The sequence below is a fragment of the Haladaptatus cibarius D43 genome (assembly GCF_000710615.1).
Lineage (GTDB): Archaea > Halobacteriota > Halobacteria > Halobacteriales > Haladaptataceae > Haladaptatus > Haladaptatus cibarius.
On record NZ_JDTH01000008.1, the window covers coordinates 1 to 57,671 of the forward strand.

The 57,671-nt window shown below is 51.2% G+C and carries 41 protein-coding genes, 1 pseudogene and 2 CRISPR repeat arrays (1 of these 44 running past the window's edge); of the genes and pseudogenes, 20 read left to right on the forward strand and 22 right to left on the reverse strand.

All coding sequences use genetic code 11. From position 1 onward, the window contains the following. Nucleotides 1–2,331 (forward strand): Eco57I restriction-modification methylase domain-containing protein (locus HL45_RS17400; RefSeq protein WP_394324788.1); only part of this gene is annotated, 2,331 nt, incomplete at its 5' end. Between the two features lie 25 nt (nucleotides 2,332–2,356). Here HL45_RS17400 and HL45_RS17405 read toward each other — a convergent pair. Further along, complete coding sequence (locus tag HL45_RS17405) at nucleotides 2,357–3,025, reverse strand: site-specific integrase (RefSeq protein ID WP_049972490.1); 669 nt, start codon at nucleotides 3,023–3,025, stop codon at nucleotides 2,357–2,359. A 570-nt stretch (nucleotides 3,026–3,595) separates the two neighbouring features. On the opposite strand from HL45_RS17405, the gene HL45_RS17410 reads away from it, so the two are divergent. Both HL45_RS17410 and HL45_RS17415 read left to right on the forward strand, forming a co-directional pair. Further along, on the forward strand, nucleotides 3,596–4,408 hold the full coding sequence (locus tag HL45_RS17410; RefSeq protein ID WP_144240120.1) for a hypothetical protein: 813 nt from the start codon (nucleotides 3,596–3,598) through the stop codon (nucleotides 4,406–4,408). A gap of 843 nt (nucleotides 4,409–5,251) precedes the next feature. Beyond that, nucleotides 5,252–5,812: a hypothetical protein gene (locus HL45_RS17415; protein ID WP_049972492.1), complete on the forward strand. Its 561-nt coding sequence runs from the start codon at nucleotides 5,252–5,254 to the stop codon at nucleotides 5,810–5,812. Here the strand turns inward: HL45_RS17415 and HL45_RS20540 are convergent. Beyond that, nucleotides 5,809–6,918 carry a hypothetical protein gene (locus HL45_RS20540; protein ID WP_144240121.1) on the reverse strand — a complete coding sequence of 370 codons (1,110 nt, stop codon included), beginning with the start codon at nucleotides 6,916–6,918 and terminating at the stop codon, nucleotides 5,809–5,811. The genes HL45_RS17415 and HL45_RS20540 overlap by 4 nt on opposite strands. Before the next feature lie 171 nt (nucleotides 6,919–7,089). Next, a complete protein-coding gene (locus HL45_RS17425; RefSeq protein WP_049972494.1) occupies nucleotides 7,090–8,046 on the reverse strand; it encodes a hypothetical protein in 957 nt (318 codons plus the stop codon). A gap of 601 nt (nucleotides 8,047–8,647) precedes the next feature. Between HL45_RS17425 and HL45_RS21450 the strand changes: the two genes are divergently transcribed. Continuing rightward, nucleotides 8,648–8,923 (forward strand): hypothetical protein, encoded by a 276-nt coding sequence (locus HL45_RS21450; protein ID WP_211250890.1) that lies wholly within the window; start codon nucleotides 8,648–8,650, stop codon nucleotides 8,921–8,923. 864 nt (nucleotides 8,924–9,787) lie between these two features. Here the strand turns inward: HL45_RS21450 and HL45_RS17435 are convergent. After that, complete coding sequence (locus HL45_RS17435; protein ID WP_049972495.1) at nucleotides 9,788–10,879, reverse strand: hypothetical protein; 1,092 nt, start codon at nucleotides 10,877–10,879, stop codon at nucleotides 9,788–9,790. 215 nt (nucleotides 10,880–11,094) lie between these two features. Between HL45_RS17435 and HL45_RS17440 the strand changes: the two genes are divergently transcribed. The 4 genes from HL45_RS17440 to HL45_RS21455 all read left to right on the forward strand — a co-directional run bounded on the left by HL45_RS17440 (nucleotide 11,095) and on the right by HL45_RS21455 (nucleotide 16,704). Continuing rightward, nucleotides 11,095–12,228 (forward strand): SMODS domain-containing nucleotidyltransferase, encoded by a 1,134-nt coding sequence (locus HL45_RS17440; RefSeq protein ID WP_049972496.1) that lies wholly within the window; start codon nucleotides 11,095–11,097, stop codon nucleotides 12,226–12,228. Nucleotides 12,229–12,962: 734 nt separating this feature from the next. Further along, nucleotides 12,963–14,609 carry a ThiF family adenylyltransferase gene (locus HL45_RS17445; RefSeq protein ID WP_211250891.1) on the forward strand — a complete coding sequence of 549 codons (1,647 nt, stop codon included), beginning with the start codon at nucleotides 12,963–12,965 and terminating at the stop codon, nucleotides 14,607–14,609. Beyond that, a complete protein-coding gene (locus tag HL45_RS17450) occupies nucleotides 14,606–15,895 on the forward strand; it encodes an SAVED domain-containing protein (protein ID WP_049972497.1) in 1,290 nt (429 codons plus the stop codon). Before HL45_RS17445 ends, HL45_RS17450 begins: the two co-directional genes overlap by 4 nt. 572 nt (nucleotides 15,896–16,467) lie before the next feature. Beyond that, nucleotides 16,468–16,704 carry a hypothetical protein gene (locus tag HL45_RS21455; RefSeq protein ID WP_211250892.1) on the forward strand — a complete coding sequence of 79 codons (237 nt, stop codon included), beginning with the start codon at nucleotides 16,468–16,470 and terminating at the stop codon, nucleotides 16,702–16,704. Between the two features lie 414 nt (nucleotides 16,705–17,118). Here the strand turns inward: HL45_RS21455 and HL45_RS17460 are convergent, their stop codons facing one another. Both HL45_RS17460 and HL45_RS22060 read right to left on the reverse strand, forming a co-directional pair. Further along, nucleotides 17,119–18,249: a tyrosine-type recombinase/integrase gene (locus HL45_RS17460; RefSeq protein ID WP_084157089.1), complete on the reverse strand. Its 1,131-nt coding sequence runs from the start codon at nucleotides 18,247–18,249 to the stop codon at nucleotides 17,119–17,121. A 355-nt stretch (nucleotides 18,250–18,604) separates the two neighbouring features. Further along, nucleotides 18,605–19,092, reverse strand: a pseudogene (locus HL45_RS22060) (transposase); the annotation flags it as partial. Between the two features lie 897 nt (nucleotides 19,093–19,989). Here HL45_RS22060 and HL45_RS17465 point away from each other — a divergent pair. From HL45_RS17465 to HL45_RS17475, 3 genes are all read left to right on the forward strand, one after another. Then, nucleotides 19,990–21,435, forward strand: a complete 1,446-nt coding sequence (locus HL45_RS17465; RefSeq protein WP_049972499.1) for a citrate/2-methylcitrate synthase — start codon at nucleotides 19,990–19,992, stop codon at nucleotides 21,433–21,435. 242 nt (nucleotides 21,436–21,677) lie between these two features. After that, nucleotides 21,678–22,811, forward strand: a complete 1,134-nt coding sequence (locus HL45_RS17470) for a citrate synthase/methylcitrate synthase (RefSeq protein ID WP_049972500.1) — start codon at nucleotides 21,678–21,680, stop codon at nucleotides 22,809–22,811. 335 nt (nucleotides 22,812–23,146) lie between these two features. Next, a complete protein-coding gene (locus HL45_RS17475) occupies nucleotides 23,147–25,342 on the forward strand; it encodes a KAP family P-loop NTPase fold protein (RefSeq protein ID WP_049972501.1) in 2,196 nt (731 codons plus the stop codon). A 218-nt stretch (nucleotides 25,343–25,560) separates the two neighbouring features. On the opposite strand, the gene HL45_RS17480 is transcribed toward HL45_RS17475, so the two are convergent. Continuing rightward, nucleotides 25,561–26,676, reverse strand: coding sequence for a hypothetical protein (locus HL45_RS17480; RefSeq protein ID WP_049972502.1), 1,116 nt, complete (start codon nucleotides 26,674–26,676; stop codon nucleotides 25,561–25,563). A 184-nt stretch (nucleotides 26,677–26,860) separates the two neighbouring features. On the opposite strand from HL45_RS17480, the gene HL45_RS17485 reads away from it, so the two are divergent. From HL45_RS17485 to HL45_RS17500, 4 genes are all read left to right on the forward strand, one after another. Next, the gene (locus HL45_RS17485; protein WP_049972503.1) at nucleotides 26,861–28,957 is read left to right on the forward strand and encodes a minichromosome maintenance protein MCM; all 2,097 of its coding nucleotides are present in this window, start codon (nucleotides 26,861–26,863) and stop codon (nucleotides 28,955–28,957) included. A 72-nt stretch (nucleotides 28,958–29,029) separates the two neighbouring features. Further along, the gene (locus HL45_RS17490; protein WP_049972504.1) at nucleotides 29,030–30,274 is read left to right on the forward strand and encodes an ATP-binding protein; all 1,245 of its coding nucleotides are present in this window, start codon (nucleotides 29,030–29,032) and stop codon (nucleotides 30,272–30,274) included. Then, entirely contained in the window at nucleotides 30,274–31,581 is a 1,308-nt protein-coding gene (locus HL45_RS17495; RefSeq protein ID WP_049972505.1) for a DUF6414 family protein, read from the forward strand. Before HL45_RS17490 ends, HL45_RS17495 begins: the two co-directional genes overlap by 1 nt. A gap of 106 nt (nucleotides 31,582–31,687) precedes the next feature. Further along, on the forward strand, nucleotides 31,688–32,308 hold the full coding sequence (locus tag HL45_RS17500; protein WP_049972506.1) for a hypothetical protein: 621 nt from the start codon (nucleotides 31,688–31,690) through the stop codon (nucleotides 32,306–32,308). A gap of 52 nt (nucleotides 32,309–32,360) precedes the next feature. On the opposite strand, the gene HL45_RS20945 is transcribed toward HL45_RS17500, so the two are convergent. The 5 genes from HL45_RS20945 to HL45_RS17525 all read right to left on the reverse strand — a co-directional run bounded on the left by HL45_RS20945 (nucleotide 32,361) and on the right by HL45_RS17525 (nucleotide 36,685). Then, entirely contained in the window at nucleotides 32,361–32,531 is a 171-nt protein-coding gene (locus HL45_RS20945) for a hypothetical protein (RefSeq protein ID WP_158413718.1), read from the reverse strand. Nucleotides 32,532–32,601: 70 nt separating this feature from the next. Beyond that, complete coding sequence (locus HL45_RS17505; RefSeq protein WP_233274835.1) at nucleotides 32,602–34,362, reverse strand: MBL fold metallo-hydrolase; 1,761 nt, start codon at nucleotides 34,360–34,362, stop codon at nucleotides 32,602–32,604. Nucleotides 34,363–34,489: 127 nt separating this feature from the next. Continuing rightward, on the reverse strand, nucleotides 34,490–35,479 hold the full coding sequence (radA, locus tag HL45_RS17510; protein ID WP_049972508.1) for a DNA repair and recombination protein RadA: 990 nt from the start codon (nucleotides 35,477–35,479) through the stop codon (nucleotides 34,490–34,492). Between the two features lie 335 nt (nucleotides 35,480–35,814). Beyond that, entirely contained in the window at nucleotides 35,815–36,249 is a 435-nt protein-coding gene (locus HL45_RS20550) for a hypothetical protein (protein ID WP_144240122.1), read from the reverse strand. An 85-nt stretch (nucleotides 36,250–36,334) separates the two neighbouring features. Then, nucleotides 36,335–36,685, reverse strand: a complete 351-nt coding sequence (locus HL45_RS17525; protein WP_049972511.1) for a hypothetical protein — start codon at nucleotides 36,683–36,685, stop codon at nucleotides 36,335–36,337. 216 nt (nucleotides 36,686–36,901) lie between these two features. On the opposite strand from HL45_RS17525, the gene HL45_RS17530 reads away from it, so the two are divergent. Then, nucleotides 36,902–37,339 (forward strand): hypothetical protein, encoded by a 438-nt coding sequence (locus tag HL45_RS17530; protein ID WP_049972512.1) that lies wholly within the window; start codon nucleotides 36,902–36,904, stop codon nucleotides 37,337–37,339. Nucleotides 37,340–37,359: 20 nt separating this feature from the next. Here HL45_RS17530 and HL45_RS20070 read toward each other — a convergent pair whose 3' ends face one another. The 10 genes from HL45_RS20070 to cas6 all read right to left on the reverse strand — a co-directional run bounded on the left by HL45_RS20070 (nucleotide 37,360) and on the right by cas6 (nucleotide 48,721). Then, nucleotides 37,360–37,578: a hypothetical protein gene (locus HL45_RS20070; protein ID WP_084157091.1), complete on the reverse strand. Its 219-nt coding sequence runs from the start codon at nucleotides 37,576–37,578 to the stop codon at nucleotides 37,360–37,362. 81 nt (nucleotides 37,579–37,659) lie between these two features. Beyond that, a CRISPR array of direct repeats spans nucleotides 37,660–39,451; the repeat unit is 37 nt; unit sequence GTTTCAATGCCGTAGTGGCTTTTCTAGCTTCTGCGAC. A 139-nt stretch (nucleotides 39,452–39,590) separates the two neighbouring features. Beyond that, entirely contained in the window at nucleotides 39,591–39,863 is a 273-nt protein-coding gene (cas2, locus tag HL45_RS17535; protein WP_049972513.1) for a CRISPR-associated endonuclease Cas2, read from the reverse strand. 2 nt (nucleotides 39,864–39,865) lie between these two features. Next, nucleotides 39,866–40,861, reverse strand: a complete 996-nt coding sequence (cas1, locus tag HL45_RS17540) for a CRISPR-associated endonuclease Cas1 (RefSeq protein WP_049972514.1) — start codon at nucleotides 40,859–40,861, stop codon at nucleotides 39,866–39,868. Beyond that, nucleotides 40,848–41,456, reverse strand: a complete 609-nt coding sequence (cas4, locus tag HL45_RS17545) for a CRISPR-associated protein Cas4 (RefSeq protein ID WP_049972515.1) — start codon at nucleotides 41,454–41,456, stop codon at nucleotides 40,848–40,850. The genes cas1 and cas4 overlap by 14 nt, the downstream gene beginning before the upstream one ends. Next, a complete protein-coding gene (cas3, locus tag HL45_RS17550) occupies nucleotides 41,453–43,342 on the reverse strand; it encodes a type I-D CRISPR-associated helicase Cas3' (protein WP_049972516.1) in 1,890 nt (629 codons plus the stop codon). Before cas3 ends, cas4 begins: the two co-directional genes overlap by 4 nt. After that, a complete protein-coding gene (locus HL45_RS17555; RefSeq protein ID WP_049972517.1) occupies nucleotides 43,342–44,043 on the reverse strand; it encodes a hypothetical protein in 702 nt (233 codons plus the stop codon). Before HL45_RS17555 ends, cas3 begins: the two co-directional genes overlap by 1 nt. Beyond that, the gene (cas7d, locus tag HL45_RS17560; RefSeq protein ID WP_049972518.1) at nucleotides 44,036–44,986 is read right to left on the reverse strand and encodes a type I-D CRISPR-associated protein Cas7/Csc2; all 951 of its coding nucleotides are present in this window, start codon (nucleotides 44,984–44,986) and stop codon (nucleotides 44,036–44,038) included. The genes HL45_RS17555 and cas7d overlap by 8 nt, the downstream gene beginning before the upstream one ends. Further along, nucleotides 44,983–47,418, reverse strand: coding sequence for a hypothetical protein (locus HL45_RS17565; RefSeq protein ID WP_233274836.1), 2,436 nt, complete (start codon nucleotides 47,416–47,418; stop codon nucleotides 44,983–44,985). The genes cas7d and HL45_RS17565 overlap by 4 nt, the downstream gene beginning before the upstream one ends. A 2-nt stretch (nucleotides 47,419–47,420) precedes the next feature. Continuing rightward, on the reverse strand, nucleotides 47,421–47,855 hold the full coding sequence (locus HL45_RS20950; RefSeq protein WP_158413719.1) for a hypothetical protein: 435 nt from the start codon (nucleotides 47,853–47,855) through the stop codon (nucleotides 47,421–47,423). After that, complete coding sequence (gene cas6, locus HL45_RS17575; protein ID WP_049972520.1) at nucleotides 47,852–48,721, reverse strand: CRISPR system precrRNA processing endoribonuclease RAMP protein Cas6; 870 nt, start codon at nucleotides 48,719–48,721, stop codon at nucleotides 47,852–47,854. The genes HL45_RS20950 and cas6 overlap by 4 nt, the downstream gene beginning before the upstream one ends. Before the next feature lie 133 nt (nucleotides 48,722–48,854). Here cas6 and HL45_RS17580 point away from each other — a divergent pair, with 133 nt between their 5' ends. The 4 genes from HL45_RS17580 to HL45_RS17605 form a co-directional block, all read left to right on the forward strand. Then, complete coding sequence (locus tag HL45_RS17580) at nucleotides 48,855–49,502, forward strand: helix-turn-helix domain-containing protein (RefSeq protein WP_049972521.1); 648 nt, start codon at nucleotides 48,855–48,857, stop codon at nucleotides 49,500–49,502. 119 nt (nucleotides 49,503–49,621) lie between these two features. Continuing rightward, nucleotides 49,622–54,794: a CRISPR direct-repeat array (repeat unit 37 nt; unit sequence GTCGCAGAAGCTAGAAAACCCAGAACGGGATTGAAAC). 363 nt (nucleotides 54,795–55,157) lie between these two features. Then, the gene (locus HL45_RS22065) at nucleotides 55,158–55,304 is read left to right on the forward strand and encodes a DUF7718 family protein (RefSeq protein ID WP_449404103.1); all 147 of its coding nucleotides are present in this window, start codon (nucleotides 55,158–55,160) and stop codon (nucleotides 55,302–55,304) included. Continuing rightward, nucleotides 55,295–55,507: a hypothetical protein gene (locus HL45_RS17590; protein WP_049972523.1), complete on the forward strand. Its 213-nt coding sequence runs from the start codon at nucleotides 55,295–55,297 to the stop codon at nucleotides 55,505–55,507. The genes HL45_RS22065 and HL45_RS17590 overlap by 10 nt, the downstream gene beginning before the upstream one ends. A gap of 1,871 nt (nucleotides 55,508–57,378) precedes the next feature. After that, nucleotides 57,379–57,671, forward strand: partial view of a competence protein CoiA family protein gene (locus tag HL45_RS17605; RefSeq protein WP_144240123.1) — the start only. The gene runs 883 nt beyond the window's last position; the window shows 293 of its 1,176 coding nt (coding positions 1–293); it begins with the start codon at nucleotides 57,379–57,381; the stop codon falls past the right edge of the window.

Below are 57,671 nucleotides of genomic sequence, written 5' to 3' on the forward strand. Positions count from 1 at the left end.
CATTTCCAACGACTGCATGACGAAGGGCAGGGGTGGCGACTAACAAGCCGAACCCGCGACGAACTGGAGACGATTCAGAAGCGACACGGGAACGAATCACTGCATGCGAAGCGAGAGATTATCCTCAGCAACCTGTACGGAGTAGATATCGACGATGGTGCGGTCGAGATCTGCAAACTCCGGTTATGGCTCTCAATGGTCGCTGATATCGAAGATGAACCACGGGAAGTCGAGCCGCTCCCCAACATCGACTTCAACATCCGACAGGGGAATTCCCTGATCGGGTTCACTGAAGTCGAGGAAGTCGCGACTGACGACGGTGACGCGTCTTTAAACAACTACGGTGGTGGCGTCGGCGCGAGCGTCAAAAAGATGTACGACGACGTCATCGAGGCCATCGAACGACACCAAGACGCGAAATCAGCAGACGAAGCAACAACTGCTCGAAACTTGGCCGAGTCCCAGATTGCAGTCCATAACCAGAGTCTCAACGAGAAAGTCATAGAACAGTTCCGCACCGCTGGCGTCACGGGTGTCGATGATGTCGCCGATTTCAGTCCGTTTCACTGGGTGTTAGAGTTCGCACCGGTCTATCGAGACGGTGGATTTGATGTAATCATCGGCAACCCACCGTGGGAGGAACTGAAGCCATATCGAACTGATTTCTTCCCCACGTATGATGCGACGTTTCGTTCGCGTGAGCCGGCTGGACGGGATACGAAGGTCGAAGAACTACTTGAACGCCCCGAGGTAGCCACGAAGTGGGAGGCGTACCAACGGAACATTGACCAACGGGCACAGTACATTAACCAAGGAGCGGCGTACGAGTACCAGACGCCGTCGGTCGAAGGCCAGAATGTCTCTCGCACGAACGACCTGTCGCTACTGTTTTTCGAACGAGTGTACCATCTCGCACAGGATGGAGCATACGTCTCACAGATACTACCTGGACCTATTTTCAACGCAGCGGCAGGGAAGGACCTTCGAATCAATATGCTCGAAAGTTCCGAGGTTCAGCACGTCATTGGTTTCGAGAATCACGGTATTTTCCAAGCAGTGGACAATCGATACAACTTTGGAATCGTCACATTCCGTAATCAGGGGCAAACGAACTCGGTGCGTGGTATCTTCCATCAAACTTCCTTAGAGGTACTCAGAACATTGGATACCGTCGCGTTGGACATCCCGGTTCAGACGCTTCAGCAGTACTCACCATCTGCGCGTCTGTTTCCGAACGTTCAGCAGCAAACCGAAGTTGATGTCCTGACCAAGATTCTTCAACATCCGCCCGTTGCTGACGATCTGGATGATCGATGGCGTGCTGTCTTGTATAAGGAACTCGACCGAGGCCGAGACCGTGACCGATTTATCAGTGATCCCGATAAGGGAGACTATCCCGTATACGAAGGAAAGAATGTCTTCCAGTACTGCTACGATAACACTCATTGGGAGGATCTTGAACCAGTCTCGTTCTGGAGTGTAGACGAAAACGACAGCGACCGAAGCGCAAAACGGCGGATTCGAGGGCAAAACTTCCGGTCTCGAAACTCGAAGGTTAGCTTGAAGAAGGCAATTTACGAGAAATTCTCGGACTCGTCCGAGTTCGACCACATTAGCACCAGCTCGCAGAAGAAGTTTGTGAACACGCTTCTCACGGAGGAATTCGAGAGACCAGAACTCAGCGAAGAGGACGTCCGACTCCACTGTACCGAATATCGACTCGTCATCAGAGAAGTTGCTCGGGCAACCGATGAACGGACGCTCATCGCCGCTGTGATTCCGAAGGATGTAGTTGTTGTCCACACGCTCTATACGATTCGACCACTCGAAGTAAATCCGACGAGAGACGATTTAGGCGACTATCCAATGCACGGTGCGTACGATCGTGTGTTCACTGACGCCGAGTTGTTTGCTGCAGTAGGACTGTTAAATAGCGTCCCGTTCGACTTCTTGATGCGGACGAAGGTCGATTCACATGCATCAAAATACAAGTTCGAAGAATCACAGCTTCCACGACTGACCGCAGGCGACGACTGGTTCGAATATATTTCGTCTCGGGCGGCACGGCTGAACTGTTATGGTGATGCATTTGCCGAGATGCGCGACCGACTCGGTGGTATCGACTCTGCGACCTGTTCCAGTACAAGACACCGTCTACGGACAGAAATCGATGCAGCGTCGTTTCACGCGTACGGCTTCAGTCGTGAGGAAGCCGCGTTCGTTCTCGACGATTTCCACCGGGTTTCGAACCCCCGTGTTATGACTGACAAGTACTTCAGTGACGTACTGGCGATGTACGATGAACTGGCGGCTTCTGGACCCTACAGTTGAGCGAGATTGAGTGCTTGAGCGTTACTTAGTGTATAGCACTCAGTGCTCGTCGAGTCATCGCCCCGTCGACGTTTAGATACTGACGGGCGGTTTTGAGATCTTCCCACCCAAACATGGCGCGGAGAGCTGTGAGGTCTAAGCCCCTCCCTGCGTGGTAGGAAGCAGCAGTGGCCCGGAGTCCGTGAGGAGAAGTTGCATCCGTTGGCAATCGTGGAGCGGCTTCGAGAGCTGTTTCGACGCGGCGTTGGAGCGTTGAGAACGAGTACGGCCATCCGTCGTGTGTGTTCGAGAGGAGTTCGAGCGTGACTCGAACTCGGGAGGAGAAGTGGAACGGGACGGAGCGTACGGCGGCTGGTGTTTTTGGAAGCCAGTATCGGTCTGCGAGTTCTTCGAACGATTCGTCGGCTCCGTGTCGGAGTCGTTGTTCGACTGCTTGTCGACAGTAGCCGCAGAGACCGCCGTTCTGTCCTTTTTGGCAAATGTGGTGTTCTGGGATGTGAATCATCTCTCTATCCCAGTCGATCCATGAGTTACTGAGGTGCGTGACTTCTCCCGGCCGTAGACCGAGCCGTCCGCCGAGTAGAATGGTTGCGCGTGCTTCTAGTCGTCGTTCGGTGTGGCAGATGCGGTTCGCACCCTCTAGTAGCAGTTCGAATTCATGCTCGGTGAGCGCTTTTTCTCGTGTAGCAGGCACAAATTAATGGGTAGATTGTAGCCGTGTATTCTATTCTATCGCACTCTCATTTCCTACGCTATCTTACAGCTTATTCATGAAAACCAGTGTTTCACAATTGTGTGAATCATGTACCACATCAGATGGTTTCGCACTTAATGAGAGATAGGGAATAAAGGTAGTTATCAGCTATCTCACGAGCATTACAAGTTTAGGGAGGTATCAAGCTGTGATGCCTATGGGACTCTGGCTGATGAGATACCGATTGAAGAATTACTAGCGAAATTGGACGGGTGGTTGTCGGAGTTGAAGAGATTGAGGACGGCCTGATTTGCAGAAAGCTTTTACTGCAACATGTGCCAAATATAATATATGTCTCCAACAAGACGTACATTCCTCCAATCCGCGGTAAGTGCGGCCGGTGTGGCCACCGGGCTTGAACTCACTAGTGATACCGCGAGTGCTAAATCAGTCAATCAGCACTTCGATGTAGGCCGTCTCCCTGAGTCGATTACGTTTCTGACGCATCCAAAGGCACGAGAGCATGAGGCTTGGAAACTTGCGTGTAATCTCCGAGACGCAGAGAACGCAATGGATAGTGGACTACGACAATACACTACACAGGACTTCGAGGCGCTCTTTACCACATCATCTGCAGCACGAACCGACCTGCGAAGTGTGGGTCGATTACTTGAAGCACTCCACGAACATGGTATCGCAACCTACATTGACGAAAATTATCTCTATGCACTCGGTGGGAAAGCGGATATTGCACTCCGATATGCACCACTGATCGGAAGTATGAACAATGTACTACGGGCAGCAGAAAAGTTCGCGAATGCTTCCAAAAGAAATCGAGGAAACGAATACGAACTGTTCGTAATAGCTATTGTCTGTTTCTGCCTTGAGGTAGGATTGTTTTACGTTGGTGCGCCCTATAAACTCGCGTGGAAAGGCACACATCAGCTATTCTTTGCCCGGAGTGGAACGCTTTTCCGACTTGCCCGTTACGGCGGTGACCGATTTGTGGGGTTCATTATGAGTGAAGTTCACTACGAACTTCGAGAGGCATTATTCGACGATGCCATTACTGCCGACAAAGCACAGTGGATAGTTGACAATGTGAACAAAAATCACGAGATTCCAGAGTTCACCAGCATCCGCAATGACAGCGCAAAGTATGTCGGTGAGGTGGAGGGGTTCACGAAGGACGATCTAAAACAGTATGAGTTTGCAGAGGAGTTCGTTGGCGGCCTCGAGAGCGTAAGCACAGCCGCGATAAGTGAAGTTGTCGAGTTGTTCTCAACTACGGTTACCTGGTTGAATAAAGGTGGGTCAAATAACAAGACAAACCAGGGATTGGTACTCAAGCCCGACTCAACATGGAATACTAAAGATCAGTAGACCAAAGCCGTCGAGCGTTCCGAAGTGGAGGGTGTAGTCCCAACTGCACGGGTATTTCTCATTTGTTGTTTTGCAAACGCAGAGATGGAGCAATCTCAACGAGTGCGATCCAGTCGGTGGCTGGCCCACTGCGATGGACAGCTGTCGGCGTTCATGGAAGCAACGAGCGCCGTCGAAGAGGTACGGACGACTGGCCATGGCGTGGTCGGTGTTGGTCTCGGGGGATCCAACGTCGAATCTCGAAGTGATGTTTAGGATGTAGAACTACACGCTCGCAGTGCTGGACGGATGGCGGATGCTCTCGTCAAGCGCTATTGAGCCGAGATGCCTGCGGCACTTTGAGAAATGAATCTAGTAAAACCGACTCATGAAGAGTGGAGTATCGAACGGTTATCACTGGTCTTCGGTAGTTTGAACGGCCTTGCGGGAGGGTATCTCCTCCTCGCCGGTCTGGGTGGCCTAGTCGAAGCACCCGTCACTTGAGTAGAAAGACATGGCCGATGGGTAATCGACGAACCGACGCGGACGTGATCGACGTGGTCATTGATGCTGTCCGCGAGCGAGTCGGCGATTTGCCTTGGACGGACGTCCGGCTTTGTTTATATCCCGTACTGGATCCCGTCACATACTTCAGCGGTTGTGAATCGACGGGCAATGCCGCTCTACCGAAGATTTCGTATGAATACGGAGTTCAGCAGTCACCGAGTCTAAAACGTGCTCCAGTGACATTGAACCAGCATCAATCCGGTACTGAAGCTTCGTCCGGCAGAGTCAGATAATTCCCAGTTTTATCCATTGAACTCTTGACAATAGTGCTAATATCCTTTGCTTCGTTTCTGCTCTATGGACAGAGTTGACATCCATTTTGAAGCCCCAAATGATTTTGAGCGAATCAAAATTGATATGCAAGATGTCCAAATCCCGCTCTTAAATATTGAGTCGGATGTTTTCCCAATTGTTGATATAAAAAAGTTCTTGGCTAACGACACTGTTAAGGATCGTTTCAAATTCAATGAAGAAGGTGACTTCTGGGAAATAAAGTCAGATAATATTCATACTAACTGGTCAATCAATCTCCCACCGAACTCTAATATAAAAATCCCCAATCATCGGATATACAGAATATTATTAAAATATCCAATATGTTCTGTAGAAAAATTAGATACTATTAGATCCAAATCATCAAATGAGTATGGAGGTCAGATAATTTCATTTAAAATAGGGTATGATGAAGTGCAGACTATCTCTGAACCAGTTCATAATTTTATCGAAGAAACAAGATATATCGAAGATATTGATTGCTGGAAAATTTCGTACTTTGAGGGCCAATATGATGAAAAGGACAAAATAATCTTTGCTTCTGTCAACTTGGTTCCAAACTGTAGTATGGTTTTCGCCGTCTAACTCAGACCGGTATAAAAGCTAATTCCCTCTGAATCATACATCTTTGGTGCTTGTACACCTATTGCCTTTCCGTTATATTTTTGAGTAGCTATTCCAGCCATATACAACTCTGTCCGATTGAGATGTTCATTTTCGAATTCCTCATATATCGGCGATCCGGAATCACCAAAGAATTGAGCTACATCTACTTTTAGTGCATCAGTTATATGTGATGCATCTGACGCATTACAGGTTATTACGTGTGTGTCGCTTTCTAAAGCGCCAAATCTCTTCCCAGACACCTGACCATTTTTATATACTCCCTTCCTTGCTGAAACAAAATCATCAATCCTCTGCCATGTCATCCGTCCATGTATCTGACCCTGTTGATTAACGATTCTATTTGTAAACCCATCCACATCACTGTCAGAAACTTCTGGAACGACGGCAACCTCTAAATATTGCCATGCACCCTGAACGTTCCCGAAAAATTCATCATCATTATGATAAGCGGCTGCACCCCGTAGGTCACCAACATAGCACCGCTTGTGTCGATCTTCAACGTCGGGAGCAAAAAGATGACGCGCAGTCATCATACAAACCATATCATTCCATTTTACCCGGCAGGTGAGTGTACCTGTACTAGAATACGAACCTCCGGCCATCCCTCCTTTTAGGTATGTTGCGGTGTCTTCTAAATTTTTGTATTCTCCCACCTCAATAGGTATGTTATCTATACTCTCTGGAAACTGTGATGAAATAGCTACTTGCGTTGGATCGTCAACTCTTATGATTATCTTTTGCTTATATCGATTTAATCCTTTATGCTTTTCATCTGTTGTGGTTCTTTCGAGCGATTTTACGTTTGAGAGACCTGAATATCTATTTTTTAGTTTTTGCAGCACACTCCGTGCTCGAAGATTGTAATCCCACCACTGAGCATTGACATCCTTGTATCTAACAATTTGATCTCCTTTGGCGTGAATTGGTATCTGAACACTTGTCTCCCCGCCTCGAACAATGTTGGGAAGGCTTCCGGTTCCTATTATTCCAAATGCACCATATCCTGTCGTTTTCAACACCTTTCGACGTGAGAGGATCTGCTTTGAAGAGCTTGGTTCTACCATCAGCAATATATTGATTGAGATTAATATAAGTCTTTTTATTAAATTATTATATAATTAAAATATTCAAGTAATTGTAGAAGATACCCAGCGAGCAAAAACCAACTTCCGAGTCGGTGGACGTGCTCTTGGCCCCGCTGCTCTAACTGGCGGATGTAACGCTCAGTATACCGGTCAATGAGCGTTCACGAGACATGCCCATCCAAACATAGATTGCATCACTGTCTGTCGTGCTGAGTGCGACGTCGCTGTCGCTGTAGAATACGGGGCTGTCCTCGTGGACATGCCAGCGACACGCCACTGCTTACATGTCGTACTCTTGCCCGACCCCGGCCGTCCTAACACCACTACATCGTCACCAGCGAGCAACCTTGCTCGGAGATCGTCCACCACCGTTTCTGACTCGTCGTCACGACTGCGACGCTCAAACGCATACCCTGCTCGAACGTCCGCGAAGTCGAATCCAATGCGCCAGCATCGTTTCACGTCGCGGGTCGCCTCGAAATCTACGCTCGACAATTGCTGAAATCCTTCCAGATGCGGGTTGGTCGTTCTACTGTCAGACACTCCACCCTCTACTTCTCGGATTACCGTTTCAAGATACGCTCGCGTCTCGTCGTGTTCGTCAGCGACGTGCGACTGGGTCTCGTCGTGCGCCACTTCGACAGACATCTCCAGCGTACGCAATTCCGCTTTGAACACGTCCCTGAACCTCTCACGCTGTCGCTGGACTTCGATGAACTCCTGGGCGTACTCAAGCAGTAACCGGAGGCCGTGTTCGGCGTCGGTCGCGGCGATTTCCAGCTCGATGTTCCGAACAAACGCATCAACCACCGCCTCAGCGTCCACAAGGTCGCTGTCAGTCGCCGTCCGCAGACGTGCGGCGAAATCGCGCCGAGCAGTCTGTTCAACCTTCTGCTCAAACGCGTCCAAGTCTTCGGCGGGCAGGTCAGAGTGAAATAACGCGTCGAAGTCGTCTGTGTCGAGTCCGTACTCGGTGGCGGTTCTCTTGGCCGCACTGTCGAAACACCCCCGGAAATCGTCAGCCGAAAGCGCGCCGTAGCCACGCTGAAGCCCGTCTGCAACAAAGTTTCCAGCGACGCCGACGACAAGCGACGAAACCGGCTCCATATTCCCGGTTTTGTTACCAGCCGATAATAACAATTTCCGTCGGTGCGACACTTCTTGAAAGACGAACGATGTTCCTGACGTTACGGCTACTTGATAAATGCCCCGATAAGGCGGCCAACCACCCCATTTAGGCCCCAACATGGCATCCCCGAATAATGAACATCGCCGAGAGTGGTACTCCGTCACTAGGAATGGGTTCACTTCGCCGTCGTCGTTGTCGACGAGTGCGAGAAAGTTAGCATATCTGAGAACATTCGTTCGGTGATGGTCAACGTATCGTTGGTGAGTGGGTCTCTGCTTTTCAAGCGTTTGCGCGCTACACTTCCCTACACGGTCAATATCTCTGACAGGGAGATACGCGACCACATAGAGGCTGTGATAACAGTTCGAGAACGCTACTTCCGTTTCCACGGATTATCTTCCCGGGAGAAATTATTTGATTAGTGGGGTTTTCTATGGCGATATGCCTTTCCGCGGTCGTCGTGACGGTCGCCCAGTTGTCCCTGCTATCGTTGAGGATGGAGAAGACGTCACTTGTCCTGTATGCGGTGGTACCATGTACCCTCGTTCGACACCAGAGAAAGCCCGCCACTTTTATCACGTGTCTAACACCGTTGGCCGACGCTGTTCGAGTGGCGGCGAGTCAAAGACACACGAGCGCGCGGTCGCTCGTGTTGAGGTCGCCCTTCACCAGCAATTCGGAGAAAACAACGCCTGCATCGAGACGGAAGCGGAAGTCGATGTGGACGAGATTCCAACACCCGTAACCGAACGCCGCGCCGACGCACTCGCGACGTTTGACGATTGGAACCTCTACTTCGGAAAGGGACTCGCCGTTGAGGTGCAGCACAGCCACGAGGATAAGGATTTTCAGTAGGTGACGCATGACTACTTGGCTGCTGGTTACTCGGTTGTGTGGATACGCGCGGCAACAGTCCTTCTTGATACGTTCGACTACGACGCGATCGGTTGAGCAAGACGACGGCTCTGGACATGCCCAGCGGACGAGCAAGGCACACCATTATACAGATTGCCAGCTATTCCTATACAACGGCGAACACGCGTGGGAGCGAGTGCCGTCCTATGCCCATCCCCGTGGCCAGGACGACCTGATCACGTACGATATCTGTGCCGATCAACAGTGCGAGCTGCGTCGAGTCCACGAACCTGACGGCAGTTACACTTTTACCGAGAGTGATGAGTACGGCCCTGACTTCCCCCTGAAAGCACTCAAGAATACGATCGTCCGCGAATACGATCATGATCCGTTCTGGAAGTGGGCAGGAAACAAGTACCATTCCGCGCAGGTGGAGAAACTGCTTGCGACACGACCTGAGATAGAGCGTTGTTGGGGTCCGAAGGGGTTTCACGAATGGGGGCGTCGAGAAACGCTCTGGACAAGCCATTCGGACCAGCCGCTTATCGAACACCGTGAATGTATGTACTGCCCCGTTCGGTTAGTGACAAATCACCGAGGGTGTTCTGGGCACAGTACCTTCTGTCTCTACGGTCGAGAACCGAACATTGACTGGGACAACGTGTACTTCCAAGCCAGCCCACCCGAGTGCGATCACTACCTCTACGACGAGGACGCGATTGAAGACTACTGCCCAAAGTGCGGCGCGACGATGAAAGCACCTGATACAACTCTCCGCGACCACACGAGTTGGATTCCACCGTAAACGGGGAGCCAGTAACTCACTCCAGATCGCAGGACTCGTTGTAAGCTTGTAGTGAAAATTCAATTCTCTCTGGTCGAGATTGCCCGCTTCCATATCTTTGCACTCTCGTTGATTTCGGATGCCAAACTCTCTGCCCGTTCAATCCCGACTGCTTCGAGTCCCGTAACGATATTTGGTACGTTTTCGCCGTCCGCCAGGGCGTTGAGTCCAGACCCCTCAACGAACTCCATAACGTCTTCTTGTACATTTGAATCGCTGAACGCCTCTAGTGTTGTTTGATCTATTTCGAGTGGGAGGAAGTAGACCAACTCCCCGGATTTTACAACCTCTAACAAGTTCACGTTCTGTGCCGTGATTGCCTTCAGGTAGTCCTGTTCTGTGAACTGATCTGACCCCGCCATGATTTTATCCGCAGCAGTACCGAACTTCCCTTTCTCGTCGACGCGAGAGGTCGCTCGTCGAAAATCGATGAGTGCGATTAGGGGCATGAACGCTCGATATTCCTCGTCGTATCTGTCGTAGATATTCTGTTGAACCCACTCTTCGAGATCTGACTTTGTAGCATCACCGAGCCCCTCCTCCTCAACGACCCACGGGGGAATTACCCAGGTAAATGCCGAAACCGCTTGTGCGTCAAAATCGTCCCTGATTGCTCTCCGGATGAATCGAGAATCGTTCTTTCCGCTGGTTGTCTCCCCCCCATCAGTCAATTCGTTCCCTTCACTGATGGTTTTCTCTACGTTTTGCGGTGGAAGTGGCGGTCCACTCTGGTTGGTGAAATTCAGCAACAAGAAGTGTGACGAGTCGGTTTGACTGTTCAGCAACGAATACGGATCGATATCCCGTGCCTCCAAGATTCGCGTCACTCGCGCGTATTCGGTGAGATCCTCCTCAGCATTACCCAACTCCCGGCGAAGTTCATTGTACTGCTCGTTGTCTTCCTCCGCCTTATTTGGTGATAGGAAATCAAGGAGCGCGAGACCATGTCGAGCGAGGGTGAAAATGGTACTCAGTACCGTTGTTGCCCCCAGAACTTCAGCTCGTGAATACCCGGTGTATCTCGGAGCGAAGAGAAGCGCGACGACGACGAAGACAATGATGGCGATGACGGTAACAACGAACCCGTTTCGCCGAGTCCACCACTTATCCATCTACAGACAGGTTCGGGTACAGCTACTTGAATCACCCTACTTCCGTTGGTGCGGTAGACAAACTCCAAGCACTCCGGCGATGAGGTTCCACAAATCGATTGATTTCGACCAAGTTCCAACGCATATCCACGATACATACTCAATTGCACGGACTGACGTTCACTTACACCCCGCTTTCGTGAACGTTATTACGCAACACTGTTAGGTATTATCACATGGCAAGCCTTCCATCGCTGTTCGAGACGTTTCTCATGGGTATTCGTCCATCTGAACAGCACATTGAGGACTACAAACAGGGGCACGAAGCTTTGCGTACACTCCTCCGATCAGACGACACGGTCACGGACTTCTATGTTGGTGACTTTCTCCAAGGGAGTTACCGACGGTGGACTGCCGTTCGCCCGATCGGAGACGAGAAATCGGATGTTGACATCGTTCTGGTGACGGATTTGGACAAAGAGGAAGTGACTCCGGAAGAGGCGATGGCGAAGTGTGAACCATTCCTCGAGGAGCACTACGATGGGCAGTGGTCTAAAAAAGACCGAGCCTACCAGATCGAGCAAGATGATGTCGAAATCGACCTCGTCTTGACTGCCGCTCCCAGCGAGGCGGCGAAGGACGCAGTCCGACCGGACGGATCAATAGGCCAGTTGGCAGTCGGAGAGGGACTAGATATCGAACAAGGAGTGAATATCAATCAGTCGAGTGAGGTGGCAGAGGCGTTTGGACTGACATTTAACGCACACGATGAGGAGTGGAGAGACGAACCACTCGATATTCCCGATCGTCGACTTGACGAATGGGATTGTACCCATCCTCTCGCGACCATTGAGTGGAGCTACAAGAAAAACGACCGTACCGATGGGTACTACGTGAACGTTGTGAAGGCCATCAAGTGGTGGCGGCGGACGCAAGTCACGGAACCAGTGCGGCCGAGGGGGTACCCTCTTGAACATCTCGTCGGTGAGTGTTGCCCCGATGAGATTGACTCGGTCGCAGAGGGAATCTGCCTGACCTTCGAGACAATCGAGCAGCGGTTTGCGACCGAAGGGATAAACGAAGAATCCCCAACCCTTCCAGCTCGTGGGCTCCCCGATATCGACGTCTTCGCTCGAATCGATGGCGAAGACTTCGCTACGTTCCACGATGCCGCATCTGACGCTGCGACACTGTCACGGGAAGCACTTGACGAGGACAATAAGTCAACATCGCGTGAATTGTGGCACGAACTCCTCGGCGAAGAATTCCCCGAGTATGGGTCGGACGATTCGGACGACGATGGTGAGCGTGCAGTCAATTTCAACACAACCTCGCGACGGACGAACGTTACCGAGCATCGGTTTGCCTAATCTCTCACCGAAGAATGCCACCATCAGAGATCACTACAGCTGTCGCTGCTCTCGATTCACTTGACGGTGTCACTGTCCTCGAGAGCCCATGCTCGAGCGACGATGGTTCACGCTGGATTCTCAAGGTCCAGCTCCGACCAGATAATATACAATCGGACTCAAAGATACCACCAGAAACCACATGGTATGTCCACATCGGGTCGGGATATCCAGGGGGGGCTGTTCGAATTTATCCCGCGAAAGAGGACGGTATCACATTGACGTATCCCCATCAACGCCTCAACGTATCGGGAGACGAAGACAACCCATGGCGTGACGGAAACCTGTGTGTTGCTCGCTACGGACATGTTATTGGCCGATCAGGTGCGACCGGGGAACCGACTTCGGCAAGTGAACGACTGCGATGGTATCTTGACCGTGCCCTGTCGTGGTTAGAAGCTGCGTCCAGGGGGGAGCTTCGGCAAGACGGGGAGCCCTATGAACTGCCCGAATTCAGAACAAATACCGGCCCTTTAACTCAGGTTGGATTCAACGAAACCTCAGATTCAATTGAGCAGTGGCGACACGAGTTCGGGAACTGGGGTTCAGTTGACCTCGTGCAACTTTCAGAGCCGTCTGGCGTTTTCCTGACTCGAACGTTCCAAAGCGAAGAGGGGGAAGTTGTATATGAGTCAGAGTGGGGTGGTTACGTCACATCTCACACTGCGTCAGTGGTTCGGGGCGCGTGGCTACTGTTGGAGGAAGCACCGATAGAACCTCCGTGGAAAGCGCCGGAGACGTGGGCGGATTTGGAATCATTGCTTGAGGGAACAGCCGTGGACCTGTACGAGCTTCGCGTCCACATCGACTCAGTCTTCGAAGGCGATTCGCTCAACTGTCTCCTACTCGGATTTCCGATTCCGAGCGAAGTTGGTGGGGAACCCGAACTCGTCCATTGGCAAGCACTCAAGCTTCCTGACCTGACACCGATATCTGAAGTACCGGGATTCGGTAGGGAAACAGCTCGTAACAAAGAGTATGGGGCGAGGGTGGATCTGGCCCAGGATTCAATTTGCTGGTTGGATTCAGATAATTGGGCTCATGATCAGCTTTCACGGCGGGGACACGTCCATACGTCGCTCCGCGACGCCAGAGTCCTCCTCATCGGGGCAGGTGCCCTAGGAAGTACCGTTGCGGAGAGTCTAGTCCGCGACGGGTGTCGTAATTTAACCATCGTCGATGGTGAGAGGCTCGAAATAGGGAATCTATCGAGGCACACTCTGACACTCCCCGATCTGAAAAGGAGTAAGGCAGAAGCACTTGCTGCTCACCTCAACACTATCTCACCCCATGTGAGCGCAGTGGGCCTCTCCGAAGCGTTTCCCATGGACGGATGTCGGGTAGAGACCATCGGGTCGGTAGATATCGCGATTGACTGCACAGCTTCGGACACCGTTCTCCACGCCCTCAATTCGATTCAGTGGGAACAGCCAGTCCTCTTCTGCTCGGCGTCTATGGGCCGACGTGGGGACCGTCTGTTCTACTTTGCCGCCTACTCTTCAAATTTCCCATCCGAGGAATTTCGAGCGCGGTATGAGCTGTGGGGGTTACAAGAGCGAATCGAGTGGCAACCGGGAGAAGACGAAGTTCCCGAGCGCGTGGGCTGCTGGCACCCAGCGTCTGTAATCCGAATGGATCGTGTGATGACGTGGGCAGGTACGATTACGCGTCTCCTCGATCAAGACACGGCGCTAGGTCTCGGCGGAACTGAGTTCAGAGTGTTCGAAACGGGTACCGATAGCTCGCCCACGGTTTCAGAGAGGGAGTCTCCGTTTCGGGCATTAGTACGATGGGCCGCCCCAGATTCAGGCGTCTCGGTTCAAATAACTGCATCGTGCCTCAAGGCAATGGTTGACCTCTGCACTGATGCAGACTCTCTGGAAACGGGTGGCATCTTGGCAGGGACAGCTCTTGACGAATCGACTGCGCTCATTGTTCGTGCGAGAGACCCGCCACGTGATTCCACTCAGAGCCCCACGGCATTTCATCGAGGTACCGAAGGCGTCGACGAGTGGCTACGAGAAGCACGTGACAGCATGGGCATCCACTACCTTGGAGATTGGCACTATCACCCTTCAGAACCTCCGGTTATGAGTAGCCCCGACCGCACAGAGATGGAGACGATAGCCGGCTCAGAGTCGTACAGTTGTCCACACCCAATACTGTTCATCGTCGGAGGCCACGCGTCAGACGAGTTCACCATTCGAGCGTATCTTTTCCACCGGGGTCAGGACTACGAAGAACTTGAGTACGTGGAGACTCGGGAGCGATCGGACAGCCGTTCCGGTGATGTGGAATTGAACATCGTTTTCCCGAATTCACGAGAAGGTGAGGTCGAATGACAAACCCGCAAGGTAAGATGTTCATCAGCTACAAACACTCCCAGCAACCGCTGGCAGAGGGACTAGAGATGGCTTTGCGGGAACACGGAGTCCCCGTCTGGCGCGACGTTCACGAGATAGGGCCAGACCCGTTGGAGCAGCAAATTCGGGAGGACTTGGCGGACCCGAACCTCGCAGGCGGCATCGCCGTCGTAAGTGAAGACGTCTCTGAGTCATCCATCATTCTTGAGGTAGAACTCCCGGCGCTTCGTGAACGGTGTGACGACGAGGACTTCTTCGTCGTTGTCGCTCTGTGTCCGGGGCTAGGGCACACCGAAGCAAAAACGATTCTCGCACAAGCAGACTCGCCTCGTGACTTCTCACATTGGTTCATGGAATCGATAGAGGTCGAATCCAATGGGGAGGAGCCCACTTCCATACTCGATCACGTCGTCGATGCTGTGACGAGCGTCGTTCCGGGAACTCAGCGAACAAACAATCAATCACCGGCATTCGACCAAGTCGTCACTGCTGTACTGGAGCGACGCCTCCAATGTGTTGAGAGTAACCTTTCTGATGACCAACCTATCGACTGTACTCTGGATACGTATCCACACCCCTCGTACGAGCCGCAGTTCGCACTGAACATCGACTGGTCGCCACACTTCGACGGCACCATCCCGAAGAAATCGATTTGGAACGATCGGCTCCTGCCCGCTCTGCGCCAATCAGTAGACTATCTACAAGACCGAGCTCCTGGTCGAGAACTTCGGTTCCGGGGACGAGCACATCTACCGGCTGCGTTCTCTCTGGGACACTGTCTCCAAGAGTCACGTGGAATCGCAGCCGCGTGGTTGCAGGGACAGCAGAGTGATTTCACGCCATGGCGAATAGATACGTCCCACGAAGAGAGTCGTCTACAATGTGATTTCGAGCATTTAGATACGACTGCTTCACACCTTGCTGTGATGGTCAGTATCGTCGACGACGTGCGTCCAGAAGTCGGGAGAGTGAAATCAGAGTTACCTCCGCTCAACGGGATGGTCGAATTCAGGCACGAGCAGAGCGGTGAGAAGAGGCTAACTGCTCCGAAAGCGTCCCATGTCGCACACGTATTTGAAGAGCAGCTTCGTGATGTATTGAATCGAGTGTCGAAGACCTCGATGATTCATCTATTCATGGCAACTCCTGTAGGCCTCGCATTCCTCCTCGGTCAGAAGACGAACACTCTACCCCCGATCCAGACGTACTGTCTCAGTACAACGGATTCCGGGAGGGCGTACGAGCCTGTGGCCTTATTGAAGTAGAGTTCTGGCGCAAAGCAATCAGACTGATCAGGGATTCTATCTAACATCTTTTGGCCTCTTGAGTTGACCGAGTGCTCAAGGCATCACCGTCGACGGTAACCGGAAGCACACGGAGGACATCGTCAGCTGGGGGAGCCGTTGTCGATAGCGTGGTCGTCGTTCGAATCGCGCGGCAAGGTGTCGTAGAATCACCGTCCGACTGTCAAAATATAAACGCCCAACCAGAAGTCGGTTAAAATGAACAATCCTCCGGGACGTCTCGTTTGTCAGCTTCTGGGCGGGAACTGCCGCAGAATTCAAATCGTAGAACTGTTGATTCACCAGCGGTAGACTCTTGATAACAGATGCTCCGACCATCCAAAGAGACCCTCAACCTAACACCAGATCAGTGTGAGCGGGCAGTGCGACTCGCAATGCGGATGCGTGATGACGACTCATATGTCGAGTCTCCCGCTGACCTTGTGGATTCGTGGGAAGAGCCGGATACCACGATCGATCGAGACCGAAAAGTGAAACGGTTCGACCAAACGGAAGCGTATATCTCTCCCTCAGCAATTGTCGGATCACTCGGGATGTCTCACCGATTAGAACGGAACCGAATCAAGAAGATACTGGGGTGTATGCTCAACAACGAGTACGAAGTAGAGCACTCCATTCCACCGAGCCTGCAACGGCGCAACGACAAGTTCTACGTGGGGTCAGACGGTCACCACCGCTGTATGGTTGCGAAAGCAATCGGCTTGGACGAATTGTACGTTCAGTACGAAACTGTCCCCCAGGAACTCCTCGTACCGTCACCTAAGGAGTAGCTGACCACCCGGAGTTCGTGGGGAGCTGATTCGAAAACCCGTGAACTAATCGTCATACTTGAACCGGAAACCCTCACCACCAAGGTGATAGAACCCTAGAAAATATGACCACTTGTCGGTCCTGACTGCTGATGAAGCGACTGGTTTCATCTCCTCACCGAATGTTCTATACGAGTGATGAGCGACTGAGAGCACGGATAACCCGGTACGAGAGTGGAGATGCTATCGGCCTCAACAGAGTTCACACATCCTTTCGGTTCTTGAAACTTACAGACTGTTTTAATCGGTGAATGTGACGTCTGCAGAAATTTCACAAACTTAGCAGCAATTCCCCTTCTCGAGTTTTCTGTACACCTCGTTTCATCAGCACGAATTACTTGTCTGAATAAATTGTAGAGGAGTAGCCGTTACCTGTTATCCTTTATCTGTACCCCGCGTACTATCGATCACGTCACTGATCTCACCTGCCTCGATATGCGAGTAACTCTTGTTCGTGATCGCAATCGACGAGTGACGAAGCGCGGCCTGGGCATCAGGCGGATTCGTCCGGTACAATTCATCTCCGAGCCCACGACGAGCGCCGTGCGGTTTGAGGTACTCACCCTCTACACCGAGTTCAGCCTCTTCACAAAGCCGTTTCATGAGCGACCGTGCTCCTTCCGTCGAAATCGCAGGGAGTACAACCCCTTTTTCACGAATTACAGCGTCAATATCCTCGTCTTCGGCCTCGACATCCGGCACCTGCGACCGAACAGCGCTGTATTTCGACGGTGCATGCTCGGTCGGGAACAACGGAACCTCTGGCATTGCCGGGTCAAGTTCGTCTCTCCATCGTCGCAGTGGTTTCTGTGCGACTTCGGGAAGTGGCGCGTACTCGTACTCCTGACTCTTGCCGAGGACGCGAAGCGCTCCGTTCGCCCAGTCCACGTCGGCCCATGTCGCACCGTCTCGGCGGTTGTCCTTCGGATGGGAGAAGACTTCTGCACCGCGAACGCCCGTGTGCGCGAGGAGAGCGACGAGAGCGTGCTGTCGAAATCGTTTGCGCTTCTCACCCTTGTTTCCGGATTCGATGGCGTCGAGTGCACACCGGCGAAGAAACGATTCGAGCTGGCGACGGTCGTCCGGACTCCAGAACTGCTGGGTGTCTTTCGTTCCGGGATCGTCAGGGAGTTCTTCGAGGGCGATTTCGTCTTCTGCCGGATTCGAGCCGAGAAGTTGGTCGCGGGAACACCATGTCAGAAACGCGCGCACGTAGGCATAGTACGTAGTGGCGGTACTGGCGGCGTACTCGTCCTGTCGAACTTTCGTCTTCAGATGACGGGCGTAGTGTCGGAGATGGACGGGTTCGATTGCTTCGAGTGCCGTGACGTTCTCCTCTTGGTCGAGCCAGTTCGCCCAGCGTCGAATGACTGACTCGGCGTTCGAGACGTAGTTGCCTGCGCCGGTACTCTCCGGATTGGCGACGGCTTTGCTTTTGATGTAGTCGGTGAGGGCGTCTTCGACGGTCGTTTCCCCGGGGTATGAGGCGTCCTTTGGGGGTTGCACGGTTCGTGTTGTTTGTACGGCATGGGGGTGCTATTAATGGCTTGGTATTATGGTTCTAATGCAAAGTGGAATATCAACGGCGATTTGTGACCAAAATCGCAAGAAGGCATTGACTTCTTCAACTAGTAAACTACATAAAGGTATACAGAACATTGGCCTGTAGAAGATCCACAGTTTCGGAGGATAGGCTTTTTCACGTGTTTTCCGGGCCAATCGTGGCTCGAATGGGCTACGTTAGTGAGGTCTCAGCTACACTTCTCGGATTAATCTTAGCAAGTGAGCGAAAACGCGTCAGATTACGAGGTCTCGCAGAGCGTCACCACTCACGATGGGCGGCCCAAGTCGGCATTAAGCGTTAATCTGGCAGGATCAATGCTGAACAAATCAACTCAACACACTCACCAGCCGTCAGAACTGGGGCACAATCCAACTCTCCACCGACACCTGCCTTCAACAGAAAATCGGTAAGCCGCCGGATGTTGTGCAGCAGCACCGCGAACACGAAGTAGAACGTTCGGACGCGATAGTCTTTCGAGGACGTTTTCGCCAAGAAGTCATTCTTGATGCTCTTGTACTCGCTTTCGATCTGCCAGCGCGAGCGATATTGTCGACAGAATGCCTCTGCCTGTTCAGGACTACTGTCGCGTTCGTCGTGAACACTGCTGTCCCACTCCCTTTTGTCGAGGATACGTAGAGGAACCGCATCGCGTGTGACCCATGTTTGACGCGGACCGACGCCGATTCGACGGCGACATCTTGTCCGTCTGCTTCCATCGTCTCAATGACCGTTTGCTCGGGGCTGAACGTCCGCTCCGGAATGAGGTACTCGACAGCCAGATTTGAGCGTCGGTGAACGTGGTGCAACTCTCTGGGTCGTCATCTTCAAACAGCGTCGGTTCAATTTCCTGTAGCGGACGAACCTCAGGAGCGTAGAAATTTGCCTCATGAACCTCCCAGACGGGAGCGTGGACACCATTGGTCACGAAGCCGCGACCTTCCTCGTCGAATCGATTGAGTCACGTGCGTAAAAGGACTGACTCATCAGGGATTCGCTTCAGCCCAAAAACTTCCGCAAGTTCTTGCTGGCGCGTCAATGATCGGTAACTCTCTCCAGTGATTTCTCGATAGCAGAACAGCTTGACCATGCCGCGAAACGAATACAATGAGGGATGCCACTCGGGGTATTGATCCTCGGAAAATGAGAATGGGTGGTCGAATGCTGCAAACCCTCTGTAGAGACTGGTTCCCCGTTCTAGACGTGTTCGGTCTCGCTATTGGCAGAAACGAGACCGTTGAAGACTCGGACACCATACTCAAGAGTAACATCGACAGACGAAACGGGGATGGCGAGCAAAAACCGGTTTACCGGACTCAAGAGTAATCGAGAATACGCGGCGTTCTTTCTGAACCGCCTCAGTGTTCATGAACGCTGAGACGGTTCAGTTATTGTAGGGTTCTTTCAACTTCCACAATCTCAGAGGATACGATTTTTGTGTGCCTTCATTTCATAGCATACTGAAAAATATCTTACTAGTAGATCTACGCGTCTCGCACCGAGAGTGAAGTGAGCGGTTCACCGGAGGAGCCCCCGACAAGGAAATGACAGCACCACCTAACAAGTTCCCGTTTCGCCCTATATCAGCTGAGACTTTTCTTATAAGTTGATTTCCTCTATCTGATGTACAGTGGAGACCTTCTCCGTAACACTGTTGATAACGTGATGAAAATATCTGAGATACTGTGACTCCCTCCGTCTTCGATCCGGGCCTCTCTTTCACCGCAGTTGCTGAAACTGGCCTCAGCGAAATCAACAGCGACACCGGCGAGTTGCGAATTCAGGGGTTCTCGGTCGAAGACCTTGCTGAGAATGCAGGTTACGAAGAAGTAGCGTGGTTGTTGTTCAACGGCCGACTCCCGACCGACAAAGAGTTAGCCGAGTTCACGAACGAGCTCTCGTCCGCTCGAAACCTCACAGAGGATGTCTACAGTCTAATTCAGGCAGGTGCTGAAGAAGATGTGCCGGCAATAGATGTACTCCGGATGGGGTTGGGGGCCGGGAGTCTCTATTTTGACAGTGAGGACACCCTCATGGCTACCCGGCGCGTCGTCGCAATATGCCCAACAGTCATCGCAGCCTACTGGCGGTATCGGCGAGGGTTAGAGCCCATACATCCGCGTGACGACCTAACTCACACAGCGAATTTTTTATATATGCTTTCCGGGGTAGAGCCGGCCGAATCGACTGTAAAGAGGCTAGAAACGTATCTGATAAGTATTATCGAACACGGCCTTAATGCCTCAACATTCACCGCTCGGATTATCGGGTCAACCGGGTCCGATCCACTTTCGGCGGCTACCGGTGCCGTAGGAGCACTCAAGGGACCACGACACGGTGGAGCACTCGAACGAATTTTTGAGATGTTCACTGACCTTGATGACGGGACAAATCCAACAACGTATGTTCAAGAGCGACTGGAGAACGACGGATCGTTACCTGGATTTGGTCATGTCGTCTATAACACTCGAGATCCGCGAGCGAAAATCATCGAAAGATCGGCAGAACGCGTTGTCAAGGGGCAAGAGTCAACATCGTTCCTTAGGAACGCACAAGAGCTTGAGGCCGCCGCTGAGGACTATTTTTCTGAACACTACCCCAAGCGACAAATGCACGTGACTGTCGATTACTACGCGGCAGTTCTCCTTTCCGAACTCGACATTCCATCGGAATTGTTCACCGCGATCTTTGCTATCGGACGTTCCGCCGGCTGGATGGCTCACTACCTCGAACAGCTCGAAAGCGAGACACTACTTCGACCTCGAACACGATATATCGGCCCAGAGGAACGGTCGTGGATTTCGCGCTCGGACAGATATGTCGCGGGCGATTCGAGTCCGCCTTCATCCAACGATTTGAAGGGGATATCCTCAATTCTTGGCACTCTTTCAGAACCCGATCGGTTGGAGTTGTTGTTAATTCTGTATGAGTCAGCGAAGCCACTTTCGTACTCGTCGATTCGAGCGCAGAGTTCAATCGACGATAAGGGGCGGTTCAACTATCATCTCCGAAAACTTCGTAGCATATATATCACGAATACAGATGCGGGTTATTCATTGTCTGATACGGGCCGGAAGGTCATTGAAGTGCTCGTTGATGACGAGCAATTGCTCGCACAAATAATCGAATAATGAGTCACCGATAGGGGAAGTAGATTTACCCTGTAATATTGAGACTATTTCATAGCCCGATGATTGTTGGAAACCTCCGATAGAGTTGTCTCCCACTATCTTCTGAGACAATAGGTAAACACGAGAACAATCGGTACACTGCTTGATCATGTTCCTGCGTTGGATGATGATTAGCATTAGAAGAGAAATGGTCTTCTCCAAAGCCCTATCTTCAATTCTCTCTTTTCTCTATACGGATTAGCATGGTTGACCAAAAGCTCCACCGAGGATTAGAAGACATCGCCGTCGCGGAAACACGACTCAGTACTATCGACGGCGAGGCTGGTGAACTCATCATTGGAGGATACTCTGTTGAGGAACTTGCCAAGAATGCGATCTACGAGGAAAGTGTTTTCCTGTTGTTTAACGACCGACGTCCGACGAAATCGGAACTCGAATCGTTCTGCACGGAACTCGCTGGCTATCGCAAAATCTCCAAGGAAGCCAAACAGGTACTTCGACAAGCCGCACAAGAAAACGCGGACGCGATGGACGCTCTGCGAATGGGTGTGGCCGCAGCCAATCTTGGCTCTGACTTGACAAAATCGACGGACTACGCCAAGCGACTGGTGAGTGTGATCCCAACTATCGTCGCGACCTATTGGCGATATCACTCAGGTAAAGAGCCGGTGGATCCACACGACGACCTCGGCCATACCGCGAACTACCTCTATATGCTGTCTGGCGAAGAGCCCGACCCCGCAGCTGTGAGAGGGCTCGAAACCTACCTCAATACGGTTGTTGACCACGGACTGAATGCATCCACCTTTGTCGCTCGGTCTATCGCATCGTCCGATTCAGACCTCGTTTCAGCAGTAACGGGTGCAGTAGGGTCACTAAAGGGACCGCTTCACGGTGGAGCACCTGGACCGGTTTTGGAGATGCTCCTCGCAGCACACGAATCTGGAGACCCGGAGGGTTATGTGCAGGAGAAACTCGATTCTGGTGAGCGGCTTATGGGCTTTGGACACCGAGTGTATCGCACGCGCGATCCACGTGCAGAGGTCCTCTCCGGTGCCGCTGAACGGTTTTATTCTGGATCGGGTGACAGAGCATTCTTCGGATTTGTCGAAGGATTCGAAGAGACTGCGGTTAGTCGACTGGCCGACCACAAGCCTGACCGAAAACTCGAAACAAACGTTGAGTTCTACACAGCCGTACTTCTGCATGGAGTTGGCATCCCACAGGAGTTGTTTACGACCACCTTCGCTGTGTCACGAGTCGGTGGTTGGGTGGCTCATTGTCTTGAGCAGTTAGCAGATAACAAGATAATTCGCCCTGTGTCCATTTACGTCGGTGACCGTGGCCGATCGTGGACTCCAACAAATACCCGCTAGAAAAATCACGCTATTTAATATAAAATAATTGTCCAATTCATCTGACTCATACATAGTTTCCACTATGGAATAAAAGAACCGACAGCCACACGCCTCTGTAGACCTATTTTTAGGAGCCGAGTCAGCGGCGACTGCGTTGAAAGAAAGTCACGCATCAAACCTATCCTCCGAGGTTGTGAAAGATGAGAATTTGGATAAGCAAGACGGACGTTTCGGGCCAATTTGACCGAGGAATCGAGGGGTGAGCCATACAGAGGTACCATTTTATATATACGGAGTACCATTTATAAAATCATTGACCAAAGTGGTAATACTTTTCCGACGAACAATCTCTTATGCCTGAAGACGAGGAACTTTCTCTTGTACCAGACACCGCGAAAACAAACCCAGAAGACGATGAGCTAGGATATGCAGAATTCGCCGAGCATCTATCAGATACGATTGACGCGAAGGTTCCGACGACCGAGTTCATCATCGGAATCTATGGTCAGTGGGGGCTGGGAAAGAGTACAATTCTCAACTTCGTCAAGTACTATCTTGAGCAAGAGTACGAGACAGAAGGTGAAGATGAAAATGGAGACTGCTCCCCGCAGATTATCCGGTTCAACCCGTGGTGGTTCTCGGGACAACACGACCTTATCGAGAAATTCTTCTTTCAGTTACAGGCGGGATTGCAAAATGGTGACGATGAATCTCGATTTAAAGAAGTGCGGGGAAAGATTGCGTCGTTAGGGACTAAAGTCTCATCGCTCCCTATCGGAGCGATGACTGGAGTTCCTAAGGCCGAAAAAACCATCGGCGTTTTAGCAGAGTTGGCAGATGAAGAATCTGCCAACACTTCCGTTGAAATCCTCAAAGACGAAATCTCGGCTGGGCTTAGAGAGGAAGATCGGAACATCGTCATTATGATTGACGATATCGATCGTCTTACCGAGATGGAGATAAAGCAGATGTTCCGTCTCGTAAAGAGTGTTGCTGATTTTCCAAACGTCACCTACATTCTAGCGTTCGACCAGAATGTGGTGGTTGACGCTTTAGAAGGTGAGGGAGGGTTCCGAAATGGTGAGGAGTACTTAGATAAAATAATACAACTTCCTGTTCATATTCCCACACCACAAAGCCAGTCTATAGATCTGCAATTCCGCAGCCAACTTGATGAGCAGGTCAGGGAAGCGAAATTTGATAAGCAACGTTGGCAACAAATGTACCATAACGGGGTGAAGGAACTTCTAGAGACTCCACGAGATGCAATTCGACTTTCAAATGCGATCGAGATCTCGTATGGTGCTTTGGAGGAGGAAATTAATATTGTCGATTTGGTCGGGATCGAAGCGCTTCGTATATTCAGGCGAGAAATGTATGAGGAAATCCGTGATGGAAAAGAAGAGCTTACTAAAAAAATAGATAGTCAACGGAGACAAATAGACTTCCGTGAAAATGATGAAGGAAACTCTGGGCAGGGGTTCTGGGTTACAGAAGAGGAATTAGACGAAATAGATGGTTCAGTGTCTAATATTCTAACAACACTATTTCCAACCTTCCGCGATCTAAGTGATGCATTTTTCTTGTATAGAGAAAATTCAGAGACGCACCTCAAACGCAGGAGAATTTGCCATCCACATATGTTCGATTTTTATTTCAGGCTGACTATCCCTCGGGAGGGAGTCTCAATCAGCAAGATAAACACCGTTCTCGAAGCAACCAATGATACACAAACATTTTGTGACGTTCTATCTGACATTGTCAAGAGAGACGAAGATGGAGAGAGATCTCAAGGAGCTATTCTTTTGGAGCAGTTTACAGAGTATTTAGACGAGATCCCAGAAAAGAACATTGAGCGGGTTGTTGAGGCAATTTTCATTGCTGGGGAAGATCTCCTCGCGATTGAATCATCTGACGACCTTGGATTAGATATTGAATTGTCTATTAAAAATATAGTTTGGTCGCTGTTAAACAGGCTCGATAAAGAGGATCGTCTCCCAGTACTCCAAGAAGCAATGAATCGTAGTGATTCGGCTTTTATGCCAGTATGGTTGGTTACAAATGCAGCCAACGAGCATGGAGAATACAGCAAACGTGAACTAGCGGAGGAGAATCGGCTTGTAAATGAGAATCAACTAATGGAGTTGAAGCAGATAGCTATCCAACTAATCCAGAAAGCAGCAGATGAGGAAGAGCTTCTCGATACGCTAAGAACAACACATATCTTGAAATCGTGGGCAGAATGGTCTGATTCCGAGCAACAAGCAGAGTGGGCGAGTAAAGTTGTACAAGATACAGAGGATCTGCTCTCCTTTATTGAAACTTTCTTTCATGAACACCATGGGTCTACAGCAGAAGGTGAAGTGATTCGCCATCGAGTAGATCCTCAAGAACTGGAGCCCTATCTAAACATTTCAGTAGTGGAAGAAAAAATTCGCGAACTGGATTACAAAGAGGTGACTGAAGAGCAACAACATATCATGGATGTATTCAAACAGGGACAAAAGGATTTAGAGGAAGGTAAGGATCCAACCCGACTGGGATTCTGAGGTTAAGAGTAGGATTACGGTGACGTCAGTTACTGCGCCAGTAGCGAATCTTATCAATCAGTTCTTCAAGTGCTTCTGGCATCTCGTCGGTTATATTTCCGAGCATGAACTTCGAGGACGCTAGCTTTGTTCGGTCGTTTGCTATCCTAAAGTGGAGTGGGTAGGCGTTGCAATGCTGAATGAGCCAAGCAGAATCCTGCCCCCCAACACAGCCATTTTTACTCCAACTCAGCGTTCGTCTCTTCAGCAATCTCGTTCAGGAAGGTATCTTGGTATTCACCATTGACAACCCGGTGCACTCTAATCTCGTAGTTCAGGTGTTCTTGGCCATACTCCAAACGTTCGGGTGGGTCGTCAACATAGCGAAAACATTCCACGAACGTCGTACGAGGATGTAACTCTCCTTGTTGATTTAACTGAACCACATCCACAGTGTTCCAGATGTCCCAGTCTGTTTTCTGAAAAAAGCCTTCGATTACTCTATTTAGATACTCTTCACTGGCTTCGTAGTTGGCTGCTCCGCCGAGTTCTGCGTCGTAGGTATCGTGATGAACCGATGAGTCTGTCAACTGAGACGAGACTACCGGCGCAGTCACATCGTATTCATCTAACGTCTCTTCAACCTGAATTCGAACCTCATCATCAGCACGTGGCGAAAGAATAACTCGATTGATCAGCGCGTCCAGATCTGCACGCAGATTGATGTACTCCGGGTTGTCAGGAATCGTCTCGGACGGTGTTTCACGGCCGTCTATCTGTATCGTCGGATTACCGCCACGGTTCGCGAGTATCCGGAACTCTTGTTCACAGTCGAACTGCCGATGCTTGAAGAAGTACATCGCGTATGGGATTCCTGTCGGGGTGGTATCCACCTCGTAATCTAGGTATCGGACGATCCCCATGTACAGTCCTTCTTCCTCGACGTGTCGCTCAACCTGCTCGTATGTGGTCTCAATCGCCACACCTAGCCCATCAGCGTATTGATCCCAAATCTCTGGATCTTCATTTGTCCCAAGTCGCCAGCAGTTCGCATAGTAGTGCGAACGGGCATCTCCACGCATCTGTTCATACCCAGTAGCGAGATCCATTTCCTCGCCGTTATCCAATATCTGCTCGGTCTGTGCTGAACGTTGACGTTCACGATCACGAGCTGGGTTAGAAGCTTGTCCCTCGCGTTCCTCATATTCGGCGGCTTGGCCAGCCCGGAACCCGTTCTCAAGCGTTGATGCGAAATAACGCAAAGGCTTGTACCGCCGAATGATCATCTGGTTTGAAGGAATCATCCAATCGGTGTTCTTTCCGGTGACTGGGCAACGAGAGGAATCACCCGACATTATTGACTCTAAATTGTGTTTTTTCGCTACTTGTAAATCACGGTAAAGATTTGATGGAAGCACCCAGAGTTCAAATTACTCACTAATAGATTCCGGCGAACCGCCTGCTTCTTCCGAAACGTCACAAGGTCGGAGTAAACAGTTCGCAAAGATTTTCCTACCGGGTACGCATCAGCGAACTAAGATGGCACGCGCGAACCATACTGAACTAGTAGACCGATTCGAGCAGTTCTACCGTCGATATTACGCCGACCAAGTCGGAGAACTCGCCCAAAACTATCCGAATGAAAAGCGCTCGCTGTACATCGATTGGAACGACCTGTATCGGTACGACACAGATATTGCAGATGATTACCTTGCGCAACCGAAACAGTTGCAAGAGTACGCCGAAGAAGCGCTTCGTTTGTACGACCTCCCTGTGGACGTGGGCCTCGGACAAGCACATGTCCGTGTCCAAAACCTCCCCGAAATAACCGAAATCGGAGAGATCCGTTCACGGCATGTCCGCACGCTCGTCTCACTACGGGGAACCGTCGAACGTGCATCGGCTGTTCGCAGTAAGATACAGGAAGCCGCCTTCGAATGCCAGCGGTGCGGGACGCTAACGCTCATTCCACAGAGCAGTCTCGGTGAGACGCAGGAACCTCATGAGTGCCAAGGATGCGAGCGACAGGGGCCATTCCGCATCAACGTTGACCACTCAGAGTACATCGACAGGCAGACGCTTCTCCTAAAACGTCGTCCGGGGAATGCGACGAAAGATGGAGAAGCAAGCATTGTCGTGACGGTCGAAGACGACATCGCAGGAGATGTCGCACCCGGTGAAACCGTGACTGTAACTGGTATCGTGCGTATCCTCAATGATGATCACACAGATGCTTCTATCGCAGACAAGATCATCGACGGTCTCTCGGTCGTCATCGAGGACGAAGAGTTCGAGGATATGGACATCACGGACGAAGACAAGGAAAGCATCGTTGAACAGTCCAATCAATCAGACATTTACGACCAGATGGTTAGCTCCGTGGCCCCCTCGATTTATGGATACGAGGAGGAGAAATTGGCGATGATTCTCCAACTGTTCGGGGGAGTCACAAAACATCTTCCGGACGGGACTCGTATTCGTGGCGACATTCACATAGCACTCTTCGGCGACCCTGGCCCCTATGAAAGTCGTCTGCTCGACTACGCAGGTGTTCTCTCCCCACGCACGATCAGCGCCTCCGGATCTGGCAGTTCGTCGGTTGGCCTCACCGCGTCGATGAAGCGCACCAAAAAGACGAGTCGCGGTGATAAGACGTGGGCTGTGGAAGCTGGTGCGCTTCCACTCGCCGACCGTGGTCTCGCATGTCTTGAGAGTCTGGACAAATTCAACGACGAACAGGGAGCGGCTCTCATCGACGTGCTTGAAGACCAGACGGTGAAGGTGAACAAAGCCACCGTCTCGGAGCAACTGAAAGCGCGGGCATCGGTTCTCGCCTCGGCACATCCGAAGTACGGACGGTTCGATCAGTACGAGCCGATCGGAGAGCAGCTAGACCTCGAACCCGAGCTCATCTCGCAGTTCGACCTCATCTTCACGGTGACAGACCAGCCCGACCCAGACCACGACGCACGACTCGCGGAACATATCCTACAAACCAACTTTGCGGGAGAGTTGAACACTCAGCGAACCGAAATCGACGCCCCGAACATCAGCGAAGAACAGGTGCGAAGCCAGACAGAAGAAATCACTCCGGCCATCGACGCAGAACTCCTTCGCAAGTACATCGCCTACGCGAAATCGAACATCTATCCAACGATGAAACCGGAGGCCCGTCAGGCGATTCGGGACTTCTACGTCGATTTGCGTTCGAAAGCTGCGGACGAGGATGCGCCGGTTCCGGTGTCAGCCCGAAAGCTGGAAGCACTCGTTCGGCTGGCGGAAGCAAGCGCACGAGTTCGACTCTCGGATACAGTCGAACAGGAAGACGCAGATCGCGTCATCGATATCGTTCAGTCATGTTTGAAGGACATTGGGGTTGACCCGGAAACGGGGCAGTTCGACGCCGACGTGGTCGAAACCGGGACGAGTCGAGAATATGACGACAAAGAGGATGCGATAAAACACCTCATCGAAGAGGTCGACGAAAACTACGATAAGGGTGCCCCAGTAGACGTTGTACTCGACAAAGCTTCTGAAATGGGTATGGAGCCTTCGAAAGTTGAGTACGTAATTGAGCAACTGAAACAGAAGGGAGAAGCCTACGAACCCTCGACCGACTACCTTCGATCTACGTAAACGGCTCAGAGCAATCGATGTATCGGTATCATATTGCAAAGATATCATAAGTAGACGCGACAACGAAGGAATATGGATAATGACCGGGTGTTAAAAGTACTTGCTGTAGATGATCGGCACCTGCTGGTTGATCAAAACGGTGAGATAATCACAGTTCGAAATGAGGTTTCGCAACAAGTAACCTGTGGTGACTTCGTCGAAGTTGAAGACTGCTACGGGAGAGATAAGGCGATTGGGTTAGCACAAAAGAACCATCCAGTGGGACAACAAGCGCTTGTCAAGAAATGTACTAATGAATACATTTTAGTGCAGACTGATACCGAGAAACGGATCCTTCCCAAGCCAGATGACGACATTTCACCCGGTGATGGAGTATTACTCACAGACCTAGGTGAATTTTACACCGTATTTAAAGAAGATATCGTCGAACTGGATAATCGGGAGAGTCAGTGGCGAGAATTAAATGAGACGAATTCATCTGATTTGGAACAAGAGAATGTGCCAGATAAGCAGTACTCTGATTTTGGAGGGATGGACGATGTCGTCGAGGAAGTGAGATACAAAGTAGAAGTACCTCTAAAGGAGCCAGAGCGATTCGAAACCGTAGGAATGGATGCCCCGAAAGGCGTACTCTTCTACGGGCCGCCCGGGACTGGAAAAACATATCTGGCAAAAATAGTAGCCAACCAGGTTGAAGAAGCATCCTTCTTTAGCATCAGGGGGCCGGAGTTATCTCACGAATTGGTTGGGGGTACTGCACGGAGACTTCGGGATTTATTTGAGAAGGCACAACAGAATCAACCAGCGATTATCTTTTTTGACGAGATTGATTCAATGGCTCCGAGACGGGACAAGACAATGGATGCTGGGCGTCGGACAGTCGGTCAATTGCTGTCACTAATGGATGGTATTGAAGATCGCGGGCGGGTGGTGGTAATTGGAACGACCAATCTAATCGATGCGATTGATCCGGCACTCCGACGCCCAGGTCGGTTTGGGCGGGAAGTCGAATTTTCTCGACCATCGCGCGAAGGCCGACGAGAAATTCTGAATATCCATAAACCAGGTATTAATTTCGATGATAGCATATCTCTTGATGATCTCGTTGAGAAGACGAGCGGCTGGACAGGTGCTCATATTGAGTCGCTATTTGAGGAGATTGGGGAGATTTTACTAAAAGAAGAGCGGGACAAAGGGGCGAGTCCAACAATACATCGGATGGATATTGAGCGTGCCTATGAAAGGGTACAGACTCAAATCAACAATAAGGAGGCGCAACGACGTCGAGAGCAAGAAGCTGAGGAGGATGTACATTAATGGGAATTAAAACGTGGCTTTCAAAATTGTGGAATGGGCAAGAGAAGGAAAACCAGTCGCTAGATGATGAACCGTCTGATCAGGATTTGGTAGAGGACTCAGTTGACGAAAATTCAGGATTGGATACAGACGAACATGAGTACGAGAGAGAGCTTCGAGAATTTGTTTATCTTGACCGGGATAGTGTTGTAAGCCTTCTCGCATCTATTGAAGGAGCCATCAAACAGGAACGGATTGAACAGATTGGGAGTCGCTCGGAGGATCGAGTTTCTGGTGGTATAAACGCGAGTATCTCTGGAGTGGGTGCAAAGGTAGAGGGAGAACGGGTAGAGATGGGAGAGAACTCGTCTGAGGTGGTGCATAATTACGCGATTCAGTCACTCTTTGATCAGTTAGATCAACATCGACGGAACGATGTAGACCTAGGCGTTCTTGATACTAATAAAAAAGATGAGATAGACATTTCTGAGATAGAACGAAGTGATGTTCTTCGCGTCGATGTTGAGCTCAAAACACACTACCTATATCGGTTTTATACAGTGATGATGTATATTCAGGAGAATATTCCCGAGTCGGTAGGTCTGGAGGAGGAAGATACGTTGGAACTGATCGAGTCAATGTTTGGGTCGGAGGTTCCGGTGAGTGGGCGCGTTCTTGATTATCAGGTTAAGAATGGGAGAATTCAACCTGTTGAATCAGATAACCCCGACGGAGAGCCGCTTCATATCGTTGGGCAATTAAACACTATGAAGCTCTGGCAGGACATTCCTGATGCCTTGTTCGATGGAGGAGAGTACACAGTGTTTTGTCGCGTAAAGGAACTTTATGAAGACGAACCATGGCGTCCCTTGAGCCTCGCGCAAAAAATTGAAACAGTCTCTCCACCACTTGCCCAGGCGTTAACTCAATTTATGGAACGTGCCTCGGCACTCGCAGAAGAGGAAGCAAGCGAACAGTACAGTGGTGATGCCGATCTAGATCAGTGGATGGATGCTCTCACTGAATTTGATGACCGAGCGGGAATTGATAATAGGACTGACACTCTTCATCGGGAGTTTATGACCGAGTATGTGCTCGAAAACGGGATTCCAGCACTTACACCATCCGGAAGTACAGAATTGGTCAATTTTTATAAGGAATATGCAATTTATCTCAGGGAACACAATATCGACTTATCGAAAGGGGATGAAGCAGAGGCTACTGATAGAATGATATTCAGTGAACATCAATCAATGGGTGATAGGGAAACGAGAACAAGTGTTGACGGCCTTCAAATCGAGAGTCAAATTGTAGCTATCTATTGGTAACGAGGATTAGAACAGGTCTTGAACTCGACAGTGATTATCTAGAATGATAGTGGATGACAATAAAGATAATTTTATTTGAATTACTATAAAAGTACTGAATAAGTCAATGGCTACACTGAAAGGAGTTCTAACGGGTATTTATGCACGGTTACTTCTTGGCGGGATTAAAAAGACAGAGAAATATCAGACCAAGGGAATTGAACGGATAGTCTACTGGGTCGATACCGATGGGTGGATGGCAGGGCAATATACACCGTGGGGAACGATCATCCTGAACAAAAACAAACTTCGAGAGCGTCCTGATGATCTTGAAGAGTTCACGTTTCTTCACGAGGTCGGCCACTCTCAAATGCATCTGTTACCTCGTATCCTACTCATTCCCTTGCTCTTGAGTTCCGCTCTTGGTCTATTCAGCCTCCCATTTCTGCTTATTTCCATGTTATCGTCCGCCCTCTCTGCGCCAACGAGTCAACAGCCGTATTATGCGATGGCATTTCTAATCGTGAGTGCTCTCGTTGTTCTCTACTACGTCATCGTAACGTGGATTGATGAAGGATATGCAGAGCTGTTCGTCCTCTCGAAAATTGGGGCAGTTAACTACCAGGAGTGTCATCGAAAAGCGCACGAGAGTTCTCACAGTGGATTACTCAAGCGAATCCGGATTTGTCTGACCTATCCACATCCGAAATTAGTGGTATGGGCCGGTGAGAAATTAGGAAAAACATAGCAGATAGAACAGTTAATAGTCATTTCTCTGCGGGAATGACTAATCTGAACAACTATAGTTTGGAAGCGAACAGTATCAGTACAATTCCGATCAGTGCTACAATTGTTCCGAATGTTCCACTACCGAATGCCGCTTGTTGAGCACCACCAAAAAGAAGTGCAAAACCCAGCAATCCGGAGATTACTTGAATAATACTACTTATCATCGCATCCATAATTCCCATAGATGGATTTTGATATTTTCACCTATTTAAATTTTCTTATATCTCACACTTGGTGCCACGACTAAACTAGTTATTCCCGGTACTCACCAGAAGTATTCTGTAGTTCATCACGGATAAGACGCCGAACTTCTTCCTCACTTCGTCTACTGTCGTCGCCGTGTCGGAGTGCGGCTAGCTCCTCGTTCAACGACGCAATCTCCTTATGAAGTGTTTCGACGTGATTTCGAAGGCGGTCAGGGCCGCTCTCGAAGTGCTCTGGCGTGAGCGTTGCCGTATCGAGTTCAATATCTCGGGAGACTGGTATCGGTGTGAGTAGCCGCGAGCGAGTTACCTTCTCGGCACTGTCGAGATTCTTCCCGAAGTGGCGTGAAAGGTGATCTTGTGCGTAGTCCGGGCCGTGAACCATCGCAACGGTTGATGGCTCGATATCACGAGCATACTTCAGCAAACCATGCTGGGCCGCGTGGCCACTCAAGCCGCTCACCTGTTCTATCCACTCTGTTGGGATGGTTGCTCGGGTCAGTTGCTCGAATCCGTTGTCAGTCTCAACACTCGTCCACGTCACGGACTCAGACGTCGGCCAGTCAGTGTCGAAGGGAGTCGCATCAGTCGTAATCGTTACTTCGTCCTCACCAGCGTCGAGGTAGTTCTGGAGTGTCCGTCCAGTCGTCTCCTTCGCCTGATAGCCAGTGAGGAATATCTTCGCGTCCTCGAACCGAGCGGCGAACTCAACGAGATAGCGTGGCGAATTACCGCCAGTCAGCATTCCAGACGGAGAGATGACCACGGGAACCGTCCCACCAGAGAGCGGATCAGTGTCGGTAAGCAGGTTGTGGCGCTCTTCATCGTTCTGCGGAAATCCAGCCCCATCCGGGAGGAAAGGTCGGTCTTGTCCGCTGTTTTTCGCACGGTTGACTATCGTCTCGTCCATATAGGTGTCGTCCAACACGTAATCATGGTAAATTCCGGTCGCATCTTGCGCCATTCCGTCAACAGCAAGCTGAACCCGAGACTGAATATCGCTCGGGTGAGATATGAATCGCTCTTTGAATAATAATTGGAGGAGTTGAGCTCGGCCAACTGCGAACGTTGGAATCAGAACGGGTTGACGGTTCTCGACAGCCTGCTCGACAGCAGAGAAAAGGTCAGACCGTGCATCATGCATCGATGTGTGGCTATGCTGGCTCCCATACGTTGATTCCATCAGCAGAAGATCGGCACCGGGAGGTGCCTGTATATCTGGGAGGTGGGTTGCTCGACCGCCGATGTCGCCCGAGAAGACGACTCGATACCCACCTGTCTGAAGCATGAGCCACGCCGAACCGAGGAGGTGACCTGCATTTCCGTACTGGAAGATAAGTGGTTCTTCATCAGGTGTCGGAGCAAGCGCCTCAACGCGACCGCCTCCGAAGTCTACGGGTTCAAATCGTTCAAAGGTCGCCTCGAGATGTTGCCGGTCGAACTGTTGTTCGCGACCGGGACGTTGCGCCTCGCGTTTGTGTATTTTGAGCGAATCTTCGAGGAGGAGTTGTGCAAGGTCAATCGTCGGAGGGGTCGCCAGAATTGGCGCGTCATCGTCGAGGAGTCCTTTTGCTTCGAGGACGGGAAGCCCACCGCAGTGATCGACGTGCGCGTGTGTGAGGAAAACAGCATCGACCTGCTCTGGAGAGAGTCCTCTAAAGTCAGGGAACTTGTCGCCACCTCCTTGGTTCAGCCCGCAATCGACGAGATACGTTGTCTGCTCGGTATCGACTTGATAACAACTCCGTCCAACTTCGCGTGCCCCACCGCGAGGCGTGACAACCAATGGTGAATTTTCATTCGGCGTCACACCAAAGTGATCCAGCGGATCAAACTCCATTCCTGCATCGGTAGGGAGCCATGGTGTATCTGTATCAAATCCTGTCATACTCTTTCTTGCATATATTCAAGGAACTCGTTTTAGTACCATTGATTAGTCACTCTCCTACGAATCCTTGCTCCTCGATGTACGCACCGACTTCTCCAAGCGCAAGGTTCGGAGCATCGACTAGCGCAATCCGTCGCTTCTCTCCAGATGTCTTCTTCAGTTGCAGTCGAAACGAGGATTTATGGCCTAAGATAGCACCGCCATATGATTTACTTGCGGATGTCATCGCATTCGTAAATACAATTCCTGCGTTGTTGGCTCTCCCAATCACGTCGAGCTCATGCAGGTGTTTATTGAGCTTCTGCTGGCGTTCGGGAAGTTTCGACCGTCCTTGGTACTCGGCTCGAAAGTGATAGGTGAGCGAATCAACCACGATTAATCGGAGTGGAGAGTCTGTTTTCTTCAACTCTTGTGCTTTTTCATCGAGTTTTTCCACAGTTGCCATCTGTTCAGATGTATCGACAGGTGATGAAACAAGTGTCTGCTCAAGGATAGCCTCTGCAATAGAATCTACGTCAGCCCCAGTATCCAATCGCTCTGCAAGAGATTTCTGTAATCGTGTATCAAGCGATTCAGTCATCTGTACGATTCTCTCGGGATCAAATTTCCCCCGAGTATCGACGTAGACGGCACGTCCACCGAGTCCACCTTGTTTAGGGGGAAGATGAACCCGAATCGCAAGCTGGTGAGCCAGTGTTGACCGACCACTTTTCTCATTACCAAAAATTTCAGTGAGAGATTGGGTTTCAATCCCGCCGAAGAGGAGATCGTCGAGGTCAGGAATTCCAGTAGTAAGCTTTCCTGATTTCTTCCGACGACCGAGTACCTCGGTCCCCGATTCAAATCCACCGAAATTCGTCGCATCGTTCGCGGTCCGAATAATCTGTTCGGCGGTTTTCGTTGTGATGTTCACGGCGTTCGCTAACTCAGTTGGCGACGCGACTGCAATCGACTGAGGATTCTCGTAGCCAGCATCAGTTAGTTGAGTCTCGATAGTAGAATCGACATTCGGTAAATCGGTTAACTCTACTGTGGTCATTCCTGTATATTTTGAATCAAGTGATAAAAGAATATAGGGTCAAATCGTATGTATCGAGTGGAATTTTCATCGTCCATAAAGTCTCGATAGTCGCAACATCTAGAGGTACTACATTAATGTGGATACAGAATCGTTTTTGCGCGGTACAGCGGCTCTCTCTTTCGATTAAGAGGTGCTACAGTGACGTGGATATAGAATACTCCTGCAGGAATGGAACACCGAAACGCTCTGCGACTTCGCCATCATCGACGAGGAGTGGATCAGCAATGGCAGGGCAAAATCACGATACGTTCGCGTTCACTTTCATCAGCGAGTTTCAATCGCGTATCAGTAGTCTATTCAATACGTTGAATATGACTGTCTTTACCGTCTGCATTCTTGACGCCAGGGCCAAGTTCAACACCACCCATCTGCTTCTCCATCGTCTGGAGAATTTGTCTTGGATTAGCTTCGGTTTCGAGACCCTTTTCTATAACCCGTAGTCCATCAAGCATTGTCCCAAAATTTTCAACGTCCCAACGACCGAGACAGCTATGTGCGTTTTCTGGACACTGCTCGTCTCGGTGTGGAAGTGCATGAAGGTGAATTTCGTCCCCTTCGGTTACGAATGCCGTGTGCGAGCTAATACGAAAAGCGGCCCTACCATCGCCATGGAAATAATCGACCGCATCAGGGAGCGTGTATTGGTCTTTTTCTCCGAACGGTTGTCCTTCGTTTTCACTGTGGTACTCGTACGTCGTTCCCTTGATTTTTGTTTCTTTTAGCGTCATTGTTTATCTACTTCATACAAATCTATCTCCTTCAATATATCCACCGACTTACCCAGGAGCAATAGGCCGAACGGCGTATCCAAAACTACTCTCCGATGTCGTTGGCGGTTTGGAAGCCTGCGTCAGGAATTTCGGGTTCGTCGAGGTGGGTTGCGGTGGCAGACTCGCGTATCTCCTTGGCACGGTCACGAGTGGTCTCGGTGGCATCCTCAAGGCAATTTTCGACTTGTGCTTCGAGTTTAGCAATTCGGTCTGAAACGTCGTCTCGGTAATCCTTGAGTGCTTTGTGTTCAGCTTTTATTCGTTCATCCTTGGAGTCAGCTTCCTCACGGATAGTCGCAAGCTCTTGTTCTATGTCTTCATCGCGACGATCGAGCGCTTCAATATGATAGGCCAAGTACCCGAGGTGGTCTCCTAGAGCGCGTTCGTTGCTCATTGGCTCAAAGTACTTCTGGATGATTCAAAAATATATCTTTTTACTGAACTCTACGAGATACCGGTTACCTCTGAATGGGCTGGTAAATTGAGCGCCGCGACGAAGCAACCAGATTAACATACCCAAGCCAAATGCACCCGCTATCGGAGATACCGACAAATAAATCGTCGATCTATTCATCCGTCAGTTATTTCGTGGCTCTTGATCAAATTAATCATGATGTCAGAACAAGATCACGGTCGAGATAATGGAAGAGGAAAAAACGGCGAAGGTGGCACGGAAAACGAGTTCTACGACATTGACGAAACAGTTGTACTGGAAGGGGAAGGCAATTTCAGGCACTATTCTTGGCCGCTTTCCGTCGAAGATGGTGGTTCAGCGAAAGCAGTTATTCGGGCAATTTCCCGGACTGACCACCCCTTCAACACGTACGTAGTACCAGAAGATGAGCTCGAATATTTAGAAAACGGAGAAGAATTTTGGCGCGAATACTACGATTCACGGAGTAAAAAACTGAGTGATACTTTTGAATTCGGTGGTAAGGACGAAAAACCATACCGGCACTCAGACAAGTATCGACTAGTTGTTACAATGAACGACTCTAACTGGCGCAAAGAGCCAAAGCTTACGATGAAGTTCCGAATCGAAAAATAGGGTCTGCGTATCCAGCGTCGTCAGTCATCGTCTTGCTCCTGGTCAAGTTGGTGCCAGCCGGCGAACCACCCCCAGCCGATGTCACAGGCTTCGCATTCGGCGAATTCGACCGTCCGAGTCCCATCTGCGGTTGTACCCCACGCACCGCGCTCTATACGACGACCACACTCGATACAGTCCGGTGCGTCTTCTGGTCGGCGCTGACAACAGTACTCCGCGTCCTCCACGCTGTCGTGCATTATCCCACACTGGGGACAGTCGTAGCCGAATCGCTTTCGTTGACACGGGCCATCAGCGACACTGGTACCGATTGCGATTGGGTTTCAATGCCGTAGTGGCTTTTCTAGCTTCTGCGACTCGCTCATGGTTTGGGTATCGTCGCTACTGGATTCGTTTCAATGCCGTAGTGGCTTTTCTAGCTTCTGCGACGATGACGTGGACGTGGGGCGACCAATAGACCTGACTGGTTTCAATGCCGTAGTGGCTTTTCTAGCTTCTGCGACACCGCTTCGTTCGCAACGACCACGTCGTAGAGTGGTTTCAATGCCGTAGTGGCTTTTCTAGCTTCTGCGACGCCGCGAACCCCGTCACGGAGGGGAACGATGAGTAAGTTTCAATGCCGTAGTGGCTTTTCTAGCTTCTGCGACTGCGGGCATTTCAACGTTCACTTGCTTCTTGTCGTGTTTCAATGCCGTAGTGGCTTTTCTAGCTTCTGCGACCCATCGCTTTACCCAAGGCTTCACGGTTCTTCAGGAAGTTTCAATGCCGTAGTGGCTTTTCTAGCTTCTGCGACCGGGCGGGAGTCGCTATTCTACCACGTATATCCCAGTTTCAATGCCGTAGTGGCTTTTCTAGCTTCTGCGACATGATGAGCGACCCGCCGTACTTCCTGATTTTGTAGTTTCAATGCCGTAGTGGCTTTTCTAGCTTCTGCGACCAACGTTCTCGAGGGCGACCGAAGCGGCTTCCGCGAAGTTTCAATGCCGTAGTGGCTTTTCTAGCTTCTGCGACAACGACTCCGGTAGTTTGCCAATAGAGTGGTAGGTTTCAATGCCGTAGTGGCTTTTCTAGCTTCTGCGACTGATGGCCGACCATATCTCCGGACAGCGAATGCAGTGTTTCAATGCCGTAGTGGCTTTTCTAGCTTCTGCGACTATGAAGCAGAAATCGAGCGAGAAATCGAACGAATCGGTTTCAATGCCGTAGTGGCTTTTCTAGCTTCTGCGACGCGGTCAGCATTGGGTGCGATGGTGTCGGGGTGACCCGTTTCAATGCCGTAGTGGCTTTTCTAGCTTCTGCGACAAGCGCGAGGACGGCTGTGAGCATTTCCATGAATGCTGTTTCAATGCCGTAGTGGCTTTTCTAGCTTCTGCGACGTTCTGGTACTGCTCTTCCAGCAGTTGACGGCCAAGCTGTTTCAATGCCGTAGTGGCTTTTCTAGCTTCTGCGACGCGACTGGAAGGACTCAACGCAGTCCTCTTCCCGTTCGGTTTCAATGCCGTAGTGGCTTTTCTAGCTTCTGCGACAGCCATTTACGCTCCCAGTGGTCACGGTCACTAAAGAGTTTCAATGCCGTAGTGGCTTTTCTAGCTTCTGCGACTTAAGCCACTCTCCAATATCCAGCCCACCATCTCCGCGTTTCAATGCCGTAGTGGCTTTTCTAGCTTCTGCGACGCGCGCGACAGCATGGTGGCACGTCGAACGAGTGTTTCAATGCCGTAGTGGCTTTTCTAGCTTCTGCGACAGCGGTTGCCGGTGGGAGGTGAGGTCGGAGGGAAATGTTTCAATGCCGTAGTGGCTTTTCTAGCTTCTGCGACTTGGTGCATCGTCGCCGACCGTGCCGGTTGAGACATTGTTTCAATGCCGTAGTGGCTTTTCTAGCTTCTGCGACAGACCAACACCGGCTACGACCCGACCGGCGACGACCTGTTTCAATGCCGTAGTGGCTTTTCTAGCTTCTGCGACCTGCGTGTTCTCGCGTCATGCAGACGCACCACCGTCATGTTTCAATGCCGTAGTGGCTTTTCTAGCTTCTGCGACCAGTTGTTCCACCGGGTTCCGAATCATCCGAACACGTTTCAATGCCGTAGTGGCTTTTCTAGCTTCTGCGACAGGGGGTGAAATTCTACCGAGAGGCCCAATAAAGCTTTCTCTGCAACCGAAACCAGACCCAAATTTCATCGACCCCTGCCGTACAGAGAGTTTAAAAAGGTCGATGAAGAACTCACCTTAGCCGCGACTCGTCACACGCTCAGAGAACGTTCGACTGTTCGTCTGGCGGGGTCACTCCGAGGTCGGTGATGTTCCCCAAACATGATTCACAGAGGCGGTATATCCGAATCCGGTCGCCGTCTTCTGGGTCGATATGCGATTCCAACTCGTCCTGCAGTTCGACGCGCTGAGTCTTCGTTATTTCGAGTTCGAATACGCTGTACTGCTGCCACGCCCCGTATCGCTGGAGCGTTTGATAGACGCGGCGGCGGTTCGAGTCATCACTGACGTCATACACGATTGCGAGGCGCATGGTTATCGGGTGAATGTAAGCGCGTGGTAGTCGTCCAATTCACCGACGATGGCTTTCCGGAGGAGGATGACCTGCTGGCGAATCGCCTTTCTCCGACTCACCGAATAGTCGAAATACGGATGCGTGAACTCCTCTTTCATGTAGTTGTCAAACTTCGAGAGATAGGTTTTGAATGCCTCGTCACGAAGGCGATTGTCCCGATTGAAGTCGTCGTGGGTAATCGTTCCGCGATTCACGAGGCGAGTGACGAACGCATCGCAGAAACTCGTTCGGAACTCTTCTTGGAGGTCGAGCGCGAGCGACGGTTTTCCATGGCGGTCTGCATGCAGAACACCGAGGAAGGGGTCGAGGTTGTACTGCCGGAGGCCACTCAGTACTTCGTTTTTCATCATCACGTAAGTCAGCGAGAGGAGTGAGTTGATGTGGTCTTCCGGAGGCCGTTTCGTCCGCTTCTCGAACGTCCAGCCGTCTGCGAGTGTTTCGTCCAAGCGCGAAAAGTAGCGTTCGGCAGCCTCACCTTCGGTTCCCCGGAGCTCGTCCTTGTTCGTCGCGTTTTCAGCACGCACACCGAGATCTTTCAGCAAATCGGTTCCGTGAACCCCTTTCCGGCCGAGAAGCGTTCGTCCGTTGCGAATCTTCGCGGCAATCATCGCGCAAGCAATGGCGAGCTCATCGTCCGACGAGAGGGCGTATTGTGCGCGCCGAACCTCTGCGATGGTGTTTTTCTCAGGGACGAAACTCCCACGGTACTTGCCATGCTGGGTGAAATAGTTCAGGACAATGCCGTGTTCGTTCGCTCGTGCGACGAATGGTGTGCTGAAGTTCACCCCACCGAAGACGTTGATCGTGTCGAGTTGTTCCGTGGGATACGAAACGAGTTTGTCTCCGTCACCGTCCACATCCCAGACGACGATTCGGCCTCCATCGGTTCGAACCTGCGTTCCCTGTTTCGTGATGTAGACGACCGATTCATCGAACATTCCTTCAGTTGCTTTCATTGTGTATCTCCTGCTCGAATGCAGTGCCCGTTGCTTTGTCGGGTTCAAGCATCGCGGTTTCTTCTGGCATACAGTACTCGCGGGCCGAACAGGCCTCGCACTTTTTTCGATTGTCAGTAAGTGGTGGAACCGATTCGACAGACATCGACCGCATCGCTTCGATTTGTTCCTGAACCGTTTTGCGGTGGTTTTCAGTGATTGGAATATGCATCCGCTGATCGGTTTCGTAGAGGTAAATCGCCCCTTCACGAACAGATTCACCGAGATGTTCTTCTAGTAGCAGACAGTATCCTGCGAGTTGGAGTTCGTCGCTCCGATAATAGTCGCCACTTTCGGCACGTTTCCGTTCGACGGGAACGACTTGGTCATTACCGAGATCCAGCACATCGATCTTGCCCTTGAGTCCCAACTCCTCGGATTCGAGATAGAGTTCATTCAACCAGTTGCCGCGAGTCGACTGATTTTCGTGTTTCGTTTTGCCTTCAACCCGATAGTAGTTCCGTCCCTGCGTATTGTAGAAGTGTAAATACCAGTAGCGACGTGGACAGTAGCTGTATTGGTTGAGATCGGAGACGTTGACGAGTTCTGAAGTCATATTTGTCGGCGGTGAACCTCAATGGTCGGTGGTCCAGACCCCTCGTCACCAACGTCGATTTCGTACGTCGCTGTGGTGAGACGCCGTGGGACGATAGCGTCGGTGATGCGGACAACATCAAAGAATCGATGGAGAAGCTCGGTTGAAACGCCGAAATCGTCTTTTCGGCTCATGTGGTCGATTTTCGGGCGAATTTTGTCCTGGAGCGTTTTCTCGATCTTACCCGTCGGCTCGTCGTATCTCGTTGGTTCCGTCTCGTAAGCGGGGAGTCGGGCTGTTACAAGCGAAAGTGAGTTCTCGTCACTTGGCTTGACTCGGAGAACGGTTCCCTCTCGAACACAATCAATCTCGTACCCACGTAGTGTCCGACCGAGGTCGTACGTTGTCAGTCCGAGCCGGTCGCCGCGCGGATATTCGATTTGTGCCGAGAGTGAACGACCTCGAAGCCCCCGAAATACTTCGAAACATTCCTTTGTGAATTTGAGGAGTTTATTTACTTCCGCATCGTAAGGTTTCCCTCCAAGACCATCAATTGCGTCCAGTTCGTCGTTCACGTCCTCAATGAAATTTCGCCAGCGGCCGTACTGGTCGTTGTTGGATGCAAGGTCTTCGAATATTTCGGGATTAAACCAACCATAGCCATCTTCCCGGACTTCAATCCCATATGCACCTCGAAGCCCCATCAGGTCACCGAGGGCTTTTGGAGCCATTCGTTCTTCTTGCAAGCCATCGTATACTTGCTTGGTGAATGTCTGGAAATCGACATCAGTTCCCCAAGGCCCTTGTCCCAGACCGTAAATGTGGACTGTCGCCTCGGATGCTCGCCCAGCACGTCCAAATCGCTGGAGGAATGCACTGGGCCGGGTCGGATTTTCCATGATGAGCGTCTCTACGTCGTAGTCAAGCCCAACCTCACCCTTACTGGTCGTGTTCAGTATATAGAACGTTTCGTCGTCAAGGTCAACCAGATCATCGTTCGTGTCGAATCCATTATCTTTTTCGGTGTGTTTGAAGACGGTTTCATACTCGTCCGCCAGATAATCGTGAAAGTCGTTGCTGTCTTTCGCACTGTTGAACGCAAGTACGACACGGGGTTCATCGTGGTCGTCTGTTGTATTGATCTCTTCGTGGAGTAACTGCGCAACTGCATCGCGTACTTCCACGATTCGGCGTTCCTCGTGCCGAACAACTTCGACGCGCTGTCGAAACCGGTCTCCGTTTTCGACATACTCTGCTTCGATATTCTGTACGTCGAGTTGCAACTGCGTCCGAACGAACTCGACGAAATCTTCGTTCGGCGTTGCGGATGCGAGTATAATCTTCGGATCGACTTGTCGTTCCGAAATTATTTTGATTTGCAGGAGAAGTCCGCTTGCCGCCAGTGGATCGTAGAAGTGGAATTCGTCGTAGACGATGGCGTTGAAGTTGTCAAAAAATCGCATCGCATGATCACCGCTGTACATATCCTGAATCGTCGCTTGCAAAATATCAGGGTTCGTTAGGATGACATCGTAATCGTTCTCATACGTATCGAGGAAGCCAAGTAGGTTTTCAGTCCGTCTGTGAGCGTAGCCTTCCAGCGTTTCACCGTTCAATACGGCGGCATCGACTTCGGCATTCACGAACCGCTCGTGCTGTTGACGAAGCAATGCGTTCGTCGGATAGACGAGGAGTGTAGGTTGATGAACGCTTATAAGTTCGTGGAACGTCGCTGTCTTCCCCGCACCAGTGGGTGCGCGAACCACAGAAACAGGCGTATTTCCGTCGTGAACCCACTCGACAACGCGGTTTTGAAATGACCGTGCCTGATCGAAACCAAGATCTCTCAGTCCGTACTTCGCAGGTTCAGTCGCTAAGGATGCATCCCCGACGGTGAACTGATTCATTACAACACCTCCGGAACAACGTGTTCGCGAACGAACTCGGGACTCGCCCCGACGAAGTGCTGAAGTCGCGGGTCGTTTCCACGGCGGAACGCCGAACTGTGTTCCATTAATTCGGTGAGTGTACTCTTGTTGAGGTCATAGACCTCCGACAGTAGATACTTGTTGAGGACGAGGGTATCCTGCTCGCACTCTTGGGCTCGAAACTCACCGGTCTGTTTGACACCCATGCGGAAGAATGGGCGTGTAGGGATCGGTTTATCGCTCCAGACAGTAAACTCGAACGTCGACCCAGGGGCGAGTCCAATATAGTTTCGAATCGTCTGATAAGCCGCACCGGAGTCCTCCAAAATCGAGGGAACTGATTTGTCGCCAGTGATCTGTTTTGCGAGGTCTGTGTCGTTCGTCGTGAAGTTTCGCTCGGATCGGTAGTCCGTACTACGGAAGGTTCGTTCGTCGGCTTCCACCGCAACTGGCCGCATGTCCGAAACGAAAAACGACGCATCCCGTAAGTGCGAGTAATCCGGAGTCGTCGCACGCTCGCCGAGTTCGACGTATCGTTTCTCCATCTCGAAGTACCGATAGCCGAGTGCATGCATGAGCGCAGTTGCGGATAACGTTGGCTGTGTACGGATTGCACGCCCCTCCGAGCTGGAGTAGAACAAGGGCGTGTAGAGCGTCGCCTCAAACGTCCGTTCAATCATCGGTTTGGTTGAAGCTCTCCCGTGCGTCTTCCATTAGGTGGCTAAACTCCGCTTGGAGTATCTCATCGGCATCATCGGCTTCACGGGCGGCGACCGCATGGAGTTCGTGGAACCAGCTTGGGACATCCTCGGCACCCTCGAACGTACCATAAACATTCCAGTCGTCACGACGCACTGCTTCGATATACTCACCGAGGCTTTCTTCGAGTCGGTCGTCTTCACCGTGATATTCCAGTAGGAATTCACCCGTAGACAATGACGTGTCGTGGTCACCGAGAATGATGCCGAGAACGGTATTTCGAATGTTTCGCCCTGTCCGTGTCTCCCGTGCGCCGTACTTACCGGTGTTCAGGATATTGTGGAGTACGTACAGCAACATCGGTCCGGTCGCCGCTTCCAGCGTGATAAAGTGAATGAAGTCACTACCGGGCTGAACTTTCACGAAGTCGAACAAAGCCTGAGATTGGTTTTGCTCGTCGTCCTGCATTGTCCCAGTTTCGTAGACCGCATTCCGAGTTTCTTTGTTCATCAAGTCGTACTCGTTGTTCGTGTACGTGTAGCCCTCAACGACCCGAGACTTGATTGCGAAATCTTGGCTGCCAGTTCCAGCTAACCCGTACGTGAGCGTACCAACGTTTAGTGACTTATCAAGGTCATCGGGTTCGTTATAGGTGTAATCTTCGTGGATGAGCGAGCCATCCTCGTCCAGTCGCCGGAGTAGGTCAAGACCGGTCAGTCGTTCCTTGCTAGTGAACTTCTCGCCGTTTACCTGTGCATGAAGTTTGTCGTCGAACTCTTGTGTTTCCGCACGGTCGTGTTCCGAGTTCCGAAACAGAGTCGGTTCGGTCACATCGCGTCTTACGATGAGCGTGACGGACGGCTTTCGGGTTCGGTAGATGCTGTGCGATTCGACGAGTCCAGTATCGGGGTAATCAAGCGTCATTGTTGGTTTTCGAAGTGTTGGTCAACGGTATAGTAGTACGTGTTCACGAGCGCGTCTTCCCAGTCCGAGAGTTTCTTCAGGTCGGTGAGTTTTTCCTCTTCGAGGTAGGATTGAACGCTCTCAACGAACTGTTGGGCCTCTTCAGGATCTGGGTAGCCTGCATACTTTTCGCGGTGTGCTGCCGCATACACCTGTCCTTGAACGTATTCTTCCTGCTGGTCACCTTCCAAGCCTTGGCTCTTAGCAGTCAGAATCGCGTCAAGCGTTTCACGGAATATTTTCGTCTTCTTGTACTTGCTGTCGAGGCTGGATGTGCCGAGAAGGTCGATACCTCGTTCGGCAACGGTTTTCATATTCATAAGTGAATCTGCGTGGTAGTTCTCGAAATACTCCCGAAGATCCGGAAGTCGAGTAGCGTTGTCATGGTTGACAACAGCGAAGTTGGCGATGCTGTGGAACGTATCGCGGTCGAGATGCAGGTACGAATTCGATAAATTCGCGTCCTGCCCAACCATGCTCATGATTTTGAACAACTGGAGCGCACAGCGAAGGTGAGAATCGGTTCGCTCGTCCGTCACAAAGTCGGGAAGCGGGCCGAATCGTTCCACCTCGTCCAGTCTGAGGAGTTCTTGCGGTCGGGTGGCCTCCTCGTCAGTGAAAACCGTATCCGCGCTCTCGAAGCGCGTAAACGGTCGTCCTACGACCACCTTCATCCCGGCATCTTGGGCAGTTTGCATCACCTGCCGGATGACTGCCATCCGGTGGTTTTCACCCAACACGTAAATCGGCTGGATGAAATACTGCGAACTGACGAAGCTCGTAGTAACATCCGTATCATCTAGTTCGTCTGCATCTCCTTGGACGACGTTGCCTACTCGCCGACTACGGACTCGGACATCACCGAGGAAATCATCAAAGTAAAAGTACGCAACTTCAAGTGAATTGTTTGTACTTACGTCGCTTCGTTCACAGATGTCCGCAAGAAGCGCGTATTCCAGATTGCAGACCTCACAGATTGATTTATACTTCGCGTGCGGGGGAACCCGACGCGAATATTCCTGTGTCCGGTAAATTGCACTCAACCCTTTCTGATACTTCGTATCGGTCTCAGTTCCACAGAGGAAACACATTTCCTCTTTCACGCCGAGATCGGGCGTTATCAACCCCTCAAAGAATCGGTCAACGACTGACCCGATCGCATCGCTCTCTGGTTCAAGATCATCATGGAGTTCAGGACGAACCTCTCGAGCGAATGATTTGAGGAAATCAGCGTGTTCCTCGTAGTGTTGAACGAGATACGCCACGAAGTGGAGTTTGACTTTTTGGACACCCTGTTCGTCTTTAATCCGGTCGTAGGCGTCTTGCACGTCGGGGTCATCGAAGTCCGACCGACCATCAACGTAGACAGACTTTGCCAAAGTCGGGAAGTACTGGTTAAACTCATCGGGAATATACTCGAAAGGTTCAACGCCAGCAGATCCTCGCTCTAGCAAGTCACGGAACGCATCGGCGATAATTTCCTCCTTATCCTCGGGTTTAATTTCGACTTCCGAGAGGATATCGTAGTCAAATGAATTCCAGTTGAGTTTGCACGAGAACGAGAACTCAGACTTGGTACCAATGTTTTCTGCGGCGGATTTCTCAACAATCTCACGGAGGTCATCCCGCTCGATTGCCTCCCCGAGGTATAGAATCTCGTTCGGTGAACTCCCGATTACGACGCCGCTTGCTTTGCGGTCGGTCTCGCCAGCGATAACTTCTTTTGCCGTTCCTAGAAGCACATCGTTTAGCACCGGTTGTTCGAGTTCGGTGAACTCGATACGATGGACGGTTTTATCGCCGAAGTGTGTAGCGAGTTTGTGTTCAACGCCTTCAACACCGTCTCGAAGGGCAACAGAAGCAGTCTGGTCGCCAATACGGCAATACCGCGCTAAACCGGAAAATTCGGTGTCAGTACCGCGCGTCTCTCGACTATCCTCACGGGTTTCTGTCCGCTGGACGAGATAATGGAGGTCGTCACGGTAGCCATCGCCGAGAAATTCCTCGATACCGAAGTCGTCGCCCTCTCCTTCTTCGGGATTGAAATAGTAGTCGAACGCCTCACTGGAGTTTCCATCCGCATCGAAACCGTACGCCTCGCGCACGTACTTGTTTGTATCGTGGAGTGCGAGTGCCGATGCGAGGACTTTGATGTCTTCCTCGTAATCTGCGACATCCTCATCAGTGCCAACCGCGTTAAATACGAACGTATTCACGCCGATGGTTACAGCGTTGAGGATGTGCGCTGCAAGCGAGGAGTTCGCCGATGAATCGACCTTGGCATCGTATGCACCTGCGGCGTTGATGACGTTTTCGTAGAGGTTTTGACCCTCAACAAGCCATTTGTGCGCCTTGTAGGTGTCACGGTGTTTTGAACTTTTTAATTCCGACATTTTTAAACCTTCTTTACAGTGGATAGTGCCACAACACGTCGCCCAGGCTTTTCTTTCTTTGAATTACAATTTACAATTTGATATTCGTGTCCAGTCTTAAGTGGTATCCCGTCTCTTACAAACTCAACTTTTTCCCCAGTTTCCAGTTTCATCAGACCGATTTGATTATCTTGGCCGGTTTCCTGTTGATAGATCCCTCGCACTTGAAAAGACATTCCGAGTAAGTCTGATGCTTGAATTCCCATTATATCTGAATAGAATAGACCCACGATATTAAATCTAGGGTGAAGGGAGTTAGCCTCATTCTCTCCCTTTCCACGGGAATTATATAGTGTGTTAACAAATGAAGTACTAGGGAGTCTACAAGGGATTGAAACAAGGGCGTTAGCCTCGATATCACTGAAAACCCGTGCTTGGACTCCCAAATTCAATATCATAGATTCACCTGCACATTTCCACAGCCTCGAGCAACTGCACTTCCGACGCCGGAATATTCGCCGAACAGAGCCAGGGCGACGACTGCGTTCTGTACGCTCTCGCTTGCATCCTTCAGCGCATACTCACAGCGACCAGTGAATCCCTGCCGGAAAATTGCACGGGATTCGTCGTCCTCGGTTCGAATGCGGTTCACCAGAACGCTGTGGGTATCGTACGCTCGTGCATCAGGTTTCTCGATTATATGTGCGAGCACGTCCTCGTCATCGATTGCGAGTTCGTGTTCGTCAGGAGCGGTACGATTCCATTTTCCACAGAGCGACTGGAAAACGGCGCGGCGGTGTGGAAACATTGTCGTCACGTCGCCCGCTTCCTCGATGCAAGTCGGGGTACGAAACTCCATTTCGATGGACGGATTGTCGTACTCGCTCGCCTGCGCGAGAAGGGCTTCGTGGCTCGTGTTTTCGCTCTCGAAAATCTCGACGTGGAGCGTTCCGTTCGTCAACTCCAACTCGTTGCCGTCCAACACGAGCGCACTCACGAGTGACTGAAAGATGTCGTCGTCGCGTGAATCAACGATACCCAGCGACAGTTCGTACGAGCGGTCGCTTCGAACCGTTTTGTGATAGTCGCGGTTGCTGTTTCCAAACACACCAAGAAGACCGCTACTATGCAAACTGCCGAGCGGAGAGTCGTGGATGTGTTCGCTCACAGCTGCATCAACGTCATTGAGCGCCGCTAACAGCGCGCTGTAGACAGAGTACCCATCAGAGATGGGAACCGGAAACGTCTCCGTTGGGCGCACTGTGAGTGTGATCCGCCGAAGACGATGAGTGCCGGTCGTCGGTGTGGGAGTTGTCTGCGACACGTTCTCCTTTCGAGGCGGAGATGTGATAAATCTACTTAGTGAATTACACGATTACAACATACTGCAACACAGAACAACGATTGCATTCAGATGCGACGATACTATTTTCACGCGATACACCAACCACACCCATATGCGAACCTACATCTCGCCAATCGGCTACGACAGTCGGCGCGTTACCCGACCCATCCTGAGTAACGGTCTCGACGAAGGTGACCAGATTATTCTGTTGCGCCCAAACACCGAGAACGACGACCAGCGGGCCCGGAGCGCTATCCGAGATGTAACAGACCTGCTTGAAGAAATCGAGCCAGACGTGCAATTCGACAAAGAGGAAATCACATATGACGACCTCTCGAGTGCAGCATTGGAATGTAGCGATATTTTGCAGGCTGCAGACGGTGACCTCGTTGTAGCGCTTACAGGAGGGGCCCGCGAAATCCTCATCCCATTCGCACTCGCGTCGTTCATCCACGCTCCACGGATTCACCAGACGTTGACCTTCAGCGATGTTGATCAGCGTGTCCGCGAGTGGTCACTCCCGGTGTTGCAGGCACATGTGCCACGAAAGGCACACCAAACGCTGGCAGTGATTGCCGAGGCAGACGCCCCGCTTTCGATGTCCGACCTCACCGAGCAGATCGAGCAGTCGAAAAGTACGGCAACTCGCCACGTCGAGACCTTGGCGGAAAACGAGGTGGTCACCACATTTAGAGACGGGAAAACGAAGTATGCCGAAATAACATTCACAGGGGAGTTGTTGCTTCGCGCGGGCGCGTGAGAGCCGGGGTCTTCATCGACCTTTTTAAAGGCTCTGGACAGCGGGGGTCCATGAATTCCGCCCGTAAAATGCGACTGTGAGAAAGCTTTATTGGGGCTCTCGCCGAAATTTCACCCCCTGTCGCAGAAGCTAGAAAACCCAGAACGGGATTGAAACCGGTCTACACGTCACGTCCCGTCCAACGTGTCACCAGTCGCAGAAGCTAGAAAACCCAGAACGGGATTGAAACAAAACAACCCTTACAATCCCTCAAGAGACCGAACAGAGTCGCAGAAGCTAGAAAACCCAGAACGGGATTGAAACACTATTTATAATTGTTGGGAAGTCTTCGACTGCATCTGGTCGCAGAAGCTAGAAAACCCAGAACGGGATTGAAACTCGTCGTAGACGACGCTGACGACGTACTCGCCGAGTCGCAGAAGCTAGAAAACCCAGAACGGGATTGAAACCCGTCGATGCCGACGCTCCGCTTGCGCAAGTTCGAGCGTCGCAGAAGCTAGAAAACCCAGAACGGGATTGAAACTCGTGGGTCAGAAGAGCATCGCACCCCCGACAACGTCGCAGAAGCTAGAAAACCCAGAACGGGATTGAAACTATTGACGAAGACGACGACGGTGCCTGTGACCACCGTCGCAGAAGCTAGAAAACCCAGAACGGGATTGAAACTCCGGACCAAGGATGCACCCACATCATTTTGCTCCGGTCGCAGAAGCTAGAAAACCCAGAACGGGATTGAAACTCGTCTCTTTGAGTGAAGCGATGTTGCTGGCGACCGTCGCAGAAGCTAGAAAACCCAGAACGGGATTGAAACAACTCTGTTTGAACAGTTGTGTTTCCGTCTGAATCAAGTCGCAGAAGCTAGAAAACCCAGAACGGGATTGAAACGGATTCCTTCTTGTCACGGATGTTCTCTCGCTTCTCAACGAGGTCGCAGAAGCTAGAAAACCCAGAACGGGATTGAAACTCGCGTGTCCTGATTGCATCGAAGAGATTACGGGAACTGTCGCAGAAGCTAGAAAACCCAGAACGGGATTGAAACGGAGTGCCCTTGTTCGAGCCATTGATGTTTGCATAGTCGCAGAAGCTAGAAAACCCAGAACGGGATTGAAACCGGAACTCGTGCTTGTCGTCTCCGAGTCGTCATTCGTGTCGCAGAAGCTAGAAAACCCAGAACGGGATTGAAACGCGTAGGTCGTAATACTCGGTACTGTCGTGAATCAGTGTCGCAGAAGCTAGAAAACCCAGAACGGGATTGAAACTCGGCGTCGTCGGAGTCGTCGGAGTCGTCGGAGGTCGCAGAAGCTAGAAAACCCAGAACGGGATTGAAACGGGTCACCCCGACACCATCGCACCCAATGCTGACCGGTCGCAGAAGCTAGAAAACCCAGAACGGGATTGAAACTCCAACCGTGTCTGAAGGTGCGCAAGAGTCCCCGCGTAGTCGCAGAAGCTAGAAAACCCAGAACGGGATTGAAACAATGCACAAAACGGCTCGCTCCGCGTGCTGGAACCGGTCGCAGAAGCTAGAAAACCCAGAACGGGATTGAAACTATTTTGTCGCCTGCTCCACCCTCCTCGAATCGGTGTCGCAGAAGCTAGAAAACCCAGAACGGGATTGAAACAACGGTTATTCCGCTCATCTTTTCCCTCTGTGTTTTTGTCGCAGAAGCTAGAAAACCCAGAACGGGATTGAAACTTTACACCCATTCTCGGGATTGTTGTACTGCATATCCGTCGCAGAAGCTAGAAAACCCAGAACGGGATTGAAACTTTGAAGGTCTTGTCATCACCGAAGCGAAACTCGTTGGTCGCAGAAGCTAGAAAACCCAGAACGGGATTGAAACTCGTCATCCACGGCGACACGCTCAAAGTCGAACGGCGGTCGCAGAAGCTAGAAAACCCAGAACGGGATTGAAACGACAGACAGGGGCGGGGACAAATCCGTCTTGGTCTGGGTCGCAGAAGCTAGAAAACCCAGAACGGGATTGAAACGCTGTGGTTGTCGTGCCGCGTTTGTGCATTTGAGTCGCAGAAGCTAGAAAACCCAGAACGGGATTGAAACGGAGCGGAATCACCCTCGATTGTTCAAACAAGGAGGGTCGCAGAAGCTAGAAAACCCAGAACGGGATTGAAACAATCTGATGTCGTACTCAGTGACGCTCACTGCGGGTGTCCTCGTCGCAGAAGCTAGAAAACCCAGAACGGGATTGAAACTTGGGCCAACTGCCCGAGGAGTCGTTCACGTCGGTCTGTCGCAGAAGCTAGAAAACCCAGAACGGGATTGAAACGCGAAGGGGCAGAAGGCGCTCTCGCAAGACCGTCGAAGTCGCAGAAGCTAGAAAACCCAGAACGGGATTGAAACGTACACCCCGGTGCGGTCACATCGACCAGCGATGCGGTCGCAGAAGCTAGAAAACCCAGAACGGGATTGAAACTCTTCTGGTTCTGTCATGGATTCGTCTGTCTGCGAGGGTCGCAGAAGCTAGAAAACCCAGAACGGGATTGAAACAGTTCGGGCGTGACAGGCGTCCCGTCCTCCGTTTCGAGTCGCAGAAGCTAGAAAACCCAGAACGGGATTGAAACAGTTCGGGCGTGACAGGCGTCCCGTCCTCCGTTTCGAGTCGCAGAAGCTAGAAAACCCAGAACGGGATTGAAACGGATCTCCTGAACGGTGGAGTACGACCCGCTGGCGGGTCGCAGAAGCTAGAAAACCCAGAACGGGATTGAAACGGTCGACGGACACGACGCCGAGCGGCCCGCGCGGGGTCGCAGAAGCTAGAAAACCCAGAACGGGATTGAAACGCTGTGCGTCCTGTGGCGGCACGGTCGAAACTGGTTTGTCGCAGAAGCTAGAAAACCCAGAACGGGATTGAAACCGATTTCTGCCATTTGAGACCTCTTAGATGATGTTGAGTCGCAGAAGCTAGAAAACCCAGAACGGGATTGAAACTGCTGGCCGTCGGTGACGGTCGCGGTCGCGGTCGGCGCGTCGCAGAAGCTAGAAAACCCAGAACGGGATTGAAACCGGTCTGCATCGTTCGCGGGACGAAGCGCGTGGGGTCGGTCGCAGAAGCTAGAAAACCCAGAACGGGATTGAAACGAGAACGCGGCGGGGTATGGCACGTCGTTGACTGAGTCGCAGAAGCTAGAAAACCCAGAACGGGATTGAAACTGACATCCAGCGGGTTACACGCCCGTTGTACGAAAGTCGCAGAAGCTAGAAAACCCAGAACGGGATTGAAACAGGATGGCGAGGAGTCCGGTTTCAGCAGGGGAGACAGTCGCAGAAGCTAGAAAACCCAGAACGGGATTGAAACTCTGTCATTCGCCATCACCCGACAGTTTCGCCATCGGTCGCAGAAGCTAGAAAACCCAGAACGGGATTGAAACAGTGTGCTACATCGAAGGCATTCCCACGCTATCTCCTCGTCGCAGAAGCTAGAAAACCCAGAACGGGATTGAAACTCGTCATGACTCAGTTGTGGGGTTGTGTTGACTGTCGAGTCGCAGAAGCTAGAAAACCCAGAACGGGATTGAAACCTGGAACGACACCGCCGCGTCCAGCATCACCCGCAGTCGCAGAAGCTAGAAAACCCAGAACGGGATTGAAACAGGAGTGCGCCGGTCTTCTCGTCCATTCCTCGTTCGTCGCAGAAGCTAGAAAACCCAGAACGGGATTGAAACTGATTCACCCGTGAGTCCATTATTAAATATTCCTGACGTCGCAGAAGCTAGAAAACCCAGAACGGGATTGAAACTGCATGGCGCGCGCACTCGTCTCAACGGCCTTGCGGGTCGCAGAAGCTAGAAAACCCAGAACGGGATTGAAACATGTGACCGGAAAAGTCGCGCTTCCCTACGGGGTCTTGTCGCAGAAGCTAGAAAACCCAGAACGGGATTGAAACCGCTATCAACCGGATTCGAGACGCAAACGACCAGGTCGCAGAAGCTAGAAAACCCAGAACGGGATTGAAACTTGCGTCCGGCAAGGGGGTGTCCTCGCGGTACTCCATGTCGCAGAAGCTAGAAAACCCAGAACGGGATTGAAACTGAGGCAGACGACTACAACCTTCGAGTCCCCGGATTGGTCGCAGAAGCTAGAAAACCCAGAACGGGATTGAAACAGCAGTTCGCTGTCGCGTCGGACGCCTCCCCACGGTCGCAGAAGCTAGAAAACCCAGAACGGGATTGAAACTCTTCTGGTTCTGTCATGGATTCGTCTGTCTGCGAGGGTCGCAGAAGCTAGAAAACCCAGAACGGGATTGAAACTCTTCTGGTTCTGTCATGGATTCGTCTGTCTGCGAGGGTCGCAGAAGCTAGAAAACCCAGAACGGGATTGAAACTGGCAGAGTTCGAACTTACGTTCGAGGTCACCTAGTCGCAGAAGCTAGAAAACCCAGAACGGGATTGAAACCGGACTGGCCTCCCTGCTCCCCCGACGTGCCTGTCGCAGAAGCTAGAAAACCCAGAACGGGATTGAAACCATTTGTAAACGGTCATTGTTCTATTTCCAAATGTTCAGGGTCGCAGAAGCTAGAAAACCCAGAACGGGATTGAAACTCATCGCCTGCGTCGGTCGCACTCGCCGTCGCCTGGTCGCAGAAGCTAGAAAACCCAGAACGGGATTGAAACATGTGTCGGACTTGCAACATCGTCACGGAGTTCGGTCGCAGAAGCTAGAAAACCCAGAACGGGATTGAAACCGGATAAACACGATTCCGCTGTCTGTTCGCCCAGACGAGTCGCAGAAGCTAGAAAACCCAGAACGGGATTGAAACTGATTAAAGGAATGCGTGATATTGGTGAAATGCCAGTCGCAGAAGCTAGAAAACCCAGAACGGGATTGAAACAGGTCTTCGACTACCGAACGGAGGTTGTTGTCTCTCGCGTCGCAGAAGCTAGAAAACCCAGAACGGGATTGAAACGCGTTGGTCATCGTCGGATTGCTAGTTGTTATCGACGGTCGCAGAAGCTAGAAAACCCAGAACGGGATTGAAACCGGGAGGTATCGCCGGTTGGTGTCAGGGTGGCGGAGTCGCAGAAGCTAGAAAACCCAGAACGGGATTGAAACGACTCTGCGAAACTCAGAGCGTTTGGCGCGGTCGTGTCGCAGAAGCTAGAAAACCCAGAACGGGATTGAAACACCGCGACATGAAGTTCGGGCGTCACGAGGGCAAGAGTCGCAGAAGCTAGAAAACCCAGAACGGGATTGAAACAGGTCTTCGACTACCGAACGGAGGTTGTTGTCTCTCGCGTCGCAGAAGCTAGAAAACCCAAACCGGGATTGAAACGAAGAAGCGAAAGAAATCTCGAAATCGGCAAGCGCAAGTCACAGACGCTAGAAAGCCCAAAAAGGATTGAAACAGTTCCAACTCGCCGTTCTCAACGCCGCGAATCGGGTTACGGAAGCTAGAAAACCCAGCACGGGATTGAAACCGGATCAAGAAGGCGCTCGACGAGACGCTAATGAAGTTATGGAAGCTAGAAAACCCAGGACGGCATTGAAACCATTGTGATGACCCGGTACCGTGGAGTTCCGGTTCAGTAGATGGTGCAACTCGAATACTGGGCCGCAGGCGAGTGGCGGGCCGTCGCGCGCTTCGACCACGACGGGGCGGGGCGGGCTACCGGACTGCAGTTCGGAGCGGCCTGCACATGGACATTCACCGACCCGATGGGACGCAGGTGGGGAAGCGCCGTGATTTTCCCGAGATTTCGCGTGCCGAAGGGCCGCGCTTTGCGGAAGAGTATTTACGACGCCACCACGAAAGATTAATCAGGAGGTTCGAAACGTGGCTGTAGAAGACCACCCCAACAGTGTACGCGAGTTCATGGAACGCGAATCGGACGAGTACGAGCCAGCCAGTGACGACCAACTGGACGACTGGCTTGCCGAGGCTCCTGACCCTGACGAGATTTTCGACGCCATCGAAGCCGACTACGGCTGTCCACCCGACAGTGCCCGTGACGAGTCACAGAGCGGCTACGACCCAACAGAGCACTAGCTGGGTGGTTCCACGGTTCTTACAGCACTAAAAAAGTGAGCTAGTTGTAGACACTAGAAAACTCAGCACGGGATTGAAACTTGAGACAAATCGTTCCCACCTGATAACCCGCGTCACGTCGCAGACACTAGAAAACCCAGAACGGGATTGAAACACCAGTTTGATAAATCCAAGCGCCTGTCCGAGCCGTGGTCGCAGACGCTAGAAAAGCCACGACGGCATTGAAACTAATCACCCCCCGAAGCGGTTGAACCACGATGTTCCAGTCGCAGAAGCTAGAAAACTCAGAACGGGTTTGAAACAACCGGCTCTTGGTTCGTCAGCGGCTTTGCCCGTAGAATAGAATAACCATTAAAACTAATTACATTGGATTCATCCAGTTACAGAAGAATATTGGCGAAGTGCACTATATCAAACACTACTTGAAACAATCAAAGATAAAATTGGAAACCTCGACGCCGACGATCTTGAGTAACATGACGGGTAACAATGCCTGATGAAACTCCGATGTCGATTACGTTGACAAGCGCAACGCGCGAAAAGGAATTTCGGCTCTTCAGCGAACCCGTGATCTATGAGCGGCTCCGGTCGTTAGACGGAATGCTCTGGCGTGATGTGACCAACAATCGCTACCATCTGCTAACGAACGAAAATCGTCACGACGGACGGACGACAACGCGGAAGACGATTGTTCTCACTTTTACGTTTGAGGACGAGGAAGTTATCGTAATTGGACAGCATCACCAACACATAAACTACCAGGAATCGACTCAGTACGAACATTACCACAGCGTAGATTCTCTATTAGAATTAATAATGATTGAGAGTGGCGAGGCCAACGCCGACGATCTTGACTAGGACGAGTAGTTCATCTCTATCGCTAGATCGAATTTTGCGAAGCTTCTTACGTAATCACACGCCTGTATTATTTACCAGGGAAATAATTCGGTGACTCCAACGGCGAACGTCCTCGGATAGTGTTAAAATGGTCAGAGATGACTCTGGAAGTTTGGTTCAACCCGCAACTTGAGACAGTCGGAAACAACGATAGAACGGTATCAGAAAGAGAACAATCGTTTTTGACTACTGCAGACTGCTAGTCTGACTTTTGCATTTTCCGGATTCGATAGCTCTGGAATATCAGCGGAAGTCCTAAAGAGACAATAAGAATCGCTATTAACAGAGCCTCGAGGTCTGCATTAAAGCTGTCATAGGCACCTGCATAGTATGCTCCAACCCCAGCAAGCGTGATGAGGATGCCAAGTCCAACCAAGTATCGTGAGTTGATTTCCATGTGTTCTAGTACAGCTTATTCGCTATATTTATTGCTTTTTTCACGAACCATACTCAAGACATTTACCGCAAGTGATGGAGGAGAACAATTCCACACGTCCCAGTCCAACAGCCAATGCAGAGGATCGCATCGGGAATCGTGGTCGCAACATAACAGAACCACGCACAGGCGGGCCTATCCCCTCAGTGTTCAGTGGGCCACACGGCATCGCTCGCCCGGCGCGTACTTGCGTTCGTAAACCAACCGTTCGAGACCATATGGAACATGCCCGAAACAGTCGCTCTCGGACATACTCACCCTTCAATTCCACGAGCAAGACCGCCGTTCGGTCGTCGCTCCGAACAGTGTCTATCCGACTACCGTTGTACATGGTAGGTATCGAAGCCGCTGTACTCGTCTTTCTCAACACGTCAAAACGCGCCGTCAAATAGAACCGAACCGCCGTGGTCGGCCTTTTCATCCGCTTATTTCATGAATCTTTCCAGTCTATCAACAACTGAGTGACTGGTCACCCCGGTAGGTAGACCATAGTAATCTTTCAAGTAATCTCGCTAAGAATATCTTAGTATAGGAATACATGCCGTTCACCGCTATAATTGACGGCGAGTTAACCGCACCTCATGCGGCCGAGAAGAGCGATTCAGCGGAGTGCCCTGCCTGTGGGAACCAGCTACGAATCCGGGATTCACATCAGAGAGACGATTCCTTCGTTGCGCGCCACTTCTGGCACCCGACCACACCGCCGGATGGTTGTGCTGGCGTCGGTGGAGAATCAGCAGAGCATCGGAAGATGAAGTCCATCGCCGCCTCGAAAGCCAGTTCCGTATTCGCGGGCGCAACCGTGTCCATCGAGCAGGACGTGGACGACCG

Excerpts from the sequence above, each read along its gene's own strand:
- HL45_RS17440 (WP_049972496.1), top strand. The coding sequence starts at position 11,095 with ATGGCAAGCCTTCCATCGCTGTTCGAGACGTTTCTCATGGGTATTCGT.
- HL45_RS17495 (WP_049972505.1), top strand. The coding sequence starts at position 30,274 with ATGGGAATTAAAACGTGGCTTTCAAAATTGTGGAATGGGCAAGAGAAG.
- cas1 (WP_049972514.1), bottom strand. The coding sequence starts at position 40,861 with ATGAAAGCAACTGAAGGAATGTTCGATGAATCGGTCGTCTACATCACG.
- HL45_RS17530 (WP_049972512.1), top strand. The coding sequence starts at position 36,902 with ATGATGTCAGAACAAGATCACGGTCGAGATAATGGAAGAGGAAAAAAC.
- HL45_RS17470 (WP_049972500.1), top strand. The coding sequence starts at position 21,678 with ATGGTTGACCAAAAGCTCCACCGAGGATTAGAAGACATCGCCGTCGCG.
- HL45_RS17475 (WP_049972501.1), top strand. The coding sequence starts at position 23,147 with ATGCCTGAAGACGAGGAACTTTCTCTTGTACCAGACACCGCGAAAACA.
- HL45_RS17415 (WP_049972492.1), top strand. The coding sequence starts at position 5,252 with ATGGACAGAGTTGACATCCATTTTGAAGCCCCAAATGATTTTGAGCGA.
- cas2 (WP_049972513.1), bottom strand. The coding sequence starts at position 39,863 with ATGCGCCTCGCAATCGTGTATGACGTCAGTGATGACTCGAACCGCCGC.
- HL45_RS17490 (WP_049972504.1), top strand. The coding sequence starts at position 29,030 with ATGGATAATGACCGGGTGTTAAAAGTACTTGCTGTAGATGATCGGCAC.
- HL45_RS21455 (WP_211250892.1), top strand. The coding sequence starts at position 16,468 with ATGTCTCACCGATTAGAACGGAACCGAATCAAGAAGATACTGGGGTGT.
- HL45_RS17555 (WP_049972517.1), bottom strand. The coding sequence starts at position 44,043 with ATGATTGAACGGACGTTTGAGGCGACGCTCTACACGCCCTTGTTCTAC.
- HL45_RS20540 (WP_144240121.1), bottom strand. The coding sequence starts at position 6,918 with ATGGTAGAACCAAGCTCTTCAAAGCAGATCCTCTCACGTCGAAAGGTG.
- HL45_RS17485 (WP_049972503.1), top strand. The coding sequence starts at position 26,861 with ATGGCACGCGCGAACCATACTGAACTAGTAGACCGATTCGAGCAGTTC.
- HL45_RS17425 (WP_049972494.1), bottom strand. The coding sequence starts at position 8,046 with ATGGAGCCGGTTTCGTCGCTTGTCGTCGGCGTCGCTGGAAACTTTGTT.
- radA (WP_049972508.1), bottom strand. The coding sequence starts at position 35,479 with ATGACCACAGTAGAGTTAACCGATTTACCGAATGTCGATTCTACTATC.
- HL45_RS17500 (WP_049972506.1), top strand. The coding sequence starts at position 31,688 with ATGGCTACACTGAAAGGAGTTCTAACGGGTATTTATGCACGGTTACTT.
- cas7d (WP_049972518.1), bottom strand. The coding sequence starts at position 44,986 with ATGACGCTTGATTACCCCGATACTGGACTCGTCGAATCGCACAGCATC.
- HL45_RS22065 (WP_449404103.1), top strand. The coding sequence starts at position 55,158 with ATGGACATTCACCGACCCGATGGGACGCAGGTGGGGAAGCGCCGTGAT.
- HL45_RS20945 (WP_158413718.1), bottom strand. The coding sequence starts at position 32,531 with ATGGGAATTATGGATGCGATGATAAGTAGTATTATTCAAGTAATCTCC.
- HL45_RS17580 (WP_049972521.1), top strand. The coding sequence starts at position 48,855 with ATGCGAACCTACATCTCGCCAATCGGCTACGACAGTCGGCGCGTTACC.
- HL45_RS20070 (WP_084157091.1), bottom strand. The coding sequence starts at position 37,578 with ATGCACGACAGCGTGGAGGACGCGGAGTACTGTTGTCAGCGCCGACCA.
- HL45_RS17480 (WP_049972502.1), bottom strand. The coding sequence starts at position 26,676 with ATGTCGGGTGATTCCTCTCGTTGCCCAGTCACCGGAAAGAACACCGAT.
- HL45_RS17565 (WP_233274836.1), bottom strand. The coding sequence starts at position 47,418 with ATGTCGGAATTAAAAAGTTCAAAACACCGTGACACCTACAAGGCGCAC.
- HL45_RS17435 (WP_049972495.1), bottom strand. The coding sequence starts at position 10,879 with ATGGATAAGTGGTGGACTCGGCGAAACGGGTTCGTTGTTACCGTCATC.
- cas3 (WP_049972516.1), bottom strand. The coding sequence starts at position 43,342 with ATGAATCAGTTCACCGTCGGGGATGCATCCTTAGCGACTGAACCTGCG.
- HL45_RS17410 (WP_144240120.1), top strand. The coding sequence starts at position 3,596 with ATGGATAGTGGACTACGACAATACACTACACAGGACTTCGAGGCGCTC.
- cas4 (WP_049972515.1), bottom strand. The coding sequence starts at position 41,456 with ATGACTTCAGAACTCGTCAACGTCTCCGATCTCAACCAATACAGCTAC.
- HL45_RS17450 (WP_049972497.1), top strand. The coding sequence starts at position 14,606 with ATGACAAACCCGCAAGGTAAGATGTTCATCAGCTACAAACACTCCCAG.
- HL45_RS20950 (WP_158413719.1), bottom strand. The coding sequence starts at position 47,855 with ATGATATTGAATTTGGGAGTCCAAGCACGGGTTTTCAGTGATATCGAG.
- HL45_RS17525 (WP_049972511.1), bottom strand. The coding sequence starts at position 36,685 with ATGAGCAACGAACGCGCTCTAGGAGACCACCTCGGGTACTTGGCCTAT.
- HL45_RS20550 (WP_144240122.1), bottom strand. The coding sequence starts at position 36,249 with ATGACGCTAAAAGAAACAAAAATCAAGGGAACGACGTACGAGTACCAC.